Consider the following 55,995-nt stretch of genomic DNA (forward strand, 5'->3'; position numbering starts at 1 on the left):
CGGAGGCCGGCGTGCGCGGCAGCGCATCGAGGGCGTCGAGCTTGAGGGACATCGTCATCGCGGTCGCTCCTGCGGCGGGCATGGGGAAATATACCCCAATTGGCCCATCTGGCCCTCACGCGGGAGCTGGTGTTGCGGCGCCGCTCAGCGACGGGAGACGCGCAGCACCAGCCACAGCACGAGCGCGAGCAGGTTGACGCCCAGCGCTGCGGTCGATGGCCCGGCCAGTGCGAGCCGGAAGGCCTCCGACGGCAGCGACCAGTCGAGGTCGACCACCACGCTGCGGCCGAAGCGGAACTGCAGCGGCACCGTGGCGCCGGCGTGCCAGGCGTAGCTCAGCCACGGCGTGGCGATGACCGGGATCTGCAGCGCGAGCGCGATCCGCGACAGGCGCTCGCCGAGCGCGTCGCCTTCGAGCAGCAGCACGCCGGCGATCATCGCGAACGTCGACAGCAGCAGGCCGATCACCAGCACCAGCACCGCGCCACCGCCGGCGCCGCCGGAGGCCAAGCGCATCAGCGTGCCGGCGAGGCCGTAGAAACCACCGGCGATCTGCAGGATCGCGACGAGTCGAAGCAGCACGGACATGGGCGGCGCACCGGACAGGGCGGGCGATTGTGGCGCCCTCGTGCGGCGGGCTCAAGGCGTGCCGGCAGGCTCGGCCACGCGCCACAGCACCGGCCATGCATCGGCGCTCAGACCACCGCACGTCTGCATCTCGGCGTAGTGCGACAACTGGAAGGCCTGGCCATCGAACTGCCAGGTCGCTTCGAAGCCGCAGTCACCGATGCCGCGTCCCTTGGCGAATTGCGCCAGCGTGCCGGTGGCGGCGTCCAGGCCCGGGCTGACCAGCAGGTCGAAATCCTCACTGGGGTTCACGCTGTCACCGGAGAGCTTCGGCGCCGGCAGGGTCACCCGCGTCACGTCGCTGCCGTCGCGCGCCGCGCGGAACACCAGGCTCGAGCCCTGATAGGCGCCGCTGTAGCAGCTGATGAAGACCAGTGCGTGATCCACATCGAGCGGATGGGCGGCATCGTCGCGCGAGACATCGAAGTCGCCCCCCGCCGCGTTGCACTCGTGCGCACGCAGCGCCGCGGCCTGCGACGCACGCACGCTGCGCGTCAGACGCGTGGCATCGGCGTCCGACAACGGCGGCGGTGCCGACGCGGGCTGCAACAGGGCCGGCAGCGCGGGTGCCGCAGGGATGGCCGCGGGATCGCGCTCGCCGCGTCGCGCCCACGCGCCGGGCGTATCAAGGCGCTGCTGGTGTTCGTCGATGTAGAGCAGCGCTGCATTGAGGCCCGACAACGACACGCTGCGGTCCTGATCGTCTTCCAGACGCGTGCCGTCGCGCACCAGATCGAGGAAGCGCGCGATCGCCGCCGGATCCTCGATGCGCAAGGCCGCGGACTCGCCCGCGTCGCGCTGCCAGGGCAATGCCGCGATCGCAGGCGCGGCGACGCCGTCGAGTTGCAGCGTCGAGGCGTCCACGTCGGCCCACGGCGCGCTCAGCAGCAGCGCCTGCGTACCATCGGCGCCGGCATCGCGGGTCAAGGACAGCACCAGTCCCGGCGCGGCGTCGGTGACGCCGATCGCGGCGCAGCGGCGGACGTTGTCGCAGGCGACCGTGACGTCGCGAAACGTCCGGTAGACCGGCGCGGCGGGCGTGCCGACGGGCGCCGCCCGTGCGGATGCGTCCACGGACGCCGCCGCATCGGTGTCCGGGATCGACGCGGACCCGGTTGCCGCCGCCGGTGTGTCCGCATCGCTCTGCGTGCACGCGCCCAGCGAGGCCAGCAGCGCCAACAGAAGCACCGACTTGCGAGCAGCGTTCGACATCGCGACGTCTCCAACGAAAGGGCCCGCAATGATGCGGGCCCGGAGTGCGAACGCGGTGAACGCGGAGGCGTCAGAGGATGTAGCGGCTCAGATCCTGGTCCTGCACCAGATCGCCCAGCTGCTGGTCGACGTACGCACGGTCGATCAGCACCGTGCCGCCCTTGTCGGGCGCCTCGAAGCTCAGCGAATCGAGCAGGCGTTCGAGCACGGTGTGCAGACGGCGCGCACCGATGTTCTCCTGGCGTTCGTTGACGTGCGCGGCGATCTCCGCGAGGCGATCCACCGCATCCGGCGCGAACGTCAGCCCGACACCTTCGGTCTTCAGCAGCTGCACGTACTGCGTGGTCAGCGCCGCCTTGGGCTCGGTGAGGATGCGGACGAAATCGTCCTTCGTCAGCGCGGTCAGTTCGACGCGGATCGGGAAGCGCCCCTGCATCTCGGGAATCAGGTCGCTGGGCTTGGCGAGGTGGAACGCGCCCGACGCGATGAAGAGGATGTGGTCGGTCTTCACCGAGCCGTACTTGGTGCTGACCGTGCTGCCTTCGACGAGGGGCAGCAGATCGCGCTGCACGCCTTCGCGGCTGACGTCGGCACCGCTCGACCCGCCTTCGCTGCGCTTGGCGACCTTGTCGATCTCGTCGATGAAGACGATGCCGTGCTGCTCGCAGGCCTCGATCGCGGCTTCGCGCACGTCGTCCTCGTTGACCAGCTTGCCGGCTTCTTCCTCGACCAGCTGCGGACGCGCGGCGCGGATCGTGAGCTTGCGCTTGTGGGTCTTGCCGCCACCGAGGTTGGCGAACATCTGCCGCAGCTGCTGGCCCATTTCCTCCATGCCCGGCGGGGTCATGATGTCCATGCCCTGCCCGGCGCTGAGCTCGAGTTCGATCTCGCGATCGTCCAGATCACCGGCGCGCAGCTGGCGGCGCAGCTTCTGCCGCGTCTCCGATTCCTTCGACGACGGTTCGGCGCCGATGTCGACGGTCGCACTCTGCGCGCCGAAGCCGAACGCCGGCTGCGCGGCTTCGCGCTTGGGCAGCAGCGCATCGAGGATGCGGTCCTCGGCGCGGTCTTCGGCCTGCGTGCGCACGCGCACCTTGGCCTGCTCGCGATACAGCTTGACCGCCGTGTCGGCGAGGTCACGGATGATCTGCTCGACGTCCTTGCCGACGTAGCCGACCTCGGTGAAGCGCGTCGCCTCGACCTTGACGAACGGCGCGTTCGCGAGCGTCGCCAGACGACGCGCGATCTCGGTCTTGCCGACGCCGGTCGGGCCGATCATCAGGATGTTCTTGGGCATGACCTCGTTGCGCAGATCGTCGTCGAGCTGCGCGCGGCGCCAGCGGTTGCGCAGCGCGATCGCGACCGCACGCTTGGCGGCGTTCTGGCCGACGATGTGGCGGTCGAGTTCCTGCACGATCTCGCGCGGGGTCATGGTCGAGGAATTGGCATTCGTCATGGGAATCGGGTGTCCGTAGAATCGTGGGCGGGTGCGCGCGACCGGCCGGCGCATGCGACCCGACGGATCGCCACGCGCCGCCGCAGATCGATCACAACTCTTCGACCACCACGTTGCGGTTGGTGTAGATGCAGATGTCGCCGGCGATGTTGAGCGCCTCGGTGGCGACCGTGCGGGCATCGAGATCGGTGTGCGCGAGCAGTGCGCGTGCGGCCGACAATGCGTACGAGCCGCCGGAACCGATCGCGATGATGCCGTCGTCGGGTTCGATGATGTCGCCGTTGCCGCTGATGATCAGCGAGGTCTCGGCATCGGCGACGGCGAGCAGCGCTTCGAGCTTTCCGTAGCGGCGATCGGTGCGCCAGTCCTTGACCAGTTCCACCGCGGCGCGGACCAGCTGGCCGCCGTGCTGCTGCAACTTGCCTTCGAACAGTTCGAACAGGGTGAACGCATCGGCGGCGGCGCCGGCGAATCCGGCGAGCACCTTGCCGCCTTCGCCCAGGCGACGCACCTTGCGCGCGTTGCCTTTCATGATGGTGTGGCCGAGCGTGACCTGGCCGTCGCCGGCGACGACCACCTTGCCGCCCTTGCGGATCGACACGATCGTCGTGGCGTGGAATACGTTGGGATTCTGGCTGGGGTCCATGCGGCCTCCAAGGATCGAATCCACTGGATGGGGCCGTGCCCGCCGGGATCAAGGCATCCGGTGCTGCGTCACGTCGTCGCGTCGGCCGCGGGCCCGCGCACGTGGCGATCGAGGCGGCGCCCGGCGCGCACGCCCAGCACCGTCGCGATACACGACACGACGATCGCCATCGCATTCGCGCTTGCGGCGTCGGCGAACGTGAACTGCCCGCCACCGAGGCGCTGCACCACGAGCACGCTCGACACCCAGCCCACCGCCCACAACACCAGCGCGGCGCGCATGAACGGCTGCCGCGCGGCGAAAGCGCCGCCGGTCGACGACAGCAATGCGATCACGCCGGCCTGCACCGCGGTCGACACCGGCGCCACGCCCGACGGCACCGGCGGAAACAGGGACGCGGCCAGCAGGCCGAGCAGCATCTGCAGGGAAACCGAGACGGCCAGGCCGATGACGATGCGCAGGTTCATGGACAACTCCGGGTGTGCCTCAGGATTTGCGGCGCGCGCGCGGATGCGCGGCGTCGTAGACCTTGGCCAGATGCTGGAAATCGAGATGGGTGTAGATCTGCGTGGTCGCGATGTCGGCGTGGCCCAGCAGTTCCTGCACGCCGCGCAGGTCGCCGGACGATTCCAGCACATGGCTCGCGAACGAATGGCGCAGCAGATGCGGATGCACGCGCTTGAACAGGCCCTGGCGCTGCGCGAGCAGGCGCAGGCGCAACTGCACGGCGCGCGCGGAGATCGTTGCGCCACCGCGACCGGGGAACACCGGCGCCGCCGACGTGCCGCCACTCTCGGTGCGCCACTCGGTCAACGCGCGCAGCGCATGGCTGCCGACCGGCACGCTGCGCTGACGACTGCCCTTGCCGAGCACGGTCACCAGGCCGCCGTCGAAATCCAGATCGCGCCAGCGCAGGCCGACCAGTTCCGAGAGACGCAGGCCCGACGAATAGAACAGTTCCAGCAGCGCGCGATCGCGCAGGCCCAGCGGCGCATCGACCGGCACTTCGACCAGTTGCGTGGCCTCGTCGACATCGAGCACCTGCGGCAGCTTGCGCGGCGCCTTCGGGCCCCGCACGCCGGCTGCGGGATTCGCGCCGATGTGGCCGTGCTTGAGCAGCCACTGGTAGAAGCTGCGACACGCGGACAGGCGCCGCTGCAGGCTCTTGGGCGACAGGCCGCCGCGATGGCCGGCAGCGACGAAGGCGCGGATGTCTTCGCCGTGCAGCGTGCGCAGGTCGCCGCGCGATTGCGCGTGCGTCCAGTCGACCAGCGCGGTCAGATCGCGGCGATAGGCGTCGAGCGTGTGCACCGACATCCGCCGTTCGATCTGCAGATGGTCGAGGAACGCGTCGACGTCGGCGTGCATGCGCGTGCGCTCAGGCGGCGGTGTCGAACCGTCGCATCGCGGTGGCGAACGCTTCACCCATCATGCGCAGGAACAGCGTGCCCATGCCGGGATAGAAGCGGTTGGCATCGCGGCTGCCGACCGCGACCAGGCCGATGCCGGCCAGCGGCAGCAATGCGCTCGAATGCACTTCGTCGACGCGCGGGCCGTACAGCAGCGACTGCTTGTCCGGATGCAGGCGGCCGCACAGCGGCTCCTCGTCCTTCAGGCAATCGGTGAAGGGCTGCAGCAGACGGTCATCGCGCGCGACCACCTGCAGCCAGTCTTCCTCCAGCCCCGGCACCGGCGCGAACAGCACGATGCGCACCAGATCGCCGTTGAAGTCTTCCGCCAGCGTCGCGGCGAGCGCGCGCACGGTGGAGGCAGGATCGGACTGGCGCATCAATGCCAGCGTGAGCTGATGCGTGCGCACGGCGAGGCGCTCGTTCTCCTGCGAGATCGCGAACAGATCGCGCAGGCGCTTGGACAGTTCGCGATTCTTGTCGCGCAACACTTCGAGCTGGTAGCTCGCCAGCGAAGCGGCCGGGCCGTCTTCGCGCGGCACCACCAGGGTCAGCGCCAGATCCGGGAACTGCTGCAGGAAGCTCGGGTGGCGACGCAGCCACGTGGCGACTTCGTGTGCGCCGAGTTTCTCGGTCGTCTCGCTCATCACAATTCCCCTTCGAAAACGAATGCGGCCGGTCCGGCCATAGACAAGGTGACGTCGTCGGCCGGCCAGTCGATGTGCAGGGTGCCGCCGGGCAACGATACGGCGACGCTGCGCCCGGTGCGACCACGACGCGCGAGCACCGCGACAGCCGCGCAGGCGCCGCTGCCGCAGGCAAGCGTCTCGCCGACGCCGCGCTCGAACACGCGCAGGCGGATGCGGTCGTCCGCGATCACCTGGGCGAAGCCGACGTTGACCGATTCGGGAAACCACGCCGAGGCCTGCAGCGCGCGGCCGATGCGTTCGACGTCCGCGGACGCGATGTCGTCGACTTCGATCACCGCATGCGGATTGCCCATCGACGCCGCGCCGAACGCGAGCATGCCGAGGCCGTCGACCGGCAGCGTGTACAGCGGCTGCGCCGTGTCGACACCGGCCATCGGAATCCGCGCCGGTACGAATTCCGGCACGCCCATCGCGATGCGGTAATCCGTGCCTTCGCGCGTGACCGCGTGCAGCCCGGCCGGGCTTTCCAGGACGAACCCGTCACCGCCCACGCCGTCGCGCACCAGCCACGCGGCCACGCAGCGCGCGCCGTTGCCGCATTGCTGCGAGGCCGAGCCGTCGGCGTTCCAGATGCGGTAACGCGCCAGCACGCCGGCGGCGCGCGGGGTCTCGATGGTGAGGATCTGGTCGCAGCCGACGCCGGTGTGGCGATCGGCCAGCGCGCGGCACAGCGCGGCATCGGGCGGCGGCACGTCACCGCGCAGGTCCAGCACGACGAAGTCGTTGCCGGCGCCATGCATCTTGGTGAAGCGCAGCGGGGAGACGGTTCCGGACATCAGCGACGACAGCGGTGCAAACGGGTGTCGCGCAGGCTCACGGCGTTCCGGTGGTGGCCGGCGGCACGTCGCGGATCAGCGGCACCGGCTGCGCGGGCGGCGTACCGGTCGCGTCGTCGGTCGTGCCGTCGTCCGTGGTGTCTTCGTCGGCGTCGTCTTCCCACGCCGCTTCTTCTTCGGCATCGAGCTGTTCCTGGGTCGGAATCGACGACTTGAAGATGTAGCGGCCGCGGTCTTCCGGCGGCACCTGGCGCGGCTGCAAGAGGTCGGCCTTGTTGCCGCAGGCGGACAACAACAGCGTGGCGGCGAGGATCGGCATCAGACGGGTGTGCATGCCCGGAAGTGTAGCCCGGCGCGTGGCGCGCGACATCACCGGCGTTGCTGTTCAGATGACGGCACGATGACAGCGCACCAAGGGTCGGCCCCAGATTGTCCGGCTCTGCCGCCCCACCCAGACTTTGCCGCATCCGCGCCGACAGGACCGCACGATGGGCATTCTCGATGGGCTGGGCAACGCCGCCTCGCAGGCTGGTGGTTTCTTCAAGGGCGCTGGCGAGGTGCTGTGGGAGACCGGCGAAGGCGTGGTCACCCTCGGCGGCAACGCGCTCAAGGCCAGCTACGACCTGAGCCCTGCGGGCCTCGCCGTCGACGGCGTGACCGGGCTGTACGAACAGGCCACCGGCGACACGCTCGACGCGCCGGACTGGCTGCCGTCGGCCGCGCGCGGCGGCGAGCGCATGGAAGCGGCCGCCGAGGTCGTCTCCACCCTCGCCCGTAATCCGGGCCTGCTGGTCGACGCGGTGGTGGATCCGATCAAGGCCGACTGGCAGGCCGGCAATTACGGTGAAGCGATCGGCCGTGGCGCGACCGAGCTGGTGCTGGCCGTGGTCGGCACCAAGGGCGCCGACAAGGCGGCCAAGGGCGCGAAGGTGGCCGACGCCGCCGATACGGCCGCGGACGCTACACGCGTCGCCGATCGCGCCGACGGTGCCGCCGATGCGGGCCGCACCACGGCGGCGCGGGGCGCCGACGAGGCGGATCTGGGCGACATCCTCGCCGACGCCGACACCGGCCGCACGGTCGGCGGCCGTCCGGTGCTGGCGTTCGAATCGATGGACGACTTCAACCTCGCCGCCAATGCCGCGCGTCCCGACACCGTCTACGAGTTCGGCAACTACCGCTGGACCACCGACGACCAGGCGCGCGTGATCCGCGCCGAGGGCCGCGTCGATCTGGAACCCGTCGGCCGCAACGACGCCGGCCTGCAGCGCGAGATCGGCAACGAAGGCCGCGCGACCGACGTCGGCTTCCACATCATCGCCGACCGTCTCGCCGGCCCGACCAACCGTCTGAACGTCGTGCCGGGCAACGGCAAGCCGATCGGCGATGGCCTGCCGAATCTCAACAACGGCGAGTACAAACGCTTCGAGAACGAACTGGCGCGACTGGCCGGTGAAGGGCACGAGGTGGATATGCGGGTATCGCCCCAATACAATCCGGGCAACACCAGCAACCGTCCCGACACCTTCGTTGCGGAATATCGCGTGGATGGCGGCGACTGGATCGACCAGACCTTCCCCAACAAGTGATGCGACCGCCGAATGGATGATCTCAATGCCGCCTATGCCGACACCGTGCGTGCCGTCGCGGCGAGCGTCCGGGATGTGAACGACGGCGAATGGGGCGCGCGCGACTGGCTGCGCCTGGTGGTCGATTTCGAATCGCTGTCCGAAGACGGCGGCGCGCCGCGCACCAGCAGCATCTCGTTCGCGATCGCGCGCGAAGGCGACGGTCCGCTGGAGAAGGTCGCGTTCCGCCTGTCGCCCGAAGCCAAGGCCGGCTTCGCGCAGATCGGCCGGATCATGCACGCGCAGAAGGGCCAGGACTGGACCACCAGCACGCTGGTCGTCGAACGCGACGGCCAGTACGACTTCCAGTTCGCCTACACCCCGCCCTATCGCCTGTCGGGCAACCTCAACGACACGCGCTACCGCGATTATCTCGAGCGCTACAAGGCCGAGACCGGGGCGCCGTAAGCGCGGTCCCACCGGTCAGATCCTCGGCGGCTCCGGCCGCAACCACAGCCAGGTCGCCACCACGGCCATGCACGCGATCGGCAATGCGGTCATCCACCAGCGATGCGCCGGAATCCACAGCATCAGCGCGAGCAGGATCGCGGCGCACACCGTCATCGTGCCGGTCGCCATCCATTTCGCGCGGCGACTCACCGCGCCATGCGCCTGCCAGTCCCGGATCAACGGGCCGAAGCGCGGATGCGCCAGCAGCCAGTGGTGCAATCGATCCGACCCGCGCGCGGCAGCCCAGGCCGCGATCAGCACGAACACCGTCGTCGGCAGGCCGGGCACGAACACACCCACGATGCCGAGGCCGAGGCTGGCGTAGGCCAGCAGCCACCAGGCCCAGCGGAAGCGCGTGCGTCGTTGCATGACGCGCATTCTATGCGCGGCGTCCCTGAGCACCGGACGCCGCGCCCGGAACGGTCTATTCGACGCGGGTCGCGTCGGGCACGCGCGCCGGATCGCCGGCCGACTGCGGCACGCGGCGGATCTTGGAGATGTCGTAGCCGAGGCCGCGGATGCGCTCCATGTGCGCCGCGTAGTCTGCGTCCGAGATCACCGGCGTGCGCGCCATCAGCCACACGTAGTCGCGCTTGCTTCGGCCGACGATGGTCTGCTGGTAGTCCTCGTCGATGTAGACGATCACGTACTCGGCCTTGATCGGCCACACGAACTGCATGCCCCAGATCGCATTGCCGGTGCCTTCGCGCACGGTGCCGGTCGGGTGCATGGTCTTGATCTTCTCGTCGAAGCCGCCGTCGCGATACCGGAAGGTCGTGTCGACCTTGCCGTCTTCGCGCAGCGTGTAGGTCTCGACGGAATCGAAGGCCTCCTTCTCGAGGCGCGTCGGGATCTGCGCGATCACGTACCAGTCGCCCATGAAACGGGGGACGTCGACATGCGCGACCGGGGGAATCTGTTCCTTCACGTTGCCGCCTCCACAGGCCGCGAGCATGCCGGTGGCGATGCCCGCGAAGATCAGGCCAGCGGCAAACCGCCGGTTCGAAGTCGCCATGAAACCCCTCCTGCCGTGAGTACGGCGTCGGTCGCGGTCAGCCCGCGCGTGCAAACCGGTAATGCGCGACCAGCCACTGCTGGCCGCGCTCGTATCCGAACAGCTCCGCGCAGGACATCCAGAACATGCGCCAGCGCTGGAACCACAGCTTCGCCCCATCGCGTCCATACGCCTGCTCCAGCACGCGCATCACCGCGTCGCGGTTGCGGTCCTGGTTGGCGAGCCAGTGGTTGGAGGTCTTCTCGTAATGCGTGCCATCGAGCAACCAGCGCTGTTCGATGCCCAGATCACCCTGCTGGAAATGCAGCAGCGTGTCCGCCGCCGGCATCAGACCGCCGGTGAAGAAATGCCGGCCCATCCAGTTGTCTTCGCCGGCCGTCTCGTAGGGGTACATCAACGTGCGGTGCGCGAAGATGTGCACGAACAGCTTGCCCCCCGGCCGCAGCCACGTGCTGATGCGCGTCATCAGGATCTGGTAGTTGCGCATGTGCTCGAACATCTCGATCGAGACCACGCGATCGAAGGCACCGGTGTCGAGCTCGAGCTGGTTCACGTCGCAGGTGATCACCCGCACGTTGCTCAGACCGCGCGCCTTGCACTGCGCTTCGATGTGCAGGCGCTGCGGACGCGAGTTCGACACGGCGGTGATGCGCGCACCCGGGAAGTGCTCGGCCATCCACAGCGTCAGCGACCCCCAGCCGCAGCCCAGCTCGAGGATGTCCTGGCCGTCGGCCAGTTCGGCGCGTGCGCCGTACAGCGCCAGCATCGCGTCTTCGGCTTCGTCGAGCGTCTCGTTGCCGGTCGGGTAGTAGCAGCTGCTGTACTTGAAGCGACGCCCGAGACACAGCGCGAAGAACTCCGGCGGCAGTTCGTAGTGCTGGGTGTTGGCAGCATCGGTGTGGATGGCGACCGGACTGGTGCGCAGAGACTGCAGCAGCGCGTCGAAGCGCGTCGACTGCGCCTCCATGCTGCCTTCGGTTTCCTCGGCCAGACGCTGCGCGCACAGCCGGCGGATGCCCAGACGCAGCGCGGCGTCGGGCACCAGGCCGCGTTCGGCCATGCCGATCAGGCCGGGCGCGGCGGAGTCGCGTTCGAGTTCGGGGCGGGCCACGGCATTCATGCGGAAGGTCCTTCGGGTTCGGAGCGGGCGGATTCGGAACGGGGAAACCACGGGAACAGCATCGGCGTGGTGCGCTGGTACTCGCGGTAGTCGTCGCCGCGCGAGCGCAGCGCCTGCTGCTCGGTGTAGGGAATGCCGCTGACGTAGCGCAGGAAGAGGTACATCAGCACCGGCCCGACCAAGGCGAGCCACCACAGCGGCGAGCCCGCGGCCAGCACCACGTAGGTCAGCCAGTGCAGCCATTCGAAGAAGTAGTTCGGATGGCGCGAATACCGCCACAGGCCTTCGCGGCAGGTCTTGCCGCGGTTCGCAGGATCGGCGCGGAAGTCCGCGAGCTGGCGGTCGGCGACCGCTTCGCCGCCGACACTGATCAGCCACACGGCGATCGCGGCGAGCAGACCGAGCGAGGACACCGGATTGCTCGCGACCGCGAGGAACGGCAGCGCGAACAATGCAACCAGCAGCGCCTGCGCCTGGAAGAACAGGAAGAACTTGCGCTGGTCGCCGTGCCAGTGCTTGCGCAGGTAGGCGTAGCGGCCGTCCTCGTCTTCGCTGCCGACGCGCTTCCACAGATGCGCGGCCAGACGCAGGCCCCACAGCCCGCCGAGCACGGCGAGCAGGATCCGCGGCAGCATCGCGCCATCACCGAGGAGGGCGACGACGATCGCCGCGCCGCCGACACCGCAGGCCCAGACCACGTCGACGACGCCCGCGTTGTCGCGTGCTTTCTGCCAGCGCCAGGCGCCGGTCATCGCGATCGCGGCGAGTGCCCAGACCAGCAGCAGCGTCCAGAGCGGACTCATGACGCCACCGCCCGCACGTGGCCCGGCTTGCCGAACAGCAGATGCGACACGCCGATCGAGCGCTCGCGGAACCCGCCTTCGCAATAGGCGAGATAGAACGTCCACATGCGCTCGAAGCGCGTGTCGAAGCCCTGCCTGCGCACCTCGGACAACCGCGACAGGAACCGCTCGCGCCAGATCTGCAGCGTGCGCGCATACGAGGGACCGAAGTCGTCCTGTTGCAGCAGTTGCAGATCGCTGGCCGCGGTCTTGGCCTGCAGCATCGCCGAGATCGACGGGATGAAGCTGCCCGGAAAGATGAAGCGCTTGATGAAGTCCACCGAATCACGCGCCTGCGCGTAGCGGTGGTCTTCGATCGTGATCGCCTGCACCAGCGCGGCGCCGTCCGGCTCGAGCAGGCTGCCGAGCTTGCCGAAATAGGTCTCCAGATACTGCGCGCCGATCGCTTCGATCATCTCGATCGACACCAGCTTGTCGTAAGTGCCGTCGAGATCGCGGTAGTCCTGCAGCAGCAGCGTCACACGGTCCTGCAGACCGGCCTCGGCGATCCGCGCGCTCGCCAGTGCGTGCTGCTCGCGCGAGATCGTGGTCGTGGTGACGTGGCAGCCGTACTGCTGCGCGGCATGCAGCGCGAACCCGCCCCAGCCAGTGCCGATCTCGATCACCCGATCGCCGGGCCGCAACGCGAGCCGCTCGCAGATGCGATCGAGCTTGCGCGTCGACGCGACCTCCAGCGTGTCGCCCTCGCGCTCGAACAGTGCGGACGAATACATCAGATCCGGCGAGAGGAACAGCGAGAAGAAATCGTTGCCCAGATCGTAGTGCGCGGCGATGTTGCGACGACTGCCGCCGCGCGTATTCCGGCGCAGCGCGTTCCAGCCGCGCATCGCCAGGCCACCGAGGCGCGCGATGCCGGTCTCCATGCCGTCGAGCAGATCGCGGTTGCGCACCAGCAGACGCACCAGGCCGACGAGATCGTCGCAATCCCAGTGGCCTTCCATGTAGGACTCGCCCGCACCGACGCTGCCGTTGGCGGCGACCAGGCGGTAGAACGCCGGATCGTGCACCCGCACCTGCACCGCACGCAGCTGCGCGTCGCCGAAGGTCTCGCTGCCCAGCGCATCGTCGAGCCGCAGCGCACCCCCCTGCAGCTGGGCGAACTGGGCGACGAGCCGCGTGCGCAGCGCACGTTCGAGTGCGCCGAACGCCCGCGGCGTCACATGGGCGGCGATCTGGTTCATCACAAAGGTTCCTGTTCGGCGCTCGGCAGGCGCGGATGGTCGTGCACCGGGTTGCGCTTGAGCCACAGACGCAGCGCCTGCCAGTGGATCGCCGCGACGACCTGCACGGTCATCAGTGGATAGCGCCACAGCACGCGCGCCAGCGAGGCCGCGTCCAAGGGTCGCCGCTGCAGCGTCATGGTGGCGTCGAATTCGCGCACGTCGTCGCGCAACACATCCATGTGGACGTGCAGATCTTCGACCGGCGGCGTCAGCCGCCAGCGATACGCGTGATCCATCGCCATGAACGGCGAGACGTGGAAGCGCTTGGCGAAATCCCACTGCAGGGCGCGGCCGTGACGCTCGGCGTCCGCGGCCGGCAGCACGTAGGCGTGGCGTTCCTTCCACGGCGTGTTGGTGATCTCGGCGACGATGCAGTCGAGCGTCGTGCCGTCGGCGCGGTAGCAGTAATAGAAGCTCACCGGATTGAAGACGAATCCGAAGTAGCGCAGATGCGTCAGCAGCCGGATCGGACCTTCAGGCCTGCGTCCGAGCGTGGCTTCGACGCGCATGCGCACGGCTTCGGCGAGCGGCACGTCGACCGGTCCGAGATAATCGGTGCGGCGGAAGCGGGCCAGTGCGGGGCGCCGGGTCGACCACAGCCAGCGACCGTCGAACACGCGGTCGAGCTCGTCGAGATCCAGCCACAGCTGCGCGACGCGATACGAGAACTCGTGCGGCACCGGACGGTATCGGCGATGGCGCACCACGCCTTCGTACACCCCGCTCTGCAGCGGTGCGATAGGGTCGGCGCGATCGCCGTCGCCGCTCATGCGACCGCACTCACCGGCATCGGCGTGGACTGCGCACGGCCGGCAGCCGCCAGCGGCCCGAGACCGAATGCGCGCGCGACCTGTGCCGCGCTGCGGATGCCGTCCTCGTGGAAGCCCCAGCCCCAGTACGCACCGGCATACCAGGTGCGGCGCTGGCCCTGGATCTCCTCGCGCCGGCCCTGCGCGGCCACCATCGCCGCGTCGTAGACCGGATGCGCGTAGCGCATGCGCTCGATCACCTTGGAAGGATCGATCGCATCACTGCGGTTGAGCGTGACCACCAGCGGTTCGGGTGTGTCGAGGCTCTGCAGCTGATGCATGCAGTAACTCACCGTGCACGCAGCATCCGGCGTCGCCGGCACGTGTGCGTTCCACGCCGCCCAGGCCTTGCGGTCGCGCGGCAGCAGGCGCGCATCGGTATGCAGCACGGTCTCGTTGGTCTGGTAGCGGATCGCGCCGAGGATGTCGCGCTCGGCGCCGTCGGCATCGTCGAGCAGCGTCAGCGCCTGGTCGCTGTGGCAGGCCAGCACGACCTGGTCGAAGCGCTCGCTGCCCGCTGCGGACGCCACGTGCACACCGGCCGCATCCCGGCGCACCGCATCGACCGGGCAGCCGACGCGTTCGGTCACCGACCAGCGCGCGCGCAGGGCATCGATGTAACGCGAGGAGCCGCCGCGCACCACGCGCCATTCCGGACGCCCGGTCAGCTGCAGCATGTGGTGGTTGGCCATGAACTGCACCAGATAACGCGCGGGAAACTCGAGGATGCCCGCGCTCGGCGACGACCACAGCGCCGACGCCATCGGCACCAGATGCAGATCTCGGAACGCGGCGCCGTAGCGGTTGGCCTGCAGGTAGTCGCCGAGCGTCGGCCCGGCATCGTCGCCGTCGAGCAGCGCGGGCGCCTCGCGATAGAAGCGCTTGAGGTCGCGCAACATGCCCCAGAACCGCGGCGACAGCAGATTGCGACGCTGGCAGAACAGCGTGTCGAGCGAGGTCGCGTTGTACTCGAGGCCGTCGGCTTCGTTGTGTACCGAGAAGCTCATCGTCGTCGGCTGCGAGGCGACGTCCAGCGATTCGAACAGGCCACTCAGCAGCGGATAGTGCTGCGGATTGAACACGATGAATCCAGTGTCGACCGCGTAGTCGAGGCCGCCCATCTGCACGGCATGCGTATGCGTGTGCCCGCCGAGGCGCGTGTCGGCCTCGAACAGCGTCACCGCGTGACGCTGCGAAAGCCACCACGCAGTGGCGAGCCCGGCGATGCCCGAACCGACGACGGCGATGCGCTGGCTCATGCGCGTGCCTTCTCGTGCACCCAGGCGGGCACCGGCTTGAGGTCACGTACCAGCCCGACCCAGGACATGGCCTTGAGGCCGTACCAGGTCAGATCGATCTCCCACCAGCGGAAGCCCTGGCGCACGGTCCCGGGGAAGAAATGATGGTTGTTGTGCCAGCCCTCGCCGAAGGTCAGCAGCGCCAGCCAGATGTTGTTGCGGCTGTCGTCGCCGGTCTCGAAACGCTGGCTGCCGAAACGGTGCGACAGCGAATTGATCGTCACCGTCGCGTGGAACAGCACGGTGGTGGAGATGAAGAAGCCCCAGACCAGCATCTGCCCGCCCGTGGTGCCGAGGCCCGGCGCGACGCGCTCGAGCAGCGCGCCGAGGCCGAACAGGCCGACCGCGAGCAGCACCGGCACCAGTGTGTCGAACCGGTCGAGCCAGCGCAGTTCGGGGAACTTCGCCAGATCGGGGATGCGCGACCAGTCGGTGCGGAAGCCTTCGCGGGTCAGGAACCAGCCCATGTGGCTCCACCAGAAGCCGTGCACGCGCGGCGAATGCGGATCGAGCGCGGTCTCGGTGTGGCGGTGATGGTTGCGGTGATGCGCCGCCCACCACAGTGGACCGCGCTGCACGCAGGACGCGCCGATCAGCGCGAACACGAACTGCACGATGCGCGAGGTGCGGAAGGTGCGATGCGAGAAGTAGCGGTGATAGAAGCCGGTCAGCGCGAACATCCGGATCGCGTACAGCGCGACCGCCACGATCACCGCGACCGGCGAGACCCCGACCCAGAACACCAGCAGACACGCGAGATGCATCGCGATGAACGGTGTCGCGCGCAGCCAGTCGATGCGGTCGTCGCCCTCGCGCGCTTCGCTGCCCTGGGCACCGGTATCGAACCAGCGGCCCAGACTCGCGCGCAATGTGCGGGTACCGGTCGCGCCGCGGCCGGGATCGCTCGACATGGGGAACTCCTGCGGGTGTGACTGACAGGAAATACGCGCAGGCGTGAAAAACGGATGCATGTCGCGCGTCCGCGTTCACGCGCGCGCATCACGTGCGACGGCATTCGCCGCCGCACGCACTGCACTCAGATGCGCAACGCGCCGCTCGCGACGACGGGCCCGGTCGGTGCGCCATGCGGCGCGCCACCCGGCGGCTCCAGCGACACCGCCAGCGTGGCGCCTGCGACCAGTGCCGCATGCAGGTCCGCCGGCACGTCGACGGCGCGCGTGCGGTCGTGCGGCAGCAGGCCGAGCGATGCCGGTGCGCCGCCTTCGGGAATCAGCCACAACTCGGCGACGCGACCCTCGGCATCGACGTCGGCCGGCAACGGCACGACGAGCACCCGACCATGCGCCGCATCCACCGACGCGAGCCACGCGGGCGAACCGTCTTCGTGGGCGAGCGTGGTGACCGGCAAGGCTTCAGCCGCAGGTGCAGGTGCTGGCGCGGGCGTCGGCGTGGTCACGACCGGTCGCTCGCGCGTGTCGTCTTCGACCGGCCCGCGACCGACCAGCACCGCGACGATCGCGACGACCGCCGCCAGCGCCGCGGCGCCGCGCCAGAAACCGGCGCTGTGCCAGAGCCCCGCGGGCGTCGCGGCCACCGGCGTCCAGCCCAGCGCGCTGCGGATCCGCGGCCACACGTGGGCAGGCACGTCGGCGCTCGGGAATTCCGAGAACCATGGTGCGAGCCGCTCGTCCCACTGGGCCACGAGCCGCGCGAACCCAGGATCGCGGGCGATGCGTGCCTCGGCCGAGGCGCGCGCGGGCGCATCGAGCACGCCCAACACGTATTCGCCGGCGAGCAGGTCCGCGCGCGGCGGCTCCGGGCCGCCGTTGTCGTCGATGTCGAAATCCAGATCGTGCACGTTCATGGCTCCAGACACGCCCGCAATTGCAGCAGCCCGCGGCGGATCCAGCTCTTGACCGAACCCAGCGGCGAACCCGCGCGCTGCGCGAGTTCCTCGTAGGTGGCGCCGTCGAAGAACGCGGCGCGGATCAGCCGACGGCGCCGCGGCTCGAGCGTGTCGAAACAGGTCTCCAGCCGCGAGCGGTCACCGGCGCGCTCGGTCGATTCCAGCGGCGTGTCGCCGCCATCGGGCATCGCCTCGATCAGTTCGACCGGCGCGAGCTGGTGCTGCGGACGCGCGCGCAGGCGATCGATCGCAGTGTTGCGCGCGATCGTCGCCAGCCAGGTCGTCGCCGCGGCGCGGGCGGGATCGAACTGCGCGGCCTTGCGCCAGATACGCACGTAGACATCCTGCAGCGCGTCTTCGGCCTCGTCGCGGTCGTGCAGCACGCGGATGCAGATGCCGAGCAGCCGCGACGCACTGGCGCGATACAACGATTCGAATGCGCGCTGGTCGCCGTCGGCCACCCGTCCCAGCCAGACATCCAGTCCGAGTTCGTCCGCAGTGGCGGTCGCAGTGTGCTGTGGCATCCGGCGCGCGCATCCCGTGTCGTGATGGACCGACATCCTCACCGCGGCCCGCCGTTCGCGCAAGCGCGGGCGCGCGGCGCGCCGACGACGCGGCGGGCGCAGGACGATGGGCGTCAGATGGCGCATCGGCCGTCCAGCGGGTCGGCGAGCGCGGCGGCGACTTCGGTCGCCGCGACGCTGCGCGTAGGCCGGGCGGGAAACACGATGCGCACCTCGCGCGGCCTGCCGCGGGCATCGCGCACCGTGCCGGGTCCGGCGAATTCGCGCAGCCGCCTGTCGTCCAGGCCGTAGCGCAGCTCGATCGGCGGCACCGCGAAGCCGAACCAGGTGTCGACCGACATCCGCAGCGCACGCATGCCGTCGACATCGCCGACCTTGGCCACGCGCACCGGCATGAACGCGAAACGCTCGGGCAGCAGGAACGACAGACGCTGCGGCGCATCGCCCAGCGCGGCCCAGTGGGTGCGGACCGCGGCATCGAACCCGGCGTCGATCACCGCGTCATCGGCGGCCGGCAATGTGGCCGTACGCGGCGCGCCCTCGCCGCGCTGGACGAAGATCTCGCGCGTTCCGTCACGCGTGCGCACACCTTCCCGGTAGCCGTTGCGGGCATCGTGGAAGGCGAAGTCCGGTTGCGTGGCATCGCCGTGCGAACGCACGATCTTGCGCGCGAACGCGGTGCCGTCCGGGCAGCGGTACAGCACCACGCGTCTGTCGGCATCGCCGTCGCGGTCCTGGTAATGCACTTCGCGGTACAGCAGCCGGCCGTCGTCGCGTGCCAGCGCCCGCGCGTCTTCGCGCTCGGCGGCCGCCAGCGGAAGCGTTGCGCACAGACAGACGAGCAGCGCGACGCAGTGCGTGCGCGCATCGGCGGCGCGCGCGACAGCGGACGAGGACATGGACGGCTCCCGTGATGAGATTCACGGGACGTACGCCGGCAGTGCGTGGTGCGGATGCAGTTGGTTCAGCGCGCGTCCACGGCCTGCCGTGCGAGCGCGGGATCGTCGGCGAACAGGCCATCGACACCGGCATCGAGGAACGCGCGCATCTCGGCGATGGCGCCGGCCTCGTTGCGCGCATTGGCGCCGCCGCTGCGCAAGGCGCGCGGGAGATACGGATTTTCGGGACGGAACGTGTAGGGCATGACCTGCAGGCCGGCCGCGTGTGCATCGACGATCAATGTCGTGGGATCGAAACGGCCGCCGCGTCCGACGTCGCCGATCTGCGACTTGTGCGGCCCGAGCAGCGACGCATAGGCCGCGATCGCGCGCAGCCCATCCGCGGTGAGCATGTCGCGATAGCGCAGATCGCCGCCGGCGGCGTCGACATCCGCCGGCTTCGCGCGCGGATCGCCGATCAGCTGCAGCAGACGCAGATCGGGCAACACCGGCGCAGCGATGTCGCGCAGCGTGCGCAGGCTGGTCGGCTCGAACGACTGCACGACCAGCGGCACACGCGTGGCCACCGCGTGCTTCGCCAGCACGTCGATCACGGCCCGCTCCATCGGCAGACCGAGGCTGCGGAAGTGCGTCGGATGCTTGATCTCCGGAATCAGGCCGACCGGCCGGCCCGAATCGCGCACCAGATCGTCGAGCAGCACCAGGATCTCGTGCAGCGTGGGCACCGCGAACTGGCGGTCATACCAGACGCCGCGCAGCGCCGGCAGCGGTTCGCGTGCGCGCAGTGTCTTCAGCTCGGCAAGCGTGAAATCCTCGGTGAACCAGCCCGTGACCTCGCTGCCGTCGATACGCTGCGTGCGTCTGCGATCGGCGAACTGCGGATGCAGCGCGACATCGGTGGTGCCGCCGATCTCGTTCTCGTGGCGCGCGACCAGCACGCCGTCGCGGGTCATCACCAGATCGGGTTCGATGAAGTCCGCGCCGTCTTCCACCGCGCGCCGATATGCCGCGAGCGTGTGTTCGGGCATGCGCGCGCTCGCGCCGCGATGCGCGATCACGCGCGGGGCTTCGACGGCGGGCGTGGCGGCGGAGGCGACGCGATCGGGCAGGGTCATGGCGGCGGTGGCGATCAGCAGCAAAAGCAGGCAGCGCAGGGGGGACATCGGGGCATCGGCCGGTGCGAACGGGGACCTGCGAGCGTGGCAGCCGCGCATGTCAGCATCGCGACGATTGCCGCGCAGACGGTCACGCCCGAGAATGCGCGCATGGACATCTTCAAGGTTTTCACCCTCGAGGCCGCGCACCGGCTGCCGAACGTGCCGCCGGGCCACAAGTGCGCGCGCCTGCATGGACACTCGTTCCAGGTCGAGGTGCACGTGTCCGGCGAGCCGGGTCCGGAAACCGGCTGGATCATGGACTTCGGCGATCTGAAGGCCGCCTTCGCCCCCCTCTACGCCCAGCTCGACCACCACTATCTCAACGACATTCCCGGCCTCGACAACCCGACCAGCGAGCGTCTGGCGATCTGGATCTGGGAGCGGCTCAAGCCCGCACTGCCGGCGCTGAGCGCGATCGTGATCCGCGAAACCTGCACGTCGGGCTGCCGCTACACCGGCCCCTGAGTCGGCCGCCCTCCGCGCTGGAAACGGTTTCAAGTCACTGATCCACATACGAAACTGAATGCCTGACGACCGCTCGTCGGCTGTTTGTTGCAATGCAACATGGCTGCGGTATGCTGCACCGCACAAACCCGGCAGACCGCCGGCTCACGCAGGTAACCGCCATGTCCTACCAGCTCAACGAGCAGTTCACGGCCGCGTCGCGTCAGTTCGCCGATGCCGCCGCCCAGTTCAACCGTCTGACCCTCGAGAATGCCGAGACGCTGTTCGGCCTTCACCTGTCGACGCTCAACGACAACGCCCACGCCACGTTCGCCTTCGTCAACGAAGCGATCGAAGTGCGCGACATGGACGGCCTCAAGGCCCTGTGGCCGAAGGGCGCACAGGTTGCACGCGAGAACGTCGAGCGTCTCGTCAGCGCCGGCCAGGAGACCCTGGGCCGCACGGTGAAGACGCACGAAGCCATCGCCGGCCTCGCCAAGTCGCAGATCGAATCGGCCACCGCCGACGTCCGCGCCGAGGCCGAGAAGGTCGTCAAGGCGACTGCGAAGACCACCAAGCGCTGAAACGCGCTGCGGAGCTCCGGCTCCGTGCTCTGAACTCCGGGCGATCCCTCCCTCGCCCGTAGCCGACCCGGCAGCCCGCACGCTGCCGGGTTTTTTTATGCGCCGCGCACCGGGCCGGGCGGCAGCACCATGCGCGCCATCAGCCGCGCGCACAGCCCGTCGGGATCGTCTGTGCGCCCGGTGTGCACCGGAGAGACCTGGATCATCGAACTGCGCCGCGCGGTGAGCCAGTGGAACCGCGCACGCGCCGGCAGCGCGGCGATCGGCCCGCCGTCGGCATCGCCGCGACAGATGCGCACGATCGCGTCGAGATGCCGCTGCAACGTGTCGATATCGGCATGCGGATCGAGCGCGTGCAGCCGCACCGGATCCAGCGCGACCGCCGCAACGAGCGTGCGCGCACCCTGGCAGGACACGATGACGCCCGCGTTGATGAACTCCTCGCGTTCGACCCGGGGCACGACCCGGATCACCGCGTAGTCATAGACCCGCTGCATGCGCACGCTGCGCCTCCCCGACGAACGCCGACCGGTGCGCTAGGCGCGTGCAGAAGAACGCGACGTAGGCCGCGCGATGCGCATCGGCATCGGCGAACCGGTCTTCGCCGGCCAGCCAGCTGTCGGGCACCAGCGCCACGATGCGGCGGATGTCGTCTTCGGTGATCCGCGCCGACAGGGACGCATCGGCGGCGTCGAGCGCGGTCGCGAACGGCAGCAGCACGTGATCGGCGATGCGCGCGAACGGACCGGTCGCGATGCGCGTCGCGCTGTCCCAGTCGTGGTGGAAATACAGCGCCGCGCCGTGGTCGATCAGCATCAGCCGGCGGTGCCAGACCAGCAGATTGGTATTGCGCGCGGTGCGGTCGACGTTGCAGATGAAGGCATCGAACCAGACGATCCGCGACGCGAGATCGTCATCGGGCGGCTCGACCGCGGGATCGAAGTTGATCGCGCCGGGCAGGTAATCCAGCGCGAGATTGCAGCCCGCACTCGCGCGGATCAGATGCTGGATTTCCGAATCAGGCTCGGTCGCGGCCAGCTCGGGATCGAGATCGATGAACACGATCTCCGGCATCGGCAGACCCAGCAGACGCGCGAACTCGCCGCCGATCAGCTCGGCCACCAGCGCCTTCGCGCCCTGCCCCGCGCCGCGGAACTTCATCACGTACATGCCGTCGTCGTTGGCCTCGACCACCGCCGGCAGCGAGCCGCCTTCGCGCAGCGGCGTGACGTAGCGCGTGGCTTCGACGCTGCGGATCATGCGTCGAGTTCCGATCGCATCGGCAGCGACCAGTCGATCTGGGCGATGCCGCGCTTGCGCAGGAACTGGTTGGTCTTGGAGAAATGCCCGCTGCCGAGGAAGCCGCGATACGCCGACAGCGGCGACGGATGCGTGGTGCGCAGCACGCAATGGCGATTCGTGTCGATGACCTTGCCCTTGGCCTGCGCGTAACTGCCCCACAGCAGGAACACCAGATTCTCGCGCTCGCGGTTGAGCACATCGACCACGTGATCGGTGAAGCCTTCCCAGCCCTTGCCCTGATGCGCGCCGGCCTTGCCGTCTTCCACCGTCAGCACCGCATTGAGCAGCAGCACGCCGCGCTGCGCCCACGGCATCAACCAGCCGTGATCAGGGCGCGGCAGGCCGAGATCGCGTTCGAGCTCCTTGTACATGTTGTCCAGCGACGGCGGCACGCGCTGGTCCGGGCGCACCGAGAAACACAGCCCGTGCGCCTGCCCGGGCCCGTGGTACGGATCCTGGCCGAGGATCACGACCTTGACCGCATCGAACGGCGTCGCATCGAAAGCCGCGAAGATCTCCGGCCCCGGCGGATAGATCCGCGCACCCGCGGCCTTGCGCTGGCGCAGGAACGCCGACAGTGCCTGCATGTCCTCGCGGCGCAGCCAGTCGCCGACGTGCGCTTTCCAGGAAGGTTCGAGTCTGATGTCGGACATGCGGCGGCTCGATTGCGCTGGGCGCCACAGGGTAACGCGGACGCTCAGCCCGGCATCGCGGCGAGCCGCAACTGGAACAGCGCCTTGGTCGCCAGCACGCGTTCCTCGGCCGGCTTGACGACGAGATCGTTGGCGCCCGCGCGCAGCAGCGCGACCTGGTTGTCGTGATTGCCGTCGCCGGTCATCACCAGCACCGGCAGGCGGCGCTTGCCGTAACCGAAGTCGCGGCGCACCGCGCGCAGCAGGTCGTGGCCGCTGAGTTCGCCCTTGAGGTACACATCGGTCAGCAGCAGATCGGCGCCCGGTGCGGCCGGCCCGTCGCGATACGCGTCCAGATAGGCCAGCGCGTCTTCCGCGCTGAGCACGTGGGTCACGCGCATCTGCTGCGCTTCGAGCATGCGGCGGGTGGCGAGCGCGACCGTGCGGCTGTCTTCGACGTAGAGCACGTGCGCATCGGGAATCGGCGCCGGCTGCACGTAGCCGCGGATGAACTCCGCCAGCGCGCGCTGCCCCAGCGCCTTGTCGAAATGATCGGTGACGTCTTCGGTGAAGCGGCGCGCTTCGAGATGCGACTGCGCATCACCCGAGACCACGATCACCGGCACGTAGCGCTGGCCGGTGGCCTCTCGCACGCGGCGTGCGAGCTGCAGGCCGTCGCCGTCGGGCAGCGACAGCGCGGTGCTGACCAAGTCGACCGGCGCCGCATCGAGCGCGACCACGGCTTCCGCTAGGCCCGTGCATTCGACCACGTCGACATCGGCCAGCGCCTGCCGCAGGACATCGCCGATCAGCCGGCGCACGAGCTTCGAGCCGTCGACGACCATCACCCGGGGCGCGTCGCCGGCCAAATGACGGAGGTCCTGCATGGCTCAGGTGTCGGTGGGCCGCGTCTGGCGCAGGAAATGCCCGGTGACGATGCCACCGCCACACCAGCCCAGCGCGGTCGCGCCGGCCAGCACCGCGACGACGCCCATCAGCCCGAAACCGCGCAGCGCGAACGCCGCGCCGTAGCTCGCCGCGAGTTCCGCCAGCGGCGGCTGCAGCGCGAGCCCGGCCAATGCCAGCAGACCGAGCGCGACCGCGCCGGCGGCCAGCCCGTACCAGGCGCCGAGATACAGGAACGGCCGGCGGATGAAGCCGTCGGTGGCGCCGAGCAGCTGCAGCACGCCGAGTTCGTCGCGGCGCGACTGGATGTCGAGCCGCACTGTGTTGCCGACCACCAGCAATGCGCCGATGCCGAGCAGCGCCGCCAGCACCCAGACCACGCGGCCACCGAAGCGCAGCCAGCCGTCGAGCCGTTCGCGCCATTGCGCGTCGTGCTGGACGAGTTCCGATTCGGGTAGCGTGCGTAGCGATTGCGCCAGCAGCATCTCGTCGCCGCCCGGGGTGATGATCAGCACGTGCGGCAGCGGATTCTCGCCGAGCACGTCGATCGCATCGCCGAACTCGCCGCGCTCGCGCAGTTCCGCCAGGCCTTCGTCGGGCGAGCGGTGCACGACACTGCCGACGTCGCCGCGGCCGCGCAGTTCGCCAGCCAGCGCCTCGGCGCGCGGGCCGTCGACGTCCTGCTTGAGGAACACGCTGATCTCGCGCGAGGCGTCGATGCTGCCGCCCAGACGGCCGACGTTGTCGAGCACCAGCCACAGGCCGAGCGGCAACGCGAGTGCGACCGCCATGACGCCGATCGTCAGCGCAGCCGACCACGGCTTCTTGAACAGCCGGCCGAGGCTGGCGAGCACGCTGTAGACGTGGTGGTCGACCCAGGTGCCGACGGGCGAGGCGCCCTTGCGCACAGGTTGGTTGCGGGGCGCCTCAGGCATCGGCGAGGTCCTCCGGCGAGATGTCGTCGGCCAGCGTGCCGTGGTCGAGCACCAGCGTGCGCTTCTTCATGCGCTTGACCAGACCGAGGTCGTGACTGGCGATCAGCACGCTGGTGCCGCGCTCGGGCAGCTCGGCGAACAGCGCCATGATTTCGGCCGACAACGTGGGATCGAGGTTGCCGGTGGGTTCGTCGGCGACCAGCAGCATCGGCTCACCGACGATCGCGCGGGCGATGCCGATGCGCTGCTGTTCGCCGGCCGACAGTTGCGTGGGCAGCGCACGTTCGCGCGCGCCCAGCGCCAGGCGCTCCAGCACGCTGCGCACGCGCTTGCCGATTTCCGGCCGGCGCATGCCGCGCAGGATCAGCGGCAACGCGATGTTGTCGAACACGGTGCGGTCGGGCAGCAGGCGGTGATCCTGGAACACGACACCGATGTCGCGGCGATGCATCGCCACCTTCCGGCCGCGCACCTTGAGCAGATTGCGCTCGCCGAACACCACCGCGCCGCGGCTCGGCCGCTCGGCCAGATGGATGAGTTTCAGCAGCGTGCTCTTGCCCGCGCCGGAGTGGCCGGTGACGAACAGCATCTCGCCAGCCGCCACGTCGAAACTCACTTCCGACAGCGCCACGTGGCCGCCCGGATACTGCTTGCTGACGTTGTCGAATCGCAGAACGCTCATGCGCAGCAGTATCGCAGGGAATGTGGACAACAGCGTCATGAGGCGTGCGCCTTCCCTCTTCGCGGGAGAAGGCTCAAGCGCCGGCCTCGCATCCAAAAAAAGCCCCGCCGAAGCGGGGCTCTCATCACGCAGGCCGAGACCAGCGATCAGCGCTTGTCGTCACCCGAGACCAGACGACGCAGGCCGCGACCGATGCGGCTCAGCAGCGACGGCGCCTTGTCCGGTTTCGCAGCCGGTGCCGGACGTTGGGTCGGACGCACTTCGCGCGGTCCCTTGCCGCCGTTGCCCTGCGGCTTCTTCGACGCGTCGACCGCAGCCGTCGCGCCGTTCTGCGGCGATGCGCCCTCGGCGCCTTCGATCTTCTTGCCGGCGCGGCGGCGACGACGCTTGCGCGGCGGACGCGATTCGTCGGGCATCGCCTGCGCCACCGAACCGGCGGCATCGATCACCGGCTGCGTACCCGCGACGGCCGGCGCGGCCGCGGCGGCCTCGCCTTCGACGCGCGGCGGACGCGGCTTGCGCGGTCCGCGCTCGCCACGCCCTTCGCCACTGCCCGCCGAACGCGGACCCCGCGAACCGGGCGCACCACGACCGCCGGCACCCGCACCGCGGCCACCGCCCCGCTTGGCGTCTTCGACGGCGCGCGCCTCGCGCACTTCCTTGAAGATCTCGCTGATGCTCTCGCCGTCCTCGGCATCGAGTTCAATGCCTTCGCGCGGCGCGCGCGGCAGCGCGGTCAGCAGCTCGGAGGTCACCGGCTCGACCGGAATCTTCTGTTCGATGTAGGCCTCGATCTCCGGCAGGCTCTGCGCATAACGCTCGCAGGCGAAGCTGATCGCATCCCCCTCGGCGCCCAGACGCGCGGTGCGGCCGATGCGATGGACGTAGTCCTCGGCATCGAACGGCAGATCGTAGTTGTAGACGTGGCTGACGCCGTCGATGTGCAGACCGCGCGCGGCGACGTCGGTCGCCACCAGCAATTCGAGCTGGCCGGCCTGGAACTTCTTCAGCAGGCTCTCGCGCTTCTTCTGCGGCACGTCGCCCGACAGCACGCCGACCCGGTAGCCTGCCTTCTCCAGCGCCCGCGCCACGCGCTCGATGAACGCCTTGGTGTTGACGAACACCATCGTGCGCGCGCCTTCGCTGCGCGACAGCAGGCCCAGCAGCAGCTGCAGCTTCTCGTCGTCGGCGGGGAAATACATCACCTGCCGGACCTTGGCGTTGGTGATGAACTCGCTTTCGACGACCAGCTTCTCCGGCTCGTTCATGTGCTCGTACGCGAGCTCCAGCACGCGATGGCTCAGCGTCGCCGAGAACAGCAGCGTCTGGCGCTCGGTGCGGATCGGCATGCGACGCAGCAGGAAGCGGATGTCCTTGATGAAGCCGAGGTCGAACATGCGGTCGGCTTCGTCGAGCACGCACATCTCGCAGGCGTGCAGGCTGACCACCTTGTGCTGCTTGACGTAGTCGATCAGGCGGCCGGGGGTCGCGATGATGACGTCGGCGCCTTCGGTGAGGATCTGGCGCTGCTTGTCGTAGTCGACGCCGCCGTAGACCAGGGCGAACTTCAGGCCGAGGTGGCTGCCGAACTTCACCGCGTCCTTGTGGATCTGGATGGCGAGTTCGCGGGTCGGCGCGAGGATCAGCGCGCGCGGGTCTTCCGGCTTGCGGTCGGCCAGGGCCGGCTTCGACAGCAGGCGGTTGATCACCGCGACCAGGAAGGCCAGGGTCTTGCCGGTGCCGGTCTGGGCCTGGCCGGCGACGTCGCGGCCGTTGAGGGCCAGCGGCAGCGTCAGCGCCTGGATCGGCGTGCAGCGGGTGAACCCGGCCTCTTCCAGCCCGGCGAGCAGCGCCGGATGCAGGTCGAAGGACGAGAAGGTGATGTCGGTAAGAGGCTTGTCGCTCATGCGTAGGAAGGTGTCCGGGCGTCGCCGACTTGGAGGGCGCCGCGTGCTTGCGTGGGAGGCAGTCGCGACGGCAGACTGCCTGGGCGCAGGACGCATGGGTCGTCCCGCAGGAGCGCCACCTTGATTCCGGTCGGCGATCCCCCATTTTACATCCATCCCGGCGCCGCTGCTTCGAAGCGCGCCCCAGCCCCCCGGAGCCCCCTGTGACCGACGCCGTCATCCACGCCAGCGATTCCGATTTCGATGCCACCGTGCTGCAGTCCGACGTGCCGGTGCTCGTCGACTTCTGGGCGCCCTGGTGCGGCCCCTGCAAGATGATCGCCCCGGCGCTCGACGAACTGGCGGGCGATTACGCCGGCCGCGCCAAGATCGTGAAGATCGACGTGGACCAGAACCAGGCCACCGCGCTGAAGTACCACGTGCGCTCGATCCCGATGCTGCTGCTGTTCAAGGACGGCCAGGTGCAGGGCACGCAGATCGGCGCCGTCGGCAAGCCGCAGCTCGCCCAGCTGATCGACAAGGCCCTCTGAGGCCCATTCCGACCCCGCGACAGGCCGTCGGAAGACGCCCTGCCGTCTGAACCGACCGCGCGGCCACCGCTTGCCGCCGGTCGGACGCAGTGCTAGGTTTGCCCTGCTCCGGCGTGTGTACCGCGCGCCGCACCCATCTGGCGTCACTCCCGACTGTCCGTTTTCCTGCCGCCGCCCGTCCCGGGCGCTCGCAACCGAGCGAGGATTTTCCGCTTGTCCGACCACACATCCGATCCCGGCACGCCCGAGGGCGACTCCGCCGTGAAGCGCGTGCGCAAGCCGCGCGTGGCCAAGAAGGCCACCGATACCGCCTCTCCCGATTCCCAGTCCCAGTTGCCGTTGGCGACCCAGGACGCCTCCGCACCCAAGGCACCGCCCGCGAGCGCACCGCCGCCGCAGGCGGCCGCGCCGCAGTCCGAAGCGCCGAGGGCGTCGGGCGAGTCCGCACAGGGCGATGCCCCGCGCGGCAACCCGAACAACCAGGGCCAGAACGGCCAGCAGAACGGCGGCCAGCATCATGCCCAGCAGGGCGGCGAGCCGCGCCAGCACGGCGGCGGCCAGCAGCACCAGAACCGCGGCAACAATGGCGGCGGTGGCAACAACAACGAACAGGGCGGCAACAACCGCCGCGACCGGTTCAAGAACCGGCGCGATCGTCCGCGTGGTGGTGGCCGCGATGACGGCCTGCCGCAGGACGGTGGCAACGACCACGTCCAGCGCCTGCCGCCCCCGAACATTCCGGACGGGTTTCCGCAGTACACGCTGAGCGACCTCAAGCGCATGCCGGCGCACAAGCTGCTCGACATCGCCGACCAGCTGTCGATCGAAGGCGTGGCGCGTGCCCGCAAGCAGGACGTGATCTTCGGCCTGCTCAAGGTCCTGACCCGCCACGGCGAGGGCGTCGTCGCCGACGGCGTGCTCGAGATCCTGCCCGACGGCTACGGCTTCCTGCGCGCGGCCGAGGCGAGCTACCTCGCCGGCCCGGACGACGTCTACATCTCGCCCAGCCAGATCCGCCGCTTCAATCTGCGCACCGGCGACCATCTGCTCGGTCGCATCCGCTGGCCGAAGGACGGCGAGCGCTACTTCGCACTGTCGGTCGTCGACACGATCAACGGCGAGCCGCCGGAAGCCAGCAAGGGCAAGGTGCTGTTCGAGAACCTGACCCCGCTGTTCCCGCGCAAGCGTTTCAAGCTCGAGCGCGGCGACGGCTCCAGCGAGGACATCGCCGGCCGCATCCTCGATCTGATGGCCCCGCAGGGCAAAGGCCAGCGCGCCCTGATCGTCTCGCCGCCGAAGGCGGGCAAGACGATGATGATGCAGCAGGTCGCCAGCGCCATCACCTACAACCATCCCGACGTGCACCTGATCGTGCTGCTGATCGACGAACGTCCGGAAGAAGTGACCGAAATGCAGCGCACCGTGCGCGGCGAAGTCATCTCGTCGACGTTCGACGAGCCGGCCGCACGCCACGTGCAGGTCGCCGAAATGGTGATCGAGCGCGCCAAGCGCCTGGTCGAGCACAAGAAGGACGTCGTCATCCTGCTCGACTCGATCACCCGCCTCGCCCGCGCCTACAACAACGTCGTGCCGAGCTCGGGCAAGGTCCTGACCGGTGGCGTGGACGCCAACGCGATGCATCGCCCGAAGCGCTTCTTCGGCGCCGCGCGCAACGTCGAGGAAGGCGGTTCGCTGACCATCATCGCCACCGCGCTCGTCGACACCGGCAGCGCGATGGACAAGGTGATCTACGAAGAGTTCAAGGGCACCGGCAACTCGGAAGTGCACCTCGATCGCCGCATCACCGAGAAGCGCGTCTACCCGGCGATCAACGTCAACCAGTCGGGTACGCGTCGCGAGGATTACCTCATCGAGCCGGACCTGCTGCAGCGCATCTGGATCCTGCGCAAGCTCCTCCATCCGATGGACGAGATCGCCGCGATGGAATTCCTGCTCGACAAAATGAAGACCACGAAGTCCAACGACGAGTTCTTCTCGTCGATGAAGCGCTGACCGGTCCGCCGGCTCCCGCAAAGAAAAGACCCCGCTCGCGCGGGGTCTTTTCGTTTGGGTTTGTCTCCGCGTTCGAAGCGAAGCGGCGTGCGGCAGGCTCAGCCCGCGTCGCGGATGACGAATGCCGATTGCGCAGTGACGACCTGGCCGCCGGCCTGGGCCTGCTCGGCAGCGAGACATTCCGCCGAGCCGGTTTTCGACGCCTGCATGTTCCTCAGCATGTCGCGCGCCTTGCGCGAGCCCGTGTTCGCCACCTCGAGGGTCACCGGCGTGCTGACACGGGTCGTGATCGCCTGACCATCCACCTGTTCCGGCAACGTGCGCATGTCGGCGACCCAGTCGCGCGCCATGCGTTCGAAGGGGGCACGCGTGCGCTCGCGGGTGCCATCCGCGAACTCGACGGCATCCAGGCGCGCGCTGCCGTCGGGCTGCACGGTGTAGTGCACCGTCATGTTCGCCCCCAACCCGCGCCGCGCCGCTTCCACCGGATAACGCGGCGGCGCGGGATACGCCGAGCCGTCCGCCAGGCCCGGACCGTGGCTCCGGTATTCGGCGGCCAACTGCATCTGGTCGCCTGCCGCCGGCACCGCGCAGACGCCGAAGACCACGTAGGTCACACCGCCACGCGGGCGTCCCTCGATCACCGCCGGTTCGAACGCGAGATCGCGCGCACGGGCTTCGACGAAATCGCGAAGACCTTGGGACAGCTTCGGCGACGCTTCGATGTCGGTCGGCTGACCGCGTGCGTCGACGACGACCTTGACCATCGTGGGAAACGCCACGACCTCGGCAGCGTCTCGTGCACTCGCAGGAGCCGCAATCGCGAAGGCGAGAAGACTGCCCGTCAGCAGTATCGAATGTCGCATGGAACCTCCTTGTTCACGCCTTGGGCGTACGGAAAACGGAATCGACGGGCTCAGCCCTGGAACGGCGTCAACAGCTTGAAGCGCGAGGTTTCCGGCGTCATGCCGCCAGCCACCAGGCTGTCGGGGCTGAAGCCCGGCGGCGTCGGGGCGGCCCAGACGGGACGCTGCTGCTGGCCGGGGTGGTAGGCACTCCACTGGCCGTACGCGGCCGCCCGGTCGTCGCCCAGCCTGAAGTCGACGGGCACGCGCACCACCCAGTAATCACGGGTCGTGTCCTCACCCTGCTCGGGCGGGGTGAACGTCCAGTGCTTGAGTGCGTTGTCGATCGCGGTCTTCGACAGGGTGTTGCGGATCATCTGCATCTGTCGCGCATTGCCGAGTGCGGTCAGGTTGACCTGTTCGGCGACGACATCTTCAGCCTTGCCGTCGCGGCCGACCTTCACCAGCAGGTAGACCGTGCCCTTGCCGCCGATCTGCGCGATGTTCATCGGATAGCGCGGCGGACGCAGGTCGGCGCGACGCACGCTGGTGCGATCGGAATCAGAATATTCCTCGCCGAAGTGCGCACTGGCGATGCGCACGTGCATGTTGCCTTCGCTGTCGCCGACCGGCGTCGCGACCAGGCGCACGCTCATCTTCGCGCGTGCGAGCACGGGGGCGCCGTCGACGAGCACCGGTTCGAACCGCAGCGCCGGAATCGCGCGCTCGATCAGGTCGACGGCATGCGCCGGCAGTTTGTCCGGCTGGTCGAACGCGTGACCAGTGACCTTGCCCTCGCGATCGATGTCGACGTGACCCGTCACCAGCATGGAGGCTTCGACTTCCTGGCGCGCCTGACGCGCGCTCTGGGCATCGGCGACGGGCGTGGCGCCCGCGAGAAACGCGAGGGCGAGCAACGCGGAGAGCGTGCGGTTCATGGATGCTTCCTGCAGAGGACCGGGCCCCGACTGTGCCGTCTCCGGCAGCAAGGAACAAGCCCGGGCAGACCCCGGGTCCTCAGCGCTGCTCGCGCAGGAACCGCGCCATCGACACGCCGTCGCCGCTCTGGGCGGGGGCGAATTCGGCGGCGACGTCGATGAAGCCGCGCATCACCGCGACCTCGCGCGGGGTGCGGTTGAGGGTGTCGCGCAAGTCGGGGTCGGCGCCGGCGCGCAGCAGCCGACGGGCCAGGCGCAGCTGGCCGTGCAGGCCGGTCAGGTGCAGCGGGCCGAAGCCACGCTGGTCCTGCGAATCGAGCGAGACACCTTCGTCGAGAAGCTGTTCCATCGCCGCCAGCACCACGTCCTCGTCGCAGGCGGTACCGGGTTCGGCGCGGGCACCGAGCAGCAGCAGCAACGGGGTGACGCCGCCGGCCGCGGGCGCATCGACTTCTGCGCCGGCCAGCAATAGGGTGTCGAACAGCGCGAGCAGACGCGGCCGGTCGCGCGAGGTGAAGCCGTACAGCGCGGCGCAATGCAGAGGCGTCAGGCCCTGCGCATCGGTGGCGTGGATGTCGGCACCGGCGGTCAGCAGACGCGCGGCGAGATCGGGCAGACCGAGCGCTGCGGCGAGCATCAGCACGCTGACTTCGCCCGGCAGGCGCTGGTCGAGCGAGACACCGGAGGTCAGCAGACGATCGACAACCTCGGCGTGCCGCATGCTGACCGCCGCCGACAGCGGCGTCGCGCCGGACTGCGCGGCGCGCGCGGCATCGGCATCACGCGACAGCAGCAGCTCGACGACGTCGCGATGCCCGCCACCGGCGGCGCGCAGCAGCGCGGTGCAGCCCTGCGCGTCCACGGTGTCGACCGGGAAACCGAGATCCAGCAGGCGGCGCACGGCTTCGGCATCGCCGGCATTCGCGGCGGCCGGCAGATCGGCCGGTTCCAGCGCGCGACGCGGCAGCTTCCAACCGCGCCAGTCGAGCCAGTCGGCGAGATCGCGGCGACCGGCGGACAGGGCGACGCCCAACGGCGTCTGGCCGTCGGCGGCGCAGGCCGCCGGCGAGGCGCCATGCCGCACGAGCACCTTCAGTGCGCCTTCGCGGCCGAGCGCGGCGGCGAGATGCAGCGCGGTCATGCCGCGGGCGTCGCGAGCATCGAGGTCCACGCCGTGACCGACCAGGCGCTCGATCAGCCGCAACCAGCCCAGCCGGACGGCGAGCGACAGCGGCGGATCGCCGGCGGACGACGGCGCGAAGGGATCGGCGCCACGCGCCAGCAGGTCGAGCGCGAACGTCTCGTAAGCGCGTGCGGCCTGGTCGTCATCGCTGCAGGCGGCGAGATAGCGCGCGAGCGTGCCGGCGCCACCGGGCGACGCACCGTGGCGCAGCAGCGCCTGCAGGATCGGCAGATGTTGCGGGGCCGAGGCCAGCAGCGCGCACAGCGGCGGCGCGCCGGTGTCATCGGCCACTTCGACGTCGGCGCCCTGCGCGAGCAGCCATTCGATGCGGTCCAGCGACGGCGGCATCTCGGGATCGAGCAGCAGCCCGCCGAGATCGCGCGCGCCGAGCAGGCGCAGCAGCGGGCCCTGATCGTCGAAGCGGCCTTCGCGCAGGCTCGCGCGCAACAACAGGACCGGCGTGCGGTCGCTGGCGACGGCGCCGTCTTCGTCATCGCCGATGCCGATGTTGGCCGGCAGCGGGTAGTCGGGATCGAGCAGACGCACCAGCGTCCAGCGACCGGTCTCGGCGGCGCGGTCGACCGGCTTGCGACCCTCGGCATCGGCCACATCGGCCGGCACGCCGAGTTCGAGCAACCGCTGCAGCAGCGCGGCCGACGGCAGCTCCGCGGTGCAGGCCAGCATCACCGCATTGCGCCCCGCGACGTCGACCGCGGCGACATCGGCGTGTCCGGCCAGCAACGCTTCGAACGCGGACAGGCGACCGGCGCGTGCGGCTTCGAGCAGCGGCGTGCGGCCGTCGTTGTCGCGACCGCGCACGTCGGCGCCGGCGCCGAGCAGCGCGGCGAGAATGTCGTCGTGCCCCTGGAAAGCCGCCACATGCAGCGCGCTGCGACGCAGCGCATCGCGCGCATCCACGCGGGCCTTGTGCTTGAGCAGCAACTGCACGCCGGCGGCATCGTCCTCGTCGCCGCCGGCCGCGGCCAGCAGCGCAGGCGTGCCGCCGTCGACCTCGGCGCGCGCGCCGCGCTCGAGCAGGAACTTCGCCAGCCGCCAGTTGCCGACCGCGCAGGCCATGCCGAGCGGCGTCAGGCCGTCGTGGTTGCGCGCTTCGAGTTCGGCCGCGGCATCGCGCAGCAGCGCGGCGACGCCGGGATCGGAACTGCGCGCGGCCAGATGCAGCGGCGTATTGCCTTCGTGATCGGTGATCCGCGGATCGGCGCCATTGGCCAGCAGGGTCATCACCGCGTCGGGGCGGCCGTGCCAGCTGTCGCGGGTCGCGGCCAGCAGCGGCGTCATGCCGGCATGGGCGGTATTGACGTCGACGCCGCGCGCGATCAGTTCACGCAGCAGACGCAGATCCGGCAGCACCGCGGCCAGTACCGGCAGGCTGCGCTGGTCGCGATCGTCGACCGCCGGCAGCACGCGCACGTCGGCGCCGGCTTCGATCAGCGCCAGTGCGCGATCGACGCGACCGGCGCGCGCGGCGGCGTAGAGCGCGACATCGGGCGCCGCGTCGAGCGGTTCTTCCGACAACGCGACCGCGGGATCGCCCTGCATCTCGACGATCTGGATCGGCAGCGCCGCAGGCGGCGCGAGCCGTTGCAGCACGGCATGCAGGCCCAGCGAGGCGAGCACGGCGATGATCGCCAGCCCCGCGCGCGGGCCGATGCCGCCGGCCGGCAGCCAGGCCGGCATCAGCACCAGGGCGACGATCGCCGCCACGCACAGCGCTGCGCCGACGCCGCGCCAGTTGCCGGTCTCGCGCTCCGACAGCGCGCGCCAGTGCGTACGCAGGTCGCCGCCGTCGCGCTCGATCGCGTGCCACAACGGCCAGGTGCGCCAGAAGCCGATGACCGCGAGACCGACCGCGACACTCAACGCGAGCGCCGCGCCGAGTTCACCGCCCTGCCGCAACGCGGACAGCGGCCAGGCGACCAGCGCCGCGGTCGCGACCGTGGCACCGCCCCAGGCGCCGGCCAGCGACAGCAGATCGGTCCGGAGCGTCGCGCCCGCGGGGACGGCGCGCGTGCGCCAGCCGCGGACGACCAGCGCGAATGCCGGCTGTGCGAGCGCGCCGGCGACGGCGGCGAGCGGACCGCCGACGAGCGTCAGCGCAGCCAGCGCGATGCCGGCCAGAAGCACGAGGATCAGGGAACGGGCGAACGCGGACGACGGCCGCTGCGCGGACTCAGGCATCGGTGCCCCAGTCCTCCGTCAGTGGATCGTGGACCAGCCGCGGCGGCATCTGCAGATGGAATTTCTGCGTGCGCAGCTTCTCGCGCACCAGCGCGGCATCCTCGCGCGCGAGTTTGCGCTCGGGCGTCAGCGCCACATCGAGCACGAAGCTCAGTTCGCCCAGCTGCGCGCGCACCGGATCGGGCAGGACGTCGAACGCGTCGCGCTCGGCGAGGTACACGTAGGTGTCCGCCTTGCGCTGGCTTTTGTAGACGTAGGCGTGCATGGCCGAAGAACCGCGGAAACACGCTCGATTGTGCGGCAAAACCCCGGGCTTGGGTATTGCGGCAGGCGAGGCGAACACCGCGTGCGTCGACACCGTGTTCAGTGATAGCCCGCGTCGGCGGCCACCTTGCCGCGGAACACGCGGTACGACCACGCGGTGTACCCCAGGATCAACGGCAGCAGCACCACCAGCCCGGCCAGCACGAAGCCCTGCGACGACGGCGGCGATGCCGCCTCCCAGATGCTCAGCGACGGCGGCACGATGTTCGGCCACATGCCGAGCACCAGGCCGAGGAAGCCGAGCCCGAAGAAGCTCAGCGTCAGCAGGAACGGGCGCGCATCCCGGCCCTCGCGCATCGCGGCGCGCCACAGCCAGATGGCATTGACCAGCGCCAGCACCGGCACCGGCGACAGCCACCAGAAATGTCCGTTCTCGAACCAGCGCGCCATGATCTGCGAGTCCAGAAACGGCAGCCATGCGCTGACCAGGCCCATGAAGGCCGCGACCACCAGCACCAGCGGCCGGGTCAGCGTGCGCGCCATCTGCTGCAGCCGGCCTTCGGTTTTCAGGATCAGCCAGCCGCTGCCGAGCAGCGCGTAACCGAACACCACCGCGGCGCCGGTCAGCATCGAGAACGGGCTGAACCAGTCCAGCGCGCCGCCGGCGTACTTGCCCTCTTCCAGCGCCATGCCCTCGACCAGCGCGCCGAGGATCACGCCCTGCGCGAACGCGGCGAGCAGCGAGCCCAGCGCGAACGCGACACCCCAGAAGCGCTTGCCGCGCTGCGCCTTGAAGCGGAACTCGAACGCGACGCCGCGGAACACCAGTGCGATCAGCATCAGCAGCACCGGCAGATACAGCGCCGACAGCACGATCGCGTAGGCGCGCGGAAACGCTGCCAGCAGACCGGCACCGCCGAGCACCAGCCAGGTTTCGTTGCCGTCCCAGATCGGCGCGGCGGTCGTCATCATGTGGTCGAGCTGCTCGCTGTCTTCGGCGAACGGCGCCAGCACGCCCAGGCCCAGTACGAAGCCGTCGAGCAGCACGTACATCAGCACGCCGAAGCCGATCACGCCGAACCAGATCACCGGCAGCACGGTCTGCAGGTCGAGGTCCATCAGTCGTCTCCCACCGGGCCGTCGGCCGCCGAGATCGGCCGCATCGGCGTGCGCTCGCCCGCGTCGTGGTCGGGGCCGTCGTCGAAGGGCTGCGGGCCCTTGCGGATCATCTTGAGGATGTAACCACCGCCGGCGCCGAACACCACGGCGTAGGCGATGACGAAGGCGGTGAGCGACACAATGACGCTGGTGCGGTCGATGTCGCTGACCGCATCCGCGGTGCGCAGCAGGCCCTGGATCGCCCACGGCTGGCGGCCGATCTCGACGACGAACCAGCCCGCCAGCACCGCGATGAAGCCGCTCGGCGCCATCAGCCGCCAGGTGTTCAGCAGCCACTTCGATTCGAACAGCCAGCGCCGGCGCCACGCCCACAGCGAGACGACGGTGAGCAGCAGCATCGCCATGCCGATGCCGACCATGACCCGGAACGCGTAGAACACCGGCGCCACCGGCGGCCGTTCGTCGCGTGGCACCGCGGTCAGCGGCGCGATCGTGCCGTCCCAGCTGTGGGTGAGGATCACGCTGCCGAGTCGCGGGATCGCGATCTCGAAATCGTTGCGTTCCTCGGCGACGTTGGGCACCGCGAACAGCACCAGCGGCACGCCTTCGCCGGGCGCGCTCTCGTGCCAGTGCGCCTCCATCGCCGCGAGCTTGACCGGCTGCACTTCACCGGTCTTCAGACCATGCAGATCGCCGACGAAGATCTGCAGCGGCACGGTGATCGCCGCGAACGCGACCGAGAGCTTGAGCATCCGCGTCGCGGCATCGACGTGTTCGCCGCGGCGCAGATACCAGGCCGCCACGCCGCCGATGACGAAGCACGTGGTGATGAACGCCGCCAGCGCCATGTGCGCCAGCCGGTACGGAAACGAGGGATTGAAGATGATCGCCATCCAGTCGGCCGGATGGAACACGCCGTCGATCAGCTCATAGCCCGCCGGCGTGTGCAGCCAGCTGTTGGCCGAGAGGATCCAGAACGTCGAGATCAGCGTACCCACGGCGACGAGACACGTCGACAGGAAATGCAGCTTCTCCGACACCCGGCCCCAGCCGAACAGCATCACGCCGAGGAAGCTCGCCTCGAGGAAGAACGCCGTCAGCACTTCGTAGCTCAGCAGTGGCCCGAGGATGTTGCCGGCCGCGATGCTCAGCGCCGACCAGTTGGTGCCGAACTGGAAGCTCATGACGATGCCCGACACCACGCCCATGCCGAACGACACCGCGAAGATCCGCATCCAGAAGAAATACAGCTCGCGCCACACCGGATCGCGCGTGCGCAGCCAGCGGAATTCCAGGAACGCCAGCCAGCTCGACAGGCCGATCGTGAAGGCCGGAAACAACACGTGGAACGAGATCACGAATCCGAACTGGATCCGCGACAGCAGCAGGGCGTCCAAGAAGGGCTCCGGTGGGGCGGCGCGCCACGAGTCTGCGGGCGCGCGCGTGAAAGCGGGATGCGGCACGGCGTCGCGCGACATCGCGTCGCGCCCCGACCATGACCTTCGCCAGAGCGGCCCGGGCAGCGGCGCCCGTTACACTTCGGCTTCTTTTCGCTTCATGGGACCGTCGAATGCGTCGACTGCCGTTGAGCTGGGTGCTCGCCTGCGCCCTCGTGTCTCCCGCCGCCCTGGCGCAACCGTCGCAGCCGCTGACGATGGAGCGGATCATGGCCGATCCGGACTGGATCGGCGCGCCGGTCGAGGGCGCGTGGTGGCGCTGGGATGGCCAGGCGGCGTACTACACCCGCAAGCGCGAGGGCAGCAGCGTCCGCGAAACCTGGCAGCAGCCGCTCGCAGGCGGTGCGTCGACCCGCGTCGAAGACGGCGCCCGCGCCGACCTCGATGCGCAGAACCCGATCACCGATGCCACCGGCACGCGCATGGCCTTCCTGCGCAATGGCGATCTGTTCGTGCGCGATCTGCGCACCGGCGCGCTGACCCAGGTCACGCGCACCGAAGCGCCGGAAGCACAGCCGCAGTGGTCCACGACCGGCGGTCTGGTCTGGCGCGCCGGCAACGACTGGTTCGGCTGGGACGCGCAACGCGGCACCACGCAGCTGGCCAGCCTCAAGGCCGAGGACGATCCGGCCAAGCCGCCGAAGGACGACGACCTGCGCGACCGTCAGCTGCGCATGATCGAAACGCTCCGCGTCGAGCGCGACCGCCGCGACGGCCTGCGCACGCAGAACGAGGCCTGGCGCCGCAGCGACGCGACACGCGCGCCCGGCCCGGTGTTCCTCGGCAAGGACGTCACGATCGCCGGCAGCGCGCTGTCGCCGGCGGGCGACCGGCTGATCGTCGTCACCACCGCCAAGAGCGGCGATGAAGGGCGCGAAGGCAAGATGCCGCGCTACGTCACCGAATCGGGCTACGAGGAATTCGAGGACGTGCGCACGCGCGTCGGCCGCAACGATCCGCTGCCGCACACGCTGTGGCTGGTGGACGTGGCCAGCGGCCAGGCGCGCGAGCTCAAGACCGACACCCTGCCCAGCATCGGCACCGATCCGCTGGCCGATCTGCGCCGCGCGGCCGGCAAGGACGCACTCAAGGGCAATCGCCCCGTGCGTCTGGAACTCGACGGCCGCGGCGGTGGCGGCGGTGCGATCCGCTGGAGCGACGACGGTCGCAGCGTCGCGCTGTCGATCCACTCGGTTGACAACAAGGACCGCTGGCTCGCCACTGTCGATCTGTCCGGCGCGACGCTGCAGAATCGCGACCGCCTGACCGACGCCGCGTGGATCAACTGGGATTTCAACGAGTTCGGCTGGCTGCCCGACAACCGCACGCTATGGTTTCTGTCGGAAACCTCCGGCTACTCGCATCTGTATCTCAACGACGGCGGCCGCTCGCGCGCGCTGACCTCGGGCCAGTGGGAAGTGTCTTCGCCGGTGATGTCGCGCGACGGCAGCCGCTTCTTCTTCCTGTGCAACCAACAGTGGCCGGGTCGTTACGAGGTGTGCAGCGCGAATGGCGGCACCGTCAGCGAACTCACGAAGACCGGCGGCATCGAGGACTTCGCGCTGTCGCCCGACGAGACCCGCCTGCTGCTGCGCACCTCCAGCAGCTACACGCCGGCGCAGCTCGCCGTCGCCGATGTCGCCGGTGGCGAAGTGCGCGTGCTTACCGACACCCGCACGGCCGAGTTCAAGGCCCACGACTGGCTGCAGCCCGAGTACGTGCAGATTCCATCCAAGCACGGCGCCGGCACGGTCTGGGGCAAGTTCTATGCGCCGGAGAATTACGAGCCGGGCCGCAAGTATCCGGTCGTGCTGTTCGTGCACGGCGCCGGCTACCTGCAGAACGTCAGCGACCGCTACCCGAACTACTTCCGCGAACAGATGTTCCACAACCTGCTGGTGCAGCAGGGTTACATCGTGCTGGATCTCGATTTCCGCGCGTCCGCCGGCTACGGCCGCGACTGGCGCACGGCGATCTACCGGCAGATGGGCCACCCGGAACTCGAGGATTACCTCGACGGCATCGACTGGCTGGTCGACAACCACCAGGCCGACCGCGACCGCGTCGGCATCTACGGCGGCAGCTACGGCGGCTTCATGACCTTCATGGCGCTGTTCCGCGAACCCGGCGTATTCAAGGCCGGCGCCGCGCTGCGCCCGGTCACCGACTGGTCGCAGTACAACCACGCCTACACCGCCAATATCCTCAATACGCCGGACATCGATCCCGAGGCGTACCTGAAGTCCTCGCCGATGGAATATGCCGACCGCCTGCAGGACAACCTGCTGATCGCGCACGGCATGATCGACGACAACGTGTTCTACAAGGACTCGGTGATGATGGCCCAACGCCTGATCGAGCTGCGCAAGGACAAGTGGGAACTGGCGAGCTACCCGCTCGAGCGCCACGCCTACCAGCACCCGGCCTCGTGGTACGACCAGTACCGCCGCATCTACGAGCTCTTCGAGCGCACGCTGAAATGACCGCGCCCGGCCCGTTGCCGGCGGTCGAGCTGCTGCGGCCGTCGCCGTGGAAGATGCTCGCGCTGCTGGCGATTTGCGCCGGGTTCGTGTGGATGGCGGTCGTCATCGGCGAGCGCCATCTGCTGATCGCGTGGCTGTGCGGTGGATTCTTCGGGCTGTGCGCGCTGGTCGCACTGGTGTCGCTGTTGCCCGGCGCGAACCACCTGCGGCTCGATGCCGATGGCATCGAACTGCGCTCGCTGTTCCGGGTCACCCGCTGGGGCTGGCGCGACGTCGTGCGTTTCGGCCCGACACGCGTCGGCCTGCACACGATGGTCGGCATCGATTTCGCCGACCACGTGGATGCCGCGGCACGCCTGCGCCGCGTCAATCGCGGACTGACCGGCTTCGATGGCGCCCTGCCCGACACGTTCGGACACAAGGCGTCCGTCCTCGCGGCGAAGCTGGAAACCTGGCGCCAGGCACACGCCTGAGCACAGCGCCGCATCGACCGGGATCCATGCCGCCACATCGGGGCCGCCTACAATGCGGGCCATGAATGATTTCGACACCGTCCGCGATTACCTGACCGGCCTGCAGGACCGGATCTGCCATGCGATCGAAGGCGCCGACGGCCGCGCCCGTTTCGTCGAAGACCTGTGGCAGCGCGCAGAAGGCGGCGGGGGTCGCACCCGCATCCTGCGCGACGGCGCGGTGTTCGAGCAGGCCGGCATCGGCTTTTCCGATGTCTCCGGCACGGCCCTGCCCCCGTCGGCCAGTGCCAACCGTCCGGAACTCGCCGGCGCCTCGTGGCGCGCCTGCGGCGTGTCGCTGGTGTTCCATCCCCACAATCCGCACCTGCCGACCACGCACGCCAACGTGCGCCACTTCCGCGCCGTGCGCGACGGCGAGACCGTGGCCTGGTGGTTCGGCGGCGGCTTCGATCTGACGCCGTTCTACCCGGTCGACGAGGACGTGCTGCACTGGCACCGCACCGCGCGCGATCTGTGCGAACCCTTCGGCGGACAGGCGCGCTACGACGCGCACAAGCGATGGTGCGACGACTATTTCTTCCTCAGGCACCGCAACGAGACGCGCGGCGTCGGCGGCTTGTTCTTCGACGATCTGCATGGCGATTTCGACACCGACTTCGCCTACATGCGCGCAGTCGGCGACGGCTTCCTCGATGCCTATCTGCCGATCGTCGAGCGCCGCACGCACACGCCGTACAGCGAGGCGGAGCGCGAGTTCCAGCTGTATCGCCGCGGGCGCTACGTCGAGTTCAACCTGGTCTACGACCGCGGCACGCTGTTCGGCCTGCAGTCGGGCGGACGCGCCGAATCGATCCTGATGAGCCTGCCGCCGCGCGTGCGCTGGGAATACGGCTTCACCCCGGCGGCCGGCAGTGACGAATCGCGTCTGGCCGGCTACCTGCACCCGCGCGACTGGCTCGCCGAGCTGGCCTGAACACGCCGGATCGAGCCGGTGACCGCATTCGATGACGCCACGCAGCCAGTTCCCGAATTGGGCGGCCTGCGCCTGCTGCATGTCGATGACGCCCTCTTGGCATTCGACAAGCCCAGCGGCCTGCTGTCGGTGCCTGGCCGCGGCGCGGACAAACAGGACTGCCTCGCGACCCGCGCCCTGGCGCAGTGGCCGGATGTGCGCGTCGTGCATCGACTGGATCAGCCGACCTCGGGCGTCATCGTGCTGGCGCGGAACGCAGAGATGCAGCGCGCGCTCGGCGATGCCTTCGCCGAACGTCGCGTCGACAAACGCTACGTCGCCATCGTCGATGGCTGGCCCGACGCCGATGCCGGCACGATCGATCTGCCCCTGCAGGCCGACTGGCCGAACCGGCCGCGGCAACAGGTCGACCGCATCAGCGGCAAGCCCGCGCTGACCGGCTGGCAGGTCCTGTCGCGTACGCAGACTGCAGAGGGCGCGCCCTGCACCCGCCTGGCGCTGATGCCCGAAACCGGTCGTACGCACCAGCTGCGCGTGCATCTGCAGGCGATCGGTCATCCGATCCTCGGCGATGCGCTGTACGCCACAGCCGAGGTGCAGGCGCGCGCGACGCGCCTGTTGCTGCACGCGGAATCGCTGACGCTCGAGCATCCGGCGACCGGCGCATCGCTGCACATCGACTGCCCGGCGCCGTTCTGACGATGGGCTTCGCCCGCGAAGCCGATACGACATCCGCGCGACGAATTCCGGACATAAAAAAGCCCCGCAGGCAGGGGGGGCCTACGGGGCTCGGGGAACCGGGCGCGGGGAGACGCCTGATGGTTCCGGTCGATCACTCCAGGGGAAGGAAGCGATCTGGCGACAGACCTTGCATCTGTCGAGGGACATAAGACCATTCCGTGGATGGATGGATCGTGAAGATTCCGGTTAATTTTCTGTTGGATTCAGGCCGCATTTACTCGCATGTCGCGCAGATTGCGGCGTCGCCACACACGGCACATTTCGCCGACGAAACGCGGATCAATGCGCCTCGTCCCAGTTGTCGCCGATGCCGCTGTCGACGACCAGCGGCACCCGCAGTTCGCCTGCGCGGGTCATCCGGGTCACGACCTCCGACAACAGCGTGTCGACGAAATCCAGATCCGCTTCGAACACCAGTTCATCGTGCACCTGCAGAATCATCTTCGCGCGGTCCGCGTGATCGGCGATCCAGCTGTCGATCGTGATCATCGCGCGCTTGATGATGTCGGCCGCGGTGCCCTGCATCGGCGCGTTGATCGCGGCGCGCTCGGCGCCGGCGCGCTGCGAGGGATTGCCCTTCTGGATGAAATCCAGCGTCAGCCGCCGGCCGAACACCGTCCCGACGTAACCGGTCTCGCGCGCCTGCAGCCGGGTGCGGTCCATGAAGTCGCGCACGCCCGGATACCGCGAGAAGTACAGCGCGATGTAATCCTGCGCCTCGCCGCGGCCGATGCCGAGATTGCGCGCCAGACCGAAGGCACTCATTCCGTACATCAGGCCGAAGTTGATCGCCTTGGCCGCGCGGCGCTCGTTGCCCGTGACCTCGTCCAGCGGGCGGGCGAAGACTTCGGCCGCGGTCGCGCGGTGGATGTCGACGCCGGATTCGAACGCACGCACCAGACCCGGATCCTCCGACAGATGCGCCATGATCCGCAGCTCGATCTGCGAGTAGTCGCAGGCGATCAGCTTGCGGCCCGGCGGCGCGACGAAGGCGCGGCGGATGCGGCGGCCGTCGTCGGTGCGGATCGGAATGTTCTGCAGGTTCGGATCCGACGACGACAACCGCCCGGTCGCCGCGCCCGCCTGGTGATAGCTGGTGTGCACGCGACCTGTGTCGGGATTGATCATCTCCGGCAGCTTGTCGGTATAGGTGCTGCGCAGCTTCGCGAGTCCGCGGTATTCCAGGATCACCCGCGGCAGTTCGTGCTGGTCGGCGATCGCCTCCAGCGCTTCCTCGTTGGTGCTCGGCTGGCCCTTGGGCGTCTTGACGACCGCCGGCAGCTTCAGCTCGTCGAACAGCAAGGCGCCGAGCTGCTTGGGCGAATCGAGGTTGAAGGTGCGGCCGGCGAGTTCGGTCGCCTTCTGCTGCGCGGCGAGCATGCGCTTGGACAGGTCCGCGCTCTGCCGGCGCAATTCGTCGGCATCGACGCGCACGCCGTTGGCCTCGATGCGCGCGAGCACCGGCACCAGCGGCATCTCGATGTCGGCGTACACGCGTGCCAGACCCGCATCGGCCTCGATCCGCGGCTTCATGACCCGATGCAGCCGCAGGGTGATGTCGGCATCCTCGGCGGCGTATTTCGACGCATCGTCGATGGCGACCTGCGAGAACGAGATCTGCTTGGCGCCCTTGCCGGCGACGTCCTCGAACTTGATCGTCTCCATGCCCAGATGACGCTTGGCAAGCGAGTCGAGATCGTGGCGGGCGATGCCGGCGTCGAGCACGAAACTTTCGAGCAGCGTGTCGTCGGCGTAGCCGCGCACCTCGACGCCGTGTCGGCGCAGCACGTGGATGTCGTACTTGCCGTGCTGGCCGAGCTTGCGCTTCGCCGGGTCTTCGAGGACGCCGCGCAATGCATCGAGCACCAGCGCGCGATCCAGCTGCGCCGGTGCGCCGGGATAGTCGTGGCCGACGGGAATGTAGGCGGCGCGGCCGGGCTCGATCGCGAAGCTCAGACCGACCAGGCCCGAGCGCATCGCGTCCAGCGCGTCGGTCTCGGTGTCGAACGCGAACGCGTCGGCGGCCTGCAGCTGCGCAACCCAGGCATCGAGCTGTTCGCGCGTCGTGACCGTCTCGTACTCGCCCGGCACCGACAGCGCGGGATCGAGCGTCGACGGCGGCGCGGGCATCGTGACCGCGGCAGTGCCTGCGGGCGCCGCACCCGTCTCGCCAGCGGCGGCGTCGAGATCCTTCAAGGCCTGGCCGAAGCCGTAACGCGCGTACAGCACGCGCAGCGCATCCACCGCGCGCGGGCGCAGGATCAGGGTCTCGGGCCCGCCGTCGAGCGCGACATCGGTCTTGATCGTCGCCAGCTCGCGGCTTAGCGGCAGCTGGTGCAGCGCCTCACGCAGGTTCTCGCCGATCTTGCCCTTGATGTTGTCGGCGTTCGCGATCACGCCATCGAGCGATTCGTACTCGGTCAGCCACTTCGCCGCGGTCTTGGGTCCGCACTTCGGCACGCCGGGAATGTTGTCGATGCTGTCGCCCATCAGCGCGAGCAGGTCGACGATCTGGTCGGCGCGGACGCCGAACTTCTCGACCACGGCCGCGTCGCTGTCCATGCGGCTGCCGCTCATCGTGTTGACCAGGGTCACGCGCGGGCGCACCAGCTGGGCGAAATCCTTGTCGCCGGTGGAGATCGTCACCTCGATGCCGGCGTCAGCGGCCTGCAGCGCCAGCGTGCCGATCACGTCGTCGGCCTCGACGCCCGCAACGCGCAGGATCGGAAAGCCCAGCGCCTCGACGATCGTGCACATCGGTTCGACCTGCGCCTGCAGTTCGTCGGGCATCGGCGGACGGTTGGCCTTGTACTGGTCGTAGAGATCGTCGCGGAAGGTCCTGCCGGGCGCATCGACGACGAACGCCGCGAAGTCCGGCGCTTCCTTCAGCGTCGCGCGCAGCATGTTGACGATGCCGAACAGCGCGCCGGTGGGTTCACCGTCGGCATTGCTCAGCGGCGGCAGCGCGTGGAACGCGCGATACAGGTACGAGGACCCGTCGATCAGGATGAGGCGTTTCATGCCGTCGATTCTACCGCCGCGCCCCGCGCAGCCCGTGAGACGCATCACCCCGTGGCGATCCCCCGCCCCGCATACTGGCCGCCCTTCGTCCGCGCCGGAGTTCGCCATGCACAGGTTCCGCACCGCCCTGCTCGCCACCGCCCTGCTGGGCCTGTCCGCCTGTGCGACCAGTGGCGGTTCCGGCCTGCCCGAAGGCGTGCCCGCCGATGCCGAGCAGGTGACCCGCACCGAGTCCAACGGCGACCAGATCACCGAGTACCGCATCGCCGGCCAACTGCGCGCGGTGCAGGTCGTGCCTTCGCGCGGTCCGGCGTACTTCCTCTACGACCGCGACGGCGACGGCAGCATCGACGGTGACCGCGACGACGTGCCGCAGACCTATTTCAAGCTGTTCGGCTGGTAAGTCCGTGGGCGAGGCGCTGCGCGTCGCGCTGGTCGGCTACGGACTCGCCGGCCGCGTGTTCCATGCGCCGCTGATCCGGGCGACGCCCGGACTCGCGCTGCACACCGTCGTGTCCAGTGACACGGGCAAGGTCCACGCGGACCTGCCCGACGTGCGCGTGGTCGGTGATCCGCAGCGCGCCTTCGCCGACCCCGCGATCGATCTGGTCGTCATCGCTTCGCCCAATGTCACGCACGCGCCGCTGGCCATCGCGGCGCTGCAGGCCGGCAGGCATGTGGTCGTCGACAAGCCGTTCGCGATCGATCTGGCGCAGGCGCGGACGGTCGCCGCGGCGGCCAAGCCGAGTGACCGGCTGCTCGCCGTGTTCCACAACCGTCGCTGGGATGCCGATTTCCTCGCGCTGCGCGCGCTGCTCGAAGCCGGCACGCTCGGCGAGATTGCCGAAGTGCATTCGCATTTCGACCGGTTCCGCCCCACCGTGCCCGACCGATGGCGTGAACGCGCAGGCCCGGGCGCCGGACTGTGGCTGGATCTGGGCCCGCATCTGGTCGATCAGGCCCTGCAGTTGTTCGGCGTGCCGGAAGCGGTGCAGGCCGACATCGCGATCCAGCGCAGCGGTGCGGAGGTCGATGACTACGTCCATGTGGTCCTGCGCTATCCGCGGCTGCGGGTGATCCTGCATGCCGGCGCGCTGGTGCCAGGCGCGGGCATGCGCTTCGCCGTGCACGGCACGGGCGGCAGCTGGTTCAAGCACGGGCTCGATCCGCAGGAAGCCGCGTTGCGCGCAGGCGGCGTGCCGGGCGGGGAGCACTGGGGCGTCGATCCAGCACCCGGCCGGCTGCTGCGCGTGGACGCCGACGGCGCGCTGCGCGATGCACCATCGCCGGCACCTGCGGGCGATTACCGCGCGTTCTATGCCGGCATCCGCGATGCGATCCGCGACGGTGCCCCGCCGCCGGTCACGCTCGACGAAGCACTCGATGTCATGCGCGTGCTGCAGGCGGGCATCGACAGCGCGGCGAACGGGCACGTCGTGGCACTGACGTAGACACATATGCGAACGGCGCCCCGAATCCGGGACGCCGTCCGTGTGACGCACGCGCGGAACGCGATCAGTTCTGCAGCAGCTCACCCACCAGCGCGTCGGCGCCGTAGACCGATTTCAGCGACTCGATGATCGCCGCGCTGTGCACCGACACCGTGCGGTTGAGCTTGGGGTCGTACCAGAAGCTGCCGCCCAGCGAATGGATGTTGCCGTCGAATGCGAGGCCGATGACCTGCGCGTCGCGGTTGATCACCGGGCTGCCGGAGTTGCCGCCGATGATGTCGTTGGTGCTGACGAAGTTGAAACGCGTGTCCCGGGCGATGCGGCCTTCCGCGTCCAGCCAGCGCTTCGGCAACGCGTACGGCTCGGCGCCGGTGTTGCGCGCGAACACGCCGCCCATCGTCGTGAACGGTTCGATCGCCTTGCCGTTCTCTTCCCAGCCGGCCACGTCGCCGTAGGACAGGCGCAGAGTGAAGGTCGCATCCGGATACACCGTGGTGCCGAGCTTCTCGAAGCGCACCTTGGCGATCTGCATGGCGGCGCGCGATTCGATCGACGCCACCTCCGACTCCTGCCGCTGGCGCACCGTGCGCGCCGGCGCATCCACCGCGCGGGCCAGGCGGATGAAGGGATCGTCCGAGGCTTCGATCGCCGCGGCGCCGCCGTTCCACAGACGCTCGCGCTCGGCGACGTCGGCGAGCTTCGAGCCTTCGACGAGCGCCTTGGCGACCTGCGCCGGCGACTGCGTGCCGAGCACGGCCTTCACCAGCGGATCATCGGTACCCAGCAGTTCGCGGAACTTGGTCAGCGACCAGGTCAGCTTGGCGATCTCGAACTCGGGATACACCGGCGCCTTGCTCAGCAGGGTCTGGCGCAGGCGGCCCTGGCCGGCGTCCTGGAACTCGGGCAGGCGTGCGTCGTTGGCCTTCGCGCGCTCGGTGCCGCCGCGCACCAGCGTGCGGGCGATACCGAACAGGCGCGAGTCGAAACCACGGCCCTGCTCGAGCAGCATGTACGGCACGGCGAGCTGCCGCGCGACGACCTGCGCCGCTTCCACCTCGTTCCACGGCGCCGCGTCCACGCCCTCGCGCAGACGCGCTTCCCCGGCACGCTTGCCGGCGAACACCTGCGGGTCGAGCAGCGCCTGCAGCTGGCCGCGGAACACCTTGTAGCTGTTGTCGGTGAAGGTCAGGTCCGACTGCGCCTGGCGCGTGGCTTCCTCGTTGACGCGGCCGTACTGGCCGAGCATCGCGCGGCGCTCGGCCAGCCACAGCAGGTTGTTGATCAGGCTGACGTCACGCACGGTTTCCAGCTGCGCGACGGTGAGCTGGCGCTGGGTGCGGCCCGGGTGGCCGGTGACCATGACCAGTTCGCCCGGCTCGGCGCCTTCGGGCTTGAGCGTGAAGTGGTGTTCGACGTTCGCCGGCTTGCCGTCCTCGTAGGCGCGCAGCAGCGCGGCGTCGAGGTTGTAGCGCGGGAAATTGAAATTGTCGGGATCGCCGCCGAAGAAGCCGACCGAATACTCGGGCGTGAACACCAGGCGCACGTCGGAATAGCGGTGGTAGCGGTAGAGATGCTGCTGGCCGCCGTTGTAGAGCTCGACGACGTCGCAACGCGTCTTCGCTTCATCGTCGCCGACGCATTCCGATTCGATGCGGCTCTTCTCGGCATTGCGCGCATCCACGTAGGCCTGGCCCTGCTTGCCTTCGGCCGCGCTGGCCAGCCGTCCGCTGACGTCGGTGATCGCGCGCAGCACGTTGAGTTCCTCGGCCGGGCACTGCAGTTCCTCGCCGCGTGCATCGGCGACGAAACCGTCGTTCTGCAGATCGCGCTGCGGCGAGGACAGACCCTGCACGCAGCCGACGACGCAATGCGCATTGGTCAGCACCAGACCGTCGGGCGACACGAACGAACCCGAACAGCCACCGGCGAGGCGCACCGAGGACTGCATCGCGTGGTCCACCCACGCCTGGTCGGGCGTGAACTGGTACTGCGCCTGCAACTGGGCCTTGGGCAGATTGTCGAGCGTCCACATGCCTTCGGCGGCGAATGCGGCGGGCACCCCTGCAAGGGCGAACAACCCGCCGACCGTCGCGACGAGGCGCGTGCGTGTCCGGGGGCGGAATGGGACGGGCGTGGAAGCGGCGGACGCCATGGAATCTCCAGTCGAAGCGGCCGCGTCGCGGCCGAAGGCCGCCCAGCGTACGCGCACGCGTCCCGTCGGGCGTGTCCGGAAGGTCATGGTCAGGCATGCCGGTTTGGTCTACACGCCGCATTCACGTACGATCGGTGCGCGCGCGACACACGGAGGGCTGTCGCCAGTCCTCCGAGGAGCCCGATGCACCACCCCGACCGCCGCAAACCCGATCATCCGGACGCCGCCGCACTCCGCGCCGGGCTCACGCCTGCGCAGACCAGCGCGATCGCGACACTCGAACAGTTCGGCTGGACCCTGCGCTTCGTGCGCCGTCCGCTGTTCCGCGACCCGGTGCCGGTGCTGTTCGAGAAGAACGGCAGCCGCTGGATCGTCGTCGATGGCGACGGCACGCTCGACGAAAGCCAGAGCTTCGAAATCCGCGACTGACGCCCGCCGGCCGACGCTGCCGGCGGTTCAGCTGAATGCGCACGACCGTCACGACAGGACCGCTAGCATCCGGCCGTCTTCCACGACAGGAGCGGCCGATGTCTTCGTTTTCCATCTACCTCGTGGGCATGGCCGTGCTGATCGGCGGACTTGCCTACGGCGCCCACCTCGCCGGCCTCGCGCCGCAATGGATCGCCGTCGGCGTCATCGTGCTGCTGGGCCTGGGCATCGTGAAGGCGGTCTCGCGCACGCGGCGTCCGGATCCGCCGTCCGCCTGATCGACGGGCGGCGGCGTCAAGCCGGCTGCAGGTTCGCGTAGGCCAGCACCAGCCACTTGCTGCCGGCATCGTCGAAATTGACCTGCACGCGTGCATGCGCGCCGTCGCCTTCGATGTCGGTGACGGTGCCGCTGCCGAACTTCACGTGGGTGACGTTCTGGCCCAGACGCACGCCGACCGACGGTGCGAGGCTGGCGTGGCCGAAATCGCGCTGGCGCTGCGGGAACGAGGCGCGCGTGGGCTGCGCCTTCGGCCGCACTTCGTGCAGCAGCACCGGCGGGATCTCGCGCAGGAAGCGTGACGGCACGCCGAACATGTCCTGGCCGTGCAGACGCCGCGCTTCGGCGTAGGTCAGCACCAGTTTCTGCCGCGCGCGGGTGATGCCCACATAGGCGAGCCGGCGCTCTTCCTCCAGGCGCCCGCTTTCCTCGGCGGTACGCGCGCTCGGGAACAGGCCCTCCTCCAGACCGACCAGGAACACCAGCGGAAATTCGAGCCCCTTGGCGCTGTGCAGCGTCATCAGCTGCACCCCGTCCTCGCCGGCCTGGGCCTGGCTTTCGCCGGCTTCCAGCGAGGCGTAGGCGAGGAACGCGACCATCTCGGTCAGCTGCGCGCTCTCTTCGTCGTCGCCGCGCACGAAGCGCGAGGCCACCGACACGAGTTCGTCGAGATTCTCGACCCGCGAATCCGCGCTGCCCTTCGATTCGTTGGCGTAGTGCACGCGCAGGTTCGAGCGCGCCAGCACGTGGTCGATCTTGTCCTTCAACGTCAGCTCGGCCAGCTCGACCGACAGCTGATCGATCAGCTGCGCGAACCCGGCCAGCGCGTTGCGCGCGCGGCCGGCGAGCACATTGCCCTGCGCGCTGCGGATCGCCGATTCCCACAACGGAATGCCTTGCGCGCGCGCCTGCTGACGCACCTCGTCGAGCGTGCGCTCGCCGATGCCGCGCGGCGGCGTGTTGACCGCACGCTCGAACGCCGCGTCGTCGTCGCGGTTGGCGACCAGACGCAGATAGGCCAGCGTGTCCTTGATCTCGGCGCGTTCGAAGAAGCGCACGCCGCCGTAGACGCGGTAGGGCACCTGTTCGGCGACAAGCTGTTCTTCCATCGCGCGCGACTGCGCATTGCTGCGGTAGAGGATCGCGATGTCGCCGTGCGAACCGCCATCGCGCACCCACTGCAGCGCGCGCTCGACAACGTAACGCGCCTCGTCGATCTCGTTGTAGGCCGCGTACAGATCGATCGGATCGCCCTCGCCGCTGTCGGTCCACAGCTGCTTGCCGAGGCGCTCGGGGTTGTGCGCGATCACCGCGTTGGCGGCGCCGAGAATGTTGGCGCTCGAGCGGTAGTTCTGTTCGAGACGGATCGTCTCCGCGCCCGGATAGTCGCGCAGGAAGCGCTGCACGTTCTCGACCTGGGCGCCGCGCCAGCCGTAGATCGCCTGGTCGTCGTCGCCAACCACGAACACCTTGCCGGTGTCGCCGGCGAGCACGCGCACGAAGGCGTACTGGATGACATTGGTGTCCTGGAATTCGTCGACCAGCAGATGGCCGAAGCGCTGCCGGTAGTGCGCGAGCAGCGCCGGCGTATCGCGCAGCAGTTCATGCGCGCGCAGCAGGATCTCGGCGAAGTCGACCAGGCCTGCGCGGTCGCAGCGTTCCTGGTAGAGCGCGTAGGCCTTGCGCATGACGTCCGACCATTCGTCGGCGCCGTCCTGGATGTGCTGCGGGCGGCGGCCCTCGTCCTTCTGCGCGTTGATCCACCAGGCGATCTGACGCGGCGGGAAGCGCGCATCGTCGAGTTCGAGCTGCTGCACGACGCGCTTGACCAGACGCAGCTGGTCGTCGCTGTCGAGGATCTGGAAGCTCTCGGGCAGCTTCGCATCCTGCCAGTGCAGGCGCAGCAGGCGATGGGCCAGGCCGTGGAACGTGCCGATCCACATGCCGCGTGCGCCGCTGCGCAGCTGCGCATCGACGCGATGGCGCATCTCGGCTGCGGCCTTGTTGGTGAAGGTGACGGCGAAGATCCCGTGCGCGGGCACGCCGACGACCTCGTTCAGCCACGCGATCCGGTGGGTGAGCACGCGGGTCTTGCCGCTGCCGGCGCCGGCGAGGACGAGATAGTGGGCATCGGGCGCGGAGACAGCCTGACGCTGGGCGGCATTGAGGCCGTCGATGAGGTGTGACACATCCATCGCCGCATTCTACGCGGTCGCCGTCGCCGGCTCTGCGACGGCTCAGGCCCCGCCCGGGCGATCCAGCAGCGCCAGTACGTCCTCGAACGGCGCGGGGCGGGCGAACAGATAGCCCTGCAGTTCCTCGCAGCCGTGCGCGGCCAGCCAGTTCCACTGCACGTCGGTTTCCACGCCCTCGGCCGTCGTGCACAGGCCCAGCCGCTGCGCCATGCGGATGATCGCGTCGCAGATCGCCTCGTCGTCGGGATCGCGGCCGAGATCCTGCACGAACGAACGGTCCAGCTTCACCCGGTGCAGCGGCAGACGCTTGAGGTAGGCGAGGCTGGAATAGCCGGTGCCGAAATCGTCGATCGCGATGCACACGCCGGCGTCGCGCAGCGTCGCCATGTCGCGGATCACGTTGTCCGGGCTGGCCATGACCACGCTCTCGGTGAGCTCGAGTTCGAGGATGCCGGCCGGCAGCTCGAAGTCGCGCAGCACCGACAGCACGTCGTCGACCAGTCCCTGCTGGAACTGCGCGGCCGATACGTTGACCGCGATCCGCAGATGGCCCCAGCCGTGCGCGACGAGGATCCGGTGATGCCGAGCGGCCTCGCGCAGCACCCAGCGCCCGATCGGCACGATCAGCCCGCTGTCCTCGCAGACCGCGATGAACGCATCGGGCGTCAGCAGGCCGCGTTCGGGGTGCTGCCAGCGCAGCAGCGCTTCCATGCCCACCGGCCGGCGCTGCTGGTCGAACTGCAGCTGGAACGCGAGCGCGAACTGCCCCGTCTGCACGGCGTCGCGCAATTGCGACACCAGCGCGAGGCGTTCGCTGGCCTGGGTGCCGAATTCGTCGCGATACGCGACCACGCAGTTCCGGCCCTGCTGCTTGGCCTGGTACATCGCCTGGTCGGCGTGGCGCAGCAGCAATGCGGGATCGTCGCCGTCGCCCGGGTGGCGGCAGTAGCCGATGCTGGGCGTGATCTGCAGCGACGCGTCACCGATCTCCATCGGCTGCGACAGCGCCGCGAACACACGTTCGGTCGCGCGGGCGACGGCGTCGCGATCGACGGCGTTCATCACCAGCACGAACTCGTCGCCGCCGAAGCGGCCGACCGTATCGCCCGGCTGCAGCGCCGCACGCAGGCGACGGCCCACGGTGCGGAGCACCTCGTCGCCGCTGGCGTGGCCGAGGCTGTCGTTGATCAGCTTGAAATCGTCGAGATCCACGAACACCAGTCCGACACAGCCGCTGCCGGCGTCGGCGCGGGCCACCGCCTCGGCCAGGCATTCCATCACCAGCTCGCGGTTCGGCAGGCCGGTGAGTTCGTCGTGGGTGGCGCGATGCGCGAGCGTGTCTTCCGCGCGGCGCCGTTCGGTGATGTCGTTGAGGATGCCGACAAAATGCGTGAGCGTGCCGTCCTGGTCGCGCACCGGCGCCATGCGCAGTTCGTTCCAGAACGGCGAGCCGTCGCGCCGGTAGTTGCGCAGCTGCACGCGGACTTCGTGCGCCTGCGCGATGGCGTCGCGGATCGCGGGCAGCGCCGGCTGGTCGCGTTCGGCGCCCTGCAGGAAGCGGCAGTTGCGGCCGATGCTGTCCTCGGCCGAATACCCGGTGATGCGCGAGAACGCCGGATTCACGTAGACGATCGGCTGATCGTCCGCGCAGGCATCGGCAATGATGATGCCGTTCTCGGTGGCTTCCACCGCGCGCCGCAGCAGGCGCAGGTCGGCCTCGTCGCGGCGACGGCGGGTGACGTCGAGCATGCCGCCCACCGCGCGCACCGGCTGGCCGCCGGCATCGCGCAGGATCATGCCGCGGTCCTCGACCGAGGCGTAGTCGCCGTTCTCGCAGCGCAGGCGGTACTGCGCGTGCCATTCGGTCGCGCCGCTTGCCAGTGCGGCGTCCAGATCGCGCCCGACGCGCGCCTCGTCGTCGGGATGCAGCAGCGCCGACCACTGGTCGATCGTCGCCGCGTGCGTACGCCAGTCCCAGCCGTACTGCGCGGTGAAGCCTTCGTTCCACCACAGGCGGCCGGTGGCGATGTCCCAGTCCCAGATTGCATCGCTGGTCGCCCGCGCGACCATCTGGAAGCGCGCGTCGCTGCGCTCGCGTTCGGCCTCGACGCGCTCGCGGTCGCTGGTGTCGAGCACCAGCACCAGCCGCGCGGGACGGCCGAGGAACTGCAGGCTGCTCGAGTACACCGTCACCGCGAAGGTGCTGCCGTCGCGGCGCCGGTGGCGGAAGCGGCGGCCGATGTGCGGCGCGGGTTCGCGGGCGACCTCGCGGCGGATGGCATCGCCGTCCATGTCGACGACGATCGCGTCGGCCGTCAGCGCGAGGAACTGCTCGAGCGCATACCCGTACTCGGCGATGGCCGCCGCGTTGACGGCGAGCATCTGCAGCGTGTCGCGATCGTAGACCAGCGACGGCAGCGGATGATGTTCGTAGAGGTAGCGGTACTGCGCCTCGACGTCGCGCATGCGCGCGGTGAGATCGGTGATCGCCCCGGCCGAGCGCGCGATGTCGGCGCTCAATGCGCGTTCGCGACGTGCGCCGACCACCAGCATGCGCAGGCCGAACAGCCACGCCAGCAACAACAGGCCGGCGCCGGTCGCGAGTGCGATGACGAACGTCCACCAGCCTGCAAGCAGATCGTCGCGCCCCACGCCGACGGTGGCGATCAGCGGATACCGCGACAGGGCGTGGTAGCCGATCAGGCGCCGCGTGCCGTCGAGATCGCTGCGCCCTTCCAGCAGTCCGGCCTCACGCAGATTGACGCCCTGGGTGAACAGGATCGACTGGCGGACATCGGTGCCGACGAAGGCATCCGCCGGGTCCGAGCGGGTGACGATCCGGCCGTTGCGATGCACGAAGGTCGCGGTGCCGCTACGCCCGAGATCGAGTTCGCGCAGCAACGCATGCAGCGGCCGCACCCGCAGGTGGCCGAGCAGCCAGCGCGGCGAGCCGTCGGGCGCGTCGGAGACGGCCAGCGCGAGCGGCAGGACCCACCCCGCACCGTCGCTGGCCGGCAGCGGTTCGCCCGCCTGCAGCCGCGCGCCGTCGGGGCCGGCTGGCGTCGCGAATCCGGGCCGGACATCGACCAGGGCGAGATCCTGCAGGTCCGGATGACGCGACAGCACGCCCTGCACCGTCGCATCGACCCGCGCATCCGTCGTGTCGGGCCCGCGCTGCCGGATCGCGTCCAGATCCGCGCCGATGCCGGTGAAGGCCCGATCGAGATTGCCGAGGGTCAGTTCGAGATTGCGCGCGAGCCCGGCCGACATGTCGCGCACGTAGCGCTCGCCGGCCTCGTGGCGTACGCGCAGATCGTTCCAGGCCACGACCGAGGCCGCCGCGCAGACGCTGGCGACCAGCAGCCCGCCGATCAGCAGCGCACGGTTGCGCCGGCGACGCGCGGGCGCGCCGTCGGATCGGTCTCCATCGCTGTCCCACTGGTCCTGCATCGCAGCCCGACGTCCCCCTGTCACGGCGTCATCGATGCTGCCACAGATGGCCGCGCCCGCGCGGCGCTCAGTGCACGACGTGTTCGCGCTTGGCGGTGCTGTTGGTCATCAGCCGGTCGGTGTAGGCGATGCCGATCGCCGAGAGGATGAAACCGCCGTGGATGATCGTCTGCCACATCACACCGGCCTGGGTGACCTTGGTGCAGACCGGCGCGGCCAGCGACAGGCCCGCGGCGAGCGCCTGCGCGTGGGCGGTGGCGGCGGTGATGAAGTCGGCCGAACCGCAGACCGGCAGGCCCACGTCACCGGCGGCGATGAAGGTCTTGAGCAGGTGGATCGACGAGATGCCGATGATCGCCATCGCCAGCTTGACCTTGAGCACGCTCGCATTGACGTGGCTCAGCCATTCCGGCTGGTCGGGGTGGTTCTGCAGGCCCAGACGCGAGACGAAGGTCTCGTAGCCGCCGACGATCACCATCACCAGCAGGTTGGAGATCATCACCACGTCGATCAGGCCCAGCACCAGCAGCATGATCCCCTGCTCGGTCAGGGTGTTGGCGTCGGTCACCAGGTGGGTCAGTTCCTTGAGGAACAGGAACACGTAGACGCACTGCGCGACGATCAGGCCCAGGTACAGCGGGAGCTGCAGCCAACGCGATCCGAAGATGACGTAGGTGAGCGGGTTCATGCGCGTCGGCGCGGCGGGCTGGATCGACATGGC

The 55,995-nt window shown here is 69.3% G+C and carries 54 protein-coding genes (1 of these 54 only partly in view); 14 read left to right on the forward strand and 40 right to left on the reverse strand.

Translation table 11 applies throughout. The features are described 5' to 3' along the window. The 10 genes from AC3A5T_RS00285 to AC3A5T_RS00330 form a co-directional block, all read right to left on the reverse strand. On the reverse strand, nt 1-58 hold the start of the coding sequence (locus AC3A5T_RS00285) for a type II toxin-antitoxin system prevent-host-death family antitoxin (protein WP_487626836.1). It extends 299 nt beyond the left edge of the window; the window shows 58 of its 357 coding nt (coding positions 1-58); its start codon is at nt 56-58; its stop codon lies off the left edge, out of view. Between the two features lie 86 nt (nt 59-144). After that, nucleotides 145-588: a hypothetical protein gene (locus AC3A5T_RS00290; protein WP_487626837.1), complete on the reverse strand. Its 444-nt coding sequence runs from the start codon at nt 586-588 to the stop codon at nt 145-147. A gap of 51 nt (nt 589-639) precedes the next feature. After that, nucleotides 640-1,839, reverse strand: coding sequence for a DUF1176 domain-containing protein (locus AC3A5T_RS00295; RefSeq protein ID WP_487626838.1), 1,200 nt, complete (start codon nt 1,837-1,839; stop codon nt 640-642). A 70-nt stretch (nt 1,840-1,909) separates the two neighbouring features. Further along, nucleotides 1,910-3,295, reverse strand: a complete 1,386-nt coding sequence (hslU, locus tag AC3A5T_RS00300; protein WP_232134067.1) for an ATP-dependent protease ATPase subunit HslU — start codon at nt 3,293-3,295, stop codon at nt 1,910-1,912. A gap of 91 nt (nt 3,296-3,386) precedes the next feature. Then, complete coding sequence (hslV, locus tag AC3A5T_RS00305; protein WP_096297100.1) at nt 3,387-3,941, reverse strand: ATP-dependent protease subunit HslV; 555 nt, start codon at nt 3,939-3,941, stop codon at nt 3,387-3,389. 68 nt (nt 3,942-4,009) lie between these two features. After that, nucleotides 4,010-4,408, reverse strand: coding sequence for a hypothetical protein (locus AC3A5T_RS00310; protein ID WP_487626839.1), 399 nt, complete (start codon nt 4,406-4,408; stop codon nt 4,010-4,012). 19 nt (nt 4,409-4,427) lie between these two features. After that, nucleotides 4,428-5,309 (reverse strand): tyrosine recombinase XerC, encoded by an 882-nt coding sequence (xerC, locus tag AC3A5T_RS00315; RefSeq protein WP_487626840.1) that lies wholly within the window; start codon nt 5,307-5,309, stop codon nt 4,428-4,430. 10 nt (nt 5,310-5,319) lie between these two features. After that, nucleotides 5,320-5,997 (reverse strand): DUF484 family protein, encoded by a 678-nt coding sequence (locus tag AC3A5T_RS00320; protein ID WP_332079244.1) that lies wholly within the window; start codon nt 5,995-5,997, stop codon nt 5,320-5,322. After that, nucleotides 5,997-6,836, reverse strand: a complete 840-nt coding sequence (gene dapF / locus AC3A5T_RS00325; protein WP_487626841.1) for a diaminopimelate epimerase — start codon at nt 6,834-6,836, stop codon at nt 5,997-5,999. Before dapF ends, AC3A5T_RS00320 begins: the two co-directional genes overlap by 1 nt. Nucleotides 6,837-6,873: 37 nt before the next feature. Further along, nucleotides 6,874-7,170, reverse strand: coding sequence for a hypothetical protein (locus tag AC3A5T_RS00330; RefSeq protein ID WP_332079242.1), 297 nt, complete (start codon nt 7,168-7,170; stop codon nt 6,874-6,876). 154 nt (nt 7,171-7,324) lie between these two features. Between AC3A5T_RS00330 and AC3A5T_RS00335 the strand changes: the two genes are divergently transcribed. After that, nucleotides 7,325-8,425, forward strand: a complete 1,101-nt coding sequence (locus tag AC3A5T_RS00335; protein WP_487626842.1) for a DNA/RNA non-specific endonuclease — start codon at nt 7,325-7,327, stop codon at nt 8,423-8,425. A gap of 12 nt (nt 8,426-8,437) precedes the next feature. Beyond that, on the forward strand, nt 8,438-8,872 hold the full coding sequence (locus AC3A5T_RS00340) for a hypothetical protein (protein ID WP_232134060.1): 435 nt from the start codon (nt 8,438-8,440) through the stop codon (nt 8,870-8,872). A gap of 15 nt (nt 8,873-8,887) precedes the next feature. Here the strand turns inward: AC3A5T_RS00340 and AC3A5T_RS00345 are convergent, their stop codons facing one another. The 12 genes from AC3A5T_RS00345 to AC3A5T_RS00400 form a co-directional block, all read right to left on the reverse strand. After that, on the reverse strand, nt 8,888-9,283 hold the full coding sequence (locus AC3A5T_RS00345) for a YbaN family protein (RefSeq protein WP_487626843.1): 396 nt from the start codon (nt 9,281-9,283) through the stop codon (nt 8,888-8,890). A gap of 55 nt (nt 9,284-9,338) precedes the next feature. Continuing rightward, complete coding sequence (locus AC3A5T_RS00350; RefSeq protein WP_425497270.1) at nt 9,339-9,929, reverse strand: lipocalin family protein; 591 nt, start codon at nt 9,927-9,929, stop codon at nt 9,339-9,341. Nucleotides 9,930-9,966: 37 nt separating this feature from the next. Further along, on the reverse strand, nt 9,967-11,049 hold the full coding sequence (locus AC3A5T_RS00355) for an SAM-dependent methyltransferase (RefSeq protein ID WP_487626844.1): 1,083 nt from the start codon (nt 11,047-11,049) through the stop codon (nt 9,967-9,969). Beyond that, complete coding sequence (locus tag AC3A5T_RS00360) at nt 11,046-11,852, reverse strand: DUF1295 domain-containing protein (RefSeq protein ID WP_487626845.1); 807 nt, start codon at nt 11,850-11,852, stop codon at nt 11,046-11,048. The genes AC3A5T_RS00355 and AC3A5T_RS00360 overlap by 4 nt, the downstream gene beginning before the upstream one ends. Then, nucleotides 11,849-13,093 (reverse strand): class I SAM-dependent methyltransferase, encoded by a 1,245-nt coding sequence (locus AC3A5T_RS00365; protein WP_487626846.1) that lies wholly within the window; start codon nt 13,091-13,093, stop codon nt 11,849-11,851. Before AC3A5T_RS00365 ends, AC3A5T_RS00360 begins: the two co-directional genes overlap by 4 nt. Next, the gene (locus tag AC3A5T_RS00370) at nt 13,093-13,905 is read right to left on the reverse strand and encodes a DUF1365 domain-containing protein (protein ID WP_487626847.1); all 813 of its coding nucleotides are present in this window, start codon (nt 13,903-13,905) and stop codon (nt 13,093-13,095) included. Before AC3A5T_RS00370 ends, AC3A5T_RS00365 begins: the two co-directional genes overlap by 1 nt. Continuing rightward, on the reverse strand, nt 13,902-15,203 hold the full coding sequence (locus AC3A5T_RS00375) for an NAD(P)/FAD-dependent oxidoreductase (protein ID WP_487626848.1): 1,302 nt from the start codon (nt 15,201-15,203) through the stop codon (nt 13,902-13,904). The genes AC3A5T_RS00370 and AC3A5T_RS00375 overlap by 4 nt, the downstream gene beginning before the upstream one ends. Beyond that, nucleotides 15,200-16,153, reverse strand: a complete 954-nt coding sequence (locus AC3A5T_RS00380; RefSeq protein ID WP_487626849.1) for an acyl-CoA desaturase — start codon at nt 16,151-16,153, stop codon at nt 15,200-15,202. Before AC3A5T_RS00380 ends, AC3A5T_RS00375 begins: the two co-directional genes overlap by 4 nt. A gap of 125 nt (nt 16,154-16,278) precedes the next feature. After that, on the reverse strand, nt 16,279-17,067 hold the full coding sequence (locus AC3A5T_RS00385; RefSeq protein WP_487626850.1) for an anti-sigma factor: 789 nt from the start codon (nt 17,065-17,067) through the stop codon (nt 16,279-16,281). Continuing rightward, nucleotides 17,064-17,633, reverse strand: coding sequence for a sigma-70 family RNA polymerase sigma factor (locus AC3A5T_RS00390; protein ID WP_487626851.1), 570 nt, complete (start codon nt 17,631-17,633; stop codon nt 17,064-17,066). The genes AC3A5T_RS00385 and AC3A5T_RS00390 overlap by 4 nt, the downstream gene beginning before the upstream one ends. Nucleotides 17,634-17,746: 113 nt before the next feature. Beyond that, entirely contained in the window at nt 17,747-18,532 is a 786-nt protein-coding gene (locus tag AC3A5T_RS00395; protein ID WP_487626852.1) for a hypothetical protein, read from the reverse strand. A 65-nt stretch (nt 18,533-18,597) separates the two neighbouring features. Then, complete coding sequence (locus AC3A5T_RS00400) at nt 18,598-19,695, reverse strand: glycerophosphodiester phosphodiesterase family protein (protein WP_487626853.1); 1,098 nt, start codon at nt 19,693-19,695, stop codon at nt 18,598-18,600. 102 nt (nt 19,696-19,797) lie between these two features. Between AC3A5T_RS00400 and queD the strand changes: the two genes are divergently transcribed. Both queD and AC3A5T_RS00410 read left to right on the forward strand, forming a co-directional pair. After that, the gene (gene queD / locus AC3A5T_RS00405) at nt 19,798-20,154 is read left to right on the forward strand and encodes a 6-carboxytetrahydropterin synthase QueD (RefSeq protein ID WP_487627419.1); all 357 of its coding nucleotides are present in this window, start codon (nt 19,798-19,800) and stop codon (nt 20,152-20,154) included. Nucleotides 20,155-20,315: 161 nt separating this feature from the next. After that, entirely contained in the window at nt 20,316-20,717 is a 402-nt protein-coding gene (locus AC3A5T_RS00410) for a phasin family protein (protein WP_332079229.1), read from the forward strand. Nucleotides 20,718-20,812: 95 nt separating this feature from the next. Here AC3A5T_RS00410 and AC3A5T_RS00415 read toward each other — a convergent pair whose 3' ends face one another. The 7 genes from AC3A5T_RS00415 to rhlB all read right to left on the reverse strand — a co-directional run bounded on the left by AC3A5T_RS00415 (nt 20,813) and on the right by rhlB (nt 27,081). After that, nucleotides 20,813-21,214, reverse strand: a complete 402-nt coding sequence (locus tag AC3A5T_RS00415) for a DUF3037 domain-containing protein (protein WP_332079228.1) — start codon at nt 21,212-21,214, stop codon at nt 20,813-20,815. Further along, nucleotides 21,198-21,974, reverse strand: a complete 777-nt coding sequence (locus AC3A5T_RS00420; RefSeq protein WP_487627420.1) for a HipA family kinase — start codon at nt 21,972-21,974, stop codon at nt 21,198-21,200. The genes AC3A5T_RS00415 and AC3A5T_RS00420 overlap by 17 nt, the downstream gene beginning before the upstream one ends. Beyond that, nucleotides 21,974-22,672: a uracil-DNA glycosylase gene (ung, locus tag AC3A5T_RS00425; protein WP_487626854.1), complete on the reverse strand. Its 699-nt coding sequence runs from the start codon at nt 22,670-22,672 to the stop codon at nt 21,974-21,976. Before ung ends, AC3A5T_RS00420 begins: the two co-directional genes overlap by 1 nt. Before the next feature lie 44 nt (nt 22,673-22,716). Next, nucleotides 22,717-23,538 (reverse strand): response regulator, encoded by an 822-nt coding sequence (locus AC3A5T_RS00430; protein WP_487626855.1) that lies wholly within the window; start codon nt 23,536-23,538, stop codon nt 22,717-22,719. 3 nt (nt 23,539-23,541) lie between these two features. Beyond that, on the reverse strand, nt 23,542-24,492 hold the full coding sequence (gene ftsX / locus AC3A5T_RS00435) for a permease-like cell division protein FtsX (RefSeq protein WP_487626856.1): 951 nt from the start codon (nt 24,490-24,492) through the stop codon (nt 23,542-23,544). Beyond that, nucleotides 24,485-25,174, reverse strand: coding sequence for a cell division ATP-binding protein FtsE (gene ftsE, locus AC3A5T_RS00440; RefSeq protein ID WP_232134043.1), 690 nt, complete (start codon nt 25,172-25,174; stop codon nt 24,485-24,487). The genes ftsX and ftsE overlap by 8 nt, the downstream gene beginning before the upstream one ends. Nucleotides 25,175-25,320: 146 nt before the next feature. Further along, nucleotides 25,321-27,081, reverse strand: a complete 1,761-nt coding sequence (rhlB, locus tag AC3A5T_RS00445; protein ID WP_487626857.1) for an ATP-dependent RNA helicase RhlB — start codon at nt 27,079-27,081, stop codon at nt 25,321-25,323. Between the two features lie 203 nt (nt 27,082-27,284). Here rhlB and trxA point away from each other — a divergent pair, with 203 nt between their 5' ends. Both trxA and rho read left to right on the forward strand, forming a co-directional pair. Continuing rightward, nucleotides 27,285-27,611 (forward strand): thioredoxin, encoded by a 327-nt coding sequence (gene trxA, locus AC3A5T_RS00450; protein WP_232115954.1) that lies wholly within the window; start codon nt 27,285-27,287, stop codon nt 27,609-27,611. A gap of 213 nt (nt 27,612-27,824) precedes the next feature. Beyond that, the gene (gene rho / locus AC3A5T_RS00455) at nt 27,825-29,624 is read left to right on the forward strand and encodes a transcription termination factor Rho (protein ID WP_487626858.1); all 1,800 of its coding nucleotides are present in this window, start codon (nt 27,825-27,827) and stop codon (nt 29,622-29,624) included. A 98-nt stretch (nt 29,625-29,722) separates the two neighbouring features. Here rho and AC3A5T_RS00460 read toward each other — a convergent pair whose 3' ends face one another. The 6 genes from AC3A5T_RS00460 to AC3A5T_RS00485 all read right to left on the reverse strand — a co-directional run bounded on the left by AC3A5T_RS00460 (nt 29,723) and on the right by AC3A5T_RS00485 (nt 37,569). Further along, nucleotides 29,723-30,490, reverse strand: a complete 768-nt coding sequence (locus AC3A5T_RS00460) for an energy transducer TonB (RefSeq protein ID WP_487626859.1) — start codon at nt 30,488-30,490, stop codon at nt 29,723-29,725. A gap of 50 nt (nt 30,491-30,540) precedes the next feature. Then, on the reverse strand, nt 30,541-31,407 hold the full coding sequence (locus AC3A5T_RS00465; RefSeq protein WP_487626860.1) for an energy transducer TonB: 867 nt from the start codon (nt 31,405-31,407) through the stop codon (nt 30,541-30,543). Nucleotides 31,408-31,486: 79 nt separating this feature from the next. Beyond that, nucleotides 31,487-34,789: an ankyrin repeat domain-containing protein gene (locus AC3A5T_RS00470; RefSeq protein WP_487626861.1), complete on the reverse strand. Its 3,303-nt coding sequence runs from the start codon at nt 34,787-34,789 to the stop codon at nt 31,487-31,489. Then, nucleotides 34,782-35,054, reverse strand: coding sequence for a YcgL domain-containing protein (locus tag AC3A5T_RS00475; protein WP_487626862.1), 273 nt, complete (start codon nt 35,052-35,054; stop codon nt 34,782-34,784). The genes AC3A5T_RS00470 and AC3A5T_RS00475 overlap by 8 nt, the downstream gene beginning before the upstream one ends. Before the next feature lie 98 nt (nt 35,055-35,152). Then, nucleotides 35,153-36,172, reverse strand: a complete 1,020-nt coding sequence (cydB, locus tag AC3A5T_RS00480; protein WP_487626863.1) for a cytochrome d ubiquinol oxidase subunit II — start codon at nt 36,170-36,172, stop codon at nt 35,153-35,155. Beyond that, complete coding sequence (locus AC3A5T_RS00485; protein WP_487626864.1) at nt 36,172-37,569, reverse strand: cytochrome ubiquinol oxidase subunit I; 1,398 nt, start codon at nt 37,567-37,569, stop codon at nt 36,172-36,174. The genes cydB and AC3A5T_RS00485 overlap by 1 nt, the downstream gene beginning before the upstream one ends. A 182-nt stretch (nt 37,570-37,751) precedes the next feature. On the opposite strand from AC3A5T_RS00485, the gene AC3A5T_RS00490 reads away from it, so the two are divergent. The 4 genes from AC3A5T_RS00490 to AC3A5T_RS00505 all read left to right on the forward strand — a co-directional run bounded on the left by AC3A5T_RS00490 (nt 37,752) and on the right by AC3A5T_RS00505 (nt 42,257). Beyond that, nucleotides 37,752-40,112, forward strand: a complete 2,361-nt coding sequence (locus AC3A5T_RS00490; protein WP_487627421.1) for a S9 family peptidase — start codon at nt 37,752-37,754, stop codon at nt 40,110-40,112. Beyond that, on the forward strand, nt 40,109-40,585 hold the full coding sequence (locus AC3A5T_RS00495) for a hypothetical protein (protein ID WP_487626865.1): 477 nt from the start codon (nt 40,109-40,111) through the stop codon (nt 40,583-40,585). Before AC3A5T_RS00490 ends, AC3A5T_RS00495 begins: the two co-directional genes overlap by 4 nt. Before the next feature lie 61 nt (nt 40,586-40,646). Further along, nucleotides 40,647-41,558 (forward strand): oxygen-dependent coproporphyrinogen oxidase, encoded by a 912-nt coding sequence (gene hemF / locus AC3A5T_RS00500; protein WP_487626866.1) that lies wholly within the window; start codon nt 40,647-40,649, stop codon nt 41,556-41,558. A gap of 18 nt (nt 41,559-41,576) precedes the next feature. Further along, the gene (locus AC3A5T_RS00505; protein WP_487626867.1) at nt 41,577-42,257 is read left to right on the forward strand and encodes an RluA family pseudouridine synthase; all 681 of its coding nucleotides are present in this window, start codon (nt 41,577-41,579) and stop codon (nt 42,255-42,257) included. Between the two features lie 321 nt (nt 42,258-42,578). On the opposite strand, the gene polA is transcribed toward AC3A5T_RS00505, so the two are convergent. Then, complete coding sequence (polA, locus tag AC3A5T_RS00510) at nt 42,579-45,320, reverse strand: DNA polymerase I (RefSeq protein WP_487626868.1); 2,742 nt, start codon at nt 45,318-45,320, stop codon at nt 42,579-42,581. 106 nt (nt 45,321-45,426) lie between these two features. On the opposite strand from polA, the gene AC3A5T_RS00515 reads away from it, so the two are divergent. Beyond that, nucleotides 45,427-45,723 carry a DUF2782 domain-containing protein gene (locus tag AC3A5T_RS00515; RefSeq protein ID WP_487626869.1) on the forward strand — a complete coding sequence of 99 codons (297 nt, stop codon included), beginning with the start codon at nt 45,427-45,429 and terminating at the stop codon, nt 45,721-45,723. 4 nt (nt 45,724-45,727) lie between these two features. Further along, nucleotides 45,728-46,771 carry an oxidoreductase gene (locus tag AC3A5T_RS00520; protein ID WP_487626870.1) on the forward strand — a complete coding sequence of 348 codons (1,044 nt, stop codon included), beginning with the start codon at nt 45,728-45,730 and terminating at the stop codon, nt 46,769-46,771. 64 nt (nt 46,772-46,835) lie between these two features. Here the strand turns inward: AC3A5T_RS00520 and AC3A5T_RS00525 are convergent, their stop codons facing one another. After that, nucleotides 46,836-48,923, reverse strand: a complete 2,088-nt coding sequence (locus AC3A5T_RS00525; RefSeq protein ID WP_487626871.1) for a S46 family peptidase — start codon at nt 48,921-48,923, stop codon at nt 46,836-46,838. A gap of 183 nt (nt 48,924-49,106) precedes the next feature. On the opposite strand from AC3A5T_RS00525, the gene AC3A5T_RS00530 reads away from it, so the two are divergent. Continuing rightward, nucleotides 49,107-49,352: a hypothetical protein gene (locus tag AC3A5T_RS00530; protein WP_487626872.1), complete on the forward strand. Its 246-nt coding sequence runs from the start codon at nt 49,107-49,109 to the stop codon at nt 49,350-49,352. A 98-nt stretch (nt 49,353-49,450) separates the two neighbouring features. After that, nucleotides 49,451-49,630 carry a hypothetical protein gene (locus AC3A5T_RS00535; RefSeq protein ID WP_232134023.1) on the forward strand — a complete coding sequence of 60 codons (180 nt, stop codon included), beginning with the start codon at nt 49,451-49,453 and terminating at the stop codon, nt 49,628-49,630. A 16-nt stretch (nt 49,631-49,646) separates the two neighbouring features. Here the strand turns inward: AC3A5T_RS00535 and uvrD are convergent, their stop codons facing one another. The 3 genes from uvrD to AC3A5T_RS00550 form a co-directional block, all read right to left on the reverse strand. Further along, nucleotides 49,647-51,824, reverse strand: coding sequence for a DNA helicase II (gene uvrD / locus AC3A5T_RS00540; RefSeq protein WP_487626873.1), 2,178 nt, complete (start codon nt 51,822-51,824; stop codon nt 49,647-49,649). Between the two features lie 42 nt (nt 51,825-51,866). Further along, nucleotides 51,867-55,274 carry an EAL domain-containing protein gene (locus AC3A5T_RS00545; RefSeq protein ID WP_487626874.1) on the reverse strand — a complete coding sequence of 1,136 codons (3,408 nt, stop codon included), beginning with the start codon at nt 55,272-55,274 and terminating at the stop codon, nt 51,867-51,869. A 67-nt stretch (nt 55,275-55,341) separates the two neighbouring features. Beyond that, nucleotides 55,342-55,992: a TIGR00645 family protein gene (locus AC3A5T_RS00550; protein WP_487626875.1), complete on the reverse strand. Its 651-nt coding sequence runs from the start codon at nt 55,990-55,992 to the stop codon at nt 55,342-55,344. Between the last annotated feature and the right edge of the window lie 3 nt (nt 55,993-55,995).

The sequence above is a fragment of the Luteimonas sp. Soil_C_16 genome (assembly GCF_057657295.1).

Coding starts and splice junctions, on each gene's coding strand:
- AC3A5T_RS00290 (WP_487626837.1), bottom strand. CDS start 588: ATGTCCGTGCTGCTTCGACTCGTCGCGATCCTGCAGATCGCCGGTGGT.
- AC3A5T_RS00295 (WP_487626838.1), bottom strand. CDS start 1,839: ATGTCGAACGCTGCTCGCAAGTCGGTGCTTCTGTTGGCGCTGCTGGCC.
- hslU (WP_232134067.1), bottom strand. CDS start 3,295: ATGACGAATGCCAATTCCTCGACCATGACCCCGCGCGAGATCGTGCAG.
- hslV (WP_096297100.1), bottom strand. CDS start 3,941: ATGGACCCCAGCCAGAATCCCAACGTATTCCACGCCACGACGATCGTG.
- AC3A5T_RS00310 (WP_487626839.1), bottom strand. CDS start 4,408: ATGAACCTGCGCATCGTCATCGGCCTGGCCGTCTCGGTTTCCCTGCAG.
- xerC (WP_487626840.1), bottom strand. CDS start 5,309: ATGCACGCCGACGTCGACGCGTTCCTCGACCATCTGCAGATCGAACGG.
- AC3A5T_RS00320 (WP_332079244.1), bottom strand. CDS start 5,997: ATGAGCGAGACGACCGAGAAACTCGGCGCACACGAAGTCGCCACGTGG.
- dapF (WP_487626841.1), bottom strand. CDS start 6,836: ATGTCCGGAACCGTCTCCCCGCTGCGCTTCACCAAGATGCATGGCGCC.
- AC3A5T_RS00330 (WP_332079242.1), bottom strand. CDS start 7,170: ATGCACACCCGTCTGATGCCGATCCTCGCCGCCACGCTGTTGTTGTCC.
- AC3A5T_RS00335 (WP_487626842.1), top strand. CDS start 7,325: ATGGGCATTCTCGATGGGCTGGGCAACGCCGCCTCGCAGGCTGGTGGT.
- AC3A5T_RS00340 (WP_232134060.1), top strand. CDS start 8,438: ATGGATGATCTCAATGCCGCCTATGCCGACACCGTGCGTGCCGTCGCG.
- AC3A5T_RS00345 (WP_487626843.1), bottom strand. CDS start 9,283: ATGCAACGACGCACGCGCTTCCGCTGGGCCTGGTGGCTGCTGGCCTAC.
- AC3A5T_RS00350 (WP_425497270.1), bottom strand. CDS start 9,929: ATGGCGACTTCGAACCGGCGGTTTGCCGCTGGCCTGATCTTCGCGGGC.
- AC3A5T_RS00355 (WP_487626844.1), bottom strand. CDS start 11,049: ATGAATGCCGTGGCCCGCCCCGAACTCGAACGCGACTCCGCCGCGCCC.
- AC3A5T_RS00360 (WP_487626845.1), bottom strand. CDS start 11,852: ATGAGTCCGCTCTGGACGCTGCTGCTGGTCTGGGCACTCGCCGCGATC.
- AC3A5T_RS00365 (WP_487626846.1), bottom strand. CDS start 13,093: ATGAACCAGATCGCCGCCCATGTGACGCCGCGGGCGTTCGGCGCACTC.
- AC3A5T_RS00370 (WP_487626847.1), bottom strand. CDS start 13,905: ATGAGCGGCGACGGCGATCGCGCCGACCCTATCGCACCGCTGCAGAGC.
- AC3A5T_RS00375 (WP_487626848.1), bottom strand. CDS start 15,203: ATGAGCCAGCGCATCGCCGTCGTCGGTTCGGGCATCGCCGGGCTCGCC.
- AC3A5T_RS00380 (WP_487626849.1), bottom strand. CDS start 16,153: ATGTCGAGCGATCCCGGCCGCGGCGCGACCGGTACCCGCACATTGCGC.
- AC3A5T_RS00385 (WP_487626850.1), bottom strand. CDS start 17,067: ATGAACGTGCACGATCTGGATTTCGACATCGACGACAACGGCGGCCCG.
- AC3A5T_RS00390 (WP_487626851.1), bottom strand. CDS start 17,633: ATGCCACAGCACACTGCGACCGCCACTGCGGACGAACTCGGACTGGAT.
- AC3A5T_RS00395 (WP_487626852.1), bottom strand. CDS start 18,532: ATGTCCTCGTCCGCTGTCGCGCGCGCCGCCGATGCGCGCACGCACTGC.
- AC3A5T_RS00400 (WP_487626853.1), bottom strand. CDS start 19,695: ATGTCCCCCCTGCGCTGCCTGCTTTTGCTGCTGATCGCCACCGCCGCC.
- queD (WP_487627419.1), top strand. CDS start 19,798: ATGGACATCTTCAAGGTTTTCACCCTCGAGGCCGCGCACCGGCTGCCG.
- AC3A5T_RS00410 (WP_332079229.1), top strand. CDS start 20,316: ATGTCCTACCAGCTCAACGAGCAGTTCACGGCCGCGTCGCGTCAGTTC.
- AC3A5T_RS00415 (WP_332079228.1), bottom strand. CDS start 21,214: ATGCAGCGGGTCTATGACTACGCGGTGATCCGGGTCGTGCCCCGGGTC.
- ung (WP_487626854.1), bottom strand. CDS start 22,672: ATGTCCGACATCAGACTCGAACCTTCCTGGAAAGCGCACGTCGGCGAC.
- AC3A5T_RS00430 (WP_487626855.1), bottom strand. CDS start 23,538: ATGCAGGACCTCCGTCATTTGGCCGGCGACGCGCCCCGGGTGATGGTC.
- ftsX (WP_487626856.1), bottom strand. CDS start 24,492: ATGCCTGAGGCGCCCCGCAACCAACCTGTGCGCAAGGGCGCCTCGCCC.
- ftsE (WP_232134043.1), bottom strand. CDS start 25,174: ATGAGCGTTCTGCGATTCGACAACGTCAGCAAGCAGTATCCGGGCGGC.
- rhlB (WP_487626857.1), bottom strand. CDS start 27,081: ATGAGCGACAAGCCTCTTACCGACATCACCTTCTCGTCCTTCGACCTG.
- AC3A5T_RS00460 (WP_487626859.1), bottom strand. CDS start 30,490: ATGCGACATTCGATACTGCTGACGGGCAGTCTTCTCGCCTTCGCGATT.
- AC3A5T_RS00465 (WP_487626860.1), bottom strand. CDS start 31,407: ATGAACCGCACGCTCTCCGCGTTGCTCGCCCTCGCGTTTCTCGCGGGC.
- AC3A5T_RS00470 (WP_487626861.1), bottom strand. CDS start 34,789: ATGCCTGAGTCCGCGCAGCGGCCGTCGTCCGCGTTCGCCCGTTCCCTG.
- AC3A5T_RS00475 (WP_487626862.1), bottom strand. CDS start 35,054: ATGCACGCCTACGTCTACAAAAGCCAGCGCAAGGCGGACACCTACGTG.
- cydB (WP_487626863.1), bottom strand. CDS start 36,172: ATGGACCTCGACCTGCAGACCGTGCTGCCGGTGATCTGGTTCGGCGTG.
- AC3A5T_RS00495 (WP_487626865.1), top strand. CDS start 40,109: ATGACCGCGCCCGGCCCGTTGCCGGCGGTCGAGCTGCTGCGGCCGTCG.
- hemF (WP_487626866.1), top strand. CDS start 40,647: ATGAATGATTTCGACACCGTCCGCGATTACCTGACCGGCCTGCAGGAC.
- polA (WP_487626868.1), bottom strand. CDS start 45,320: ATGAAACGCCTCATCCTGATCGACGGGTCCTCGTACCTGTATCGCGCG.
- AC3A5T_RS00515 (WP_487626869.1), top strand. CDS start 45,427: ATGCACAGGTTCCGCACCGCCCTGCTCGCCACCGCCCTGCTGGGCCTG.
- AC3A5T_RS00525 (WP_487626871.1), bottom strand. CDS start 48,923: ATGGCGTCCGCCGCTTCCACGCCCGTCCCATTCCGCCCCCGGACACGC.
- AC3A5T_RS00530 (WP_487626872.1), top strand. CDS start 49,107: ATGCACCACCCCGACCGCCGCAAACCCGATCATCCGGACGCCGCCGCA.
- AC3A5T_RS00535 (WP_232134023.1), top strand. CDS start 49,451: ATGTCTTCGTTTTCCATCTACCTCGTGGGCATGGCCGTGCTGATCGGC.
- uvrD (WP_487626873.1), bottom strand. CDS start 51,824: ATGGATGTGTCACACCTCATCGACGGCCTCAATGCCGCCCAGCGTCAG.
- AC3A5T_RS00545 (WP_487626874.1), bottom strand. CDS start 55,274: ATGCAGGACCAGTGGGACAGCGATGGAGACCGATCCGACGGCGCGCCC.
- AC3A5T_RS00550 (WP_487626875.1), bottom strand. CDS start 55,992: ATGTCGATCCAGCCCGCCGCGCCGACGCGCATGAACCCGCTCACCTAC.